The organism is Neisseria sp. HMSC066H01 (genome assembly GCF_001837375.1).
Lineage (GTDB): Bacteria > Pseudomonadota > Gammaproteobacteria > Burkholderiales > Neisseriaceae > Neisseria.
Genome location: NZ_KV832195.1, coordinates 17,163 through 60,556, shown reverse-complemented (window position 1 = coordinate 60,556; position 43,394 = coordinate 17,163). Strand labels below are relative to the sequence as shown.

Annotated in this window: 41 protein-coding genes and 3 tRNA genes; 22 read left to right on the top strand and 22 right to left on the bottom strand. The window is 48.7% G+C overall.

The annotated features are described in order from the left end of the window. The first annotated feature begins 287 nt into the window (after window positions 1-287). Both pflB and pflA read left to right on the top strand, forming a co-directional pair. On the top strand, window positions 288-2,573 hold the full coding sequence (pflB, locus tag HMPREF2551_RS07150; protein WP_049348204.1) for a formate C-acetyltransferase: 2,286 nt from the start codon (window positions 288-290) through the stop codon (window positions 2,571-2,573). Window positions 2,574-2,712: 139 nt separating this feature from the next. Next, window positions 2,713-3,519, top strand: a complete 807-nt coding sequence (gene pflA, locus HMPREF2551_RS07145; RefSeq protein WP_070838663.1) for a pyruvate formate lyase 1-activating protein — start codon at window positions 2,713-2,715, stop codon at window positions 3,517-3,519. A gap of 65 nt (window positions 3,520-3,584) precedes the next feature. On the opposite strand, the gene HMPREF2551_RS07140 is transcribed toward pflA, so the two are convergent. Next, window positions 3,585-5,297 (bottom strand): proline--tRNA ligase, encoded by a 1,713-nt coding sequence (locus HMPREF2551_RS07140; RefSeq protein WP_070838661.1) that lies wholly within the window; start codon window positions 5,295-5,297, stop codon window positions 3,585-3,587. 496 nt (window positions 5,298-5,793) lie between these two features. Between HMPREF2551_RS07140 and fghA the strand changes: the two genes are divergently transcribed. Beyond that, window positions 5,794-6,642: an S-formylglutathione hydrolase gene (gene fghA, locus HMPREF2551_RS07135; RefSeq protein WP_070838133.1), complete on the top strand. Its 849-nt coding sequence runs from the start codon at window positions 5,794-5,796 to the stop codon at window positions 6,640-6,642. A gap of 95 nt (window positions 6,643-6,737) precedes the next feature. Here the strand turns inward: fghA and recA are convergent, their stop codons facing one another. The 3 genes from recA to HMPREF2551_RS07120 all read right to left on the bottom strand — a co-directional run bounded on the left by recA (window position 6,738) and on the right by HMPREF2551_RS07120 (window position 11,934). After that, a complete protein-coding gene (gene recA / locus HMPREF2551_RS07130; RefSeq protein WP_070838131.1) occupies window positions 6,738-7,784 on the bottom strand; it encodes a recombinase RecA in 1,047 nt (348 codons plus the stop codon). A gap of 147 nt (window positions 7,785-7,931) precedes the next feature. Beyond that, window positions 7,932-9,224 (bottom strand): 3-phosphoshikimate 1-carboxyvinyltransferase, encoded by a 1,293-nt coding sequence (aroA, locus tag HMPREF2551_RS07125; protein WP_070838129.1) that lies wholly within the window; start codon window positions 9,222-9,224, stop codon window positions 7,932-7,934. Between the two features lie 145 nt (window positions 9,225-9,369). Further along, window positions 9,370-11,934, bottom strand: coding sequence for a glycoside hydrolase family 66 protein (locus HMPREF2551_RS07120; protein WP_070838127.1), 2,565 nt, complete (start codon window positions 11,932-11,934; stop codon window positions 9,370-9,372). Between the two features lie 319 nt (window positions 11,935-12,253). Between HMPREF2551_RS07120 and cysG the strand changes: the two genes are divergently transcribed. Then, the gene (gene cysG / locus HMPREF2551_RS07115) at window positions 12,254-13,651 is read left to right on the top strand and encodes a siroheme synthase CysG (protein WP_070838126.1); all 1,398 of its coding nucleotides are present in this window, start codon (window positions 12,254-12,256) and stop codon (window positions 13,649-13,651) included. Window positions 13,652-13,704: 53 nt separating this feature from the next. Here cysG and HMPREF2551_RS07110 read toward each other — a convergent pair whose 3' ends face one another. Next, a complete protein-coding gene (locus tag HMPREF2551_RS07110; RefSeq protein WP_070838125.1) occupies window positions 13,705-14,310 on the bottom strand; it encodes a CoA pyrophosphatase in 606 nt (201 codons plus the stop codon). Between the two features lie 175 nt (window positions 14,311-14,485). On the opposite strand from HMPREF2551_RS07110, the gene HMPREF2551_RS07105 reads away from it, so the two are divergent. The 8 genes from HMPREF2551_RS07105 to HMPREF2551_RS07070 all read left to right on the top strand — a co-directional run bounded on the left by HMPREF2551_RS07105 (window position 14,486) and on the right by HMPREF2551_RS07070 (window position 19,898). Further along, window positions 14,486-16,348 (top strand): tetratricopeptide repeat protein, encoded by a 1,863-nt coding sequence (locus tag HMPREF2551_RS07105; protein WP_070838123.1) that lies wholly within the window; start codon window positions 14,486-14,488, stop codon window positions 16,346-16,348. Window positions 16,349-16,404: 56 nt separating this feature from the next. Further along, entirely contained in the window at window positions 16,405-16,989 is a 585-nt protein-coding gene (lolB, locus tag HMPREF2551_RS07100; RefSeq protein WP_070838121.1) for a lipoprotein insertase outer membrane protein LolB, read from the top strand. An 8-nt stretch (window positions 16,990-16,997) separates the two neighbouring features. Further along, window positions 16,998-17,846, top strand: coding sequence for a 4-(cytidine 5'-diphospho)-2-C-methyl-D-erythritol kinase (ispE, locus tag HMPREF2551_RS07095; RefSeq protein WP_070838659.1), 849 nt, complete (start codon window positions 16,998-17,000; stop codon window positions 17,844-17,846). A 5-nt stretch (window positions 17,847-17,851) separates the two neighbouring features. After that, window positions 17,852-17,927 (top strand) — tRNA-Gln (locus HMPREF2551_RS07090). Window positions 17,928-17,937: 10 nt separating this feature from the next. Further along, window positions 17,938-18,013 (top strand) — tRNA-Gln (locus HMPREF2551_RS07085). Between the two features lie 11 nt (window positions 18,014-18,024). After that, window positions 18,025-18,100, top strand: a tRNA-Gln gene (locus tag HMPREF2551_RS07080). 176 nt (window positions 18,101-18,276) lie between these two features. Then, window positions 18,277-19,260 (top strand): ribose-phosphate pyrophosphokinase, encoded by a 984-nt coding sequence (locus tag HMPREF2551_RS07075; protein ID WP_141746368.1) that lies wholly within the window; start codon window positions 18,277-18,279, stop codon window positions 19,258-19,260. Window positions 19,261-19,325: 65 nt separating this feature from the next. Continuing rightward, window positions 19,326-19,898 (top strand): 50S ribosomal protein L25/general stress protein Ctc, encoded by a 573-nt coding sequence (locus tag HMPREF2551_RS07070; RefSeq protein ID WP_049349632.1) that lies wholly within the window; start codon window positions 19,326-19,328, stop codon window positions 19,896-19,898. A gap of 151 nt (window positions 19,899-20,049) precedes the next feature. Here HMPREF2551_RS07070 and hscB read toward each other — a convergent pair whose 3' ends face one another. Further along, window positions 20,050-20,550: a Fe-S protein assembly co-chaperone HscB gene (gene hscB, locus HMPREF2551_RS07065; protein ID WP_070838119.1), complete on the bottom strand. Its 501-nt coding sequence runs from the start codon at window positions 20,548-20,550 to the stop codon at window positions 20,050-20,052. Window positions 20,551-20,632: 82 nt separating this feature from the next. On the opposite strand from hscB, the gene HMPREF2551_RS10350 reads away from it, so the two are divergent. Beyond that, entirely contained in the window at window positions 20,633-20,854 is a 222-nt protein-coding gene (locus HMPREF2551_RS10350; RefSeq protein WP_003746467.1) for an alternative ribosome-rescue factor A, read from the top strand. On the opposite strand, the gene iscA is transcribed toward HMPREF2551_RS10350, so the two are convergent. The 7 genes from iscA to iscR all read right to left on the bottom strand — a co-directional run bounded on the left by iscA (window position 20,814) and on the right by iscR (window position 24,807). After that, complete coding sequence (gene iscA, locus HMPREF2551_RS07060) at window positions 20,814-21,134, bottom strand: iron-sulfur cluster assembly protein IscA (RefSeq protein WP_003680782.1); 321 nt, start codon at window positions 21,132-21,134, stop codon at window positions 20,814-20,816. The two genes, HMPREF2551_RS10350 and iscA, sit on opposite strands and share 41 nt — an antisense overlap. Window positions 21,135-21,200: 66 nt before the next feature. Continuing rightward, window positions 21,201-21,446, bottom strand: a complete 246-nt coding sequence (locus HMPREF2551_RS07055) for a recombinase RecA (protein ID WP_070838117.1) — start codon at window positions 21,444-21,446, stop codon at window positions 21,201-21,203. Between the two features lie 268 nt (window positions 21,447-21,714). Beyond that, complete coding sequence (gene iscU / locus HMPREF2551_RS07050) at window positions 21,715-22,101, bottom strand: Fe-S cluster assembly scaffold IscU (protein ID WP_003674559.1); 387 nt, start codon at window positions 22,099-22,101, stop codon at window positions 21,715-21,717. Between the two features lie 65 nt (window positions 22,102-22,166). Continuing rightward, a complete protein-coding gene (locus HMPREF2551_RS10725; RefSeq protein WP_276308303.1) occupies window positions 22,167-22,295 on the bottom strand; it encodes a hypothetical protein in 129 nt (42 codons plus the stop codon). Between the two features lie 115 nt (window positions 22,296-22,410). Beyond that, window positions 22,411-23,019, bottom strand: coding sequence for a hypothetical protein (locus tag HMPREF2551_RS07045; RefSeq protein WP_070838115.1), 609 nt, complete (start codon window positions 23,017-23,019; stop codon window positions 22,411-22,413). A gap of 75 nt (window positions 23,020-23,094) precedes the next feature. After that, entirely contained in the window at window positions 23,095-24,309 is a 1,215-nt protein-coding gene (locus tag HMPREF2551_RS07040; protein WP_049329436.1) for an IscS subfamily cysteine desulfurase, read from the bottom strand. A gap of 51 nt (window positions 24,310-24,360) precedes the next feature. Beyond that, on the bottom strand, window positions 24,361-24,807 hold the full coding sequence (gene iscR / locus HMPREF2551_RS07035) for a Fe-S cluster assembly transcriptional regulator IscR (RefSeq protein WP_004519894.1): 447 nt from the start codon (window positions 24,805-24,807) through the stop codon (window positions 24,361-24,363). A 359-nt stretch (window positions 24,808-25,166) separates the two neighbouring features. Between iscR and HMPREF2551_RS07030 the strand changes: the two genes are divergently transcribed. Next, on the top strand, window positions 25,167-26,339 hold the full coding sequence (locus HMPREF2551_RS07030; protein ID WP_070838113.1) for an alpha-hydroxy acid oxidase: 1,173 nt from the start codon (window positions 25,167-25,169) through the stop codon (window positions 26,337-26,339). Window positions 26,340-26,400: 61 nt separating this feature from the next. Here the strand turns inward: HMPREF2551_RS07030 and dsbD are convergent, their stop codons facing one another. Both dsbD and folE2 read right to left on the bottom strand, forming a co-directional pair. Beyond that, entirely contained in the window at window positions 26,401-28,206 is a 1,806-nt protein-coding gene (gene dsbD / locus HMPREF2551_RS07025) for a protein-disulfide reductase DsbD (RefSeq protein WP_070838111.1), read from the bottom strand. A 217-nt stretch (window positions 28,207-28,423) separates the two neighbouring features. After that, entirely contained in the window at window positions 28,424-29,197 is a 774-nt protein-coding gene (gene folE2, locus HMPREF2551_RS07020) for a GTP cyclohydrolase FolE2 (RefSeq protein WP_070838109.1), read from the bottom strand. 178 nt (window positions 29,198-29,375) lie between these two features. On the opposite strand from folE2, the gene HMPREF2551_RS07015 reads away from it, so the two are divergent. The 4 genes from HMPREF2551_RS07015 to HMPREF2551_RS07000 all read left to right on the top strand — a co-directional run bounded on the left by HMPREF2551_RS07015 (window position 29,376) and on the right by HMPREF2551_RS07000 (window position 33,010). Further along, window positions 29,376-30,533 carry a trans-sulfuration enzyme family protein gene (locus HMPREF2551_RS07015; protein ID WP_070838107.1) on the top strand — a complete coding sequence of 386 codons (1,158 nt, stop codon included), beginning with the start codon at window positions 29,376-29,378 and terminating at the stop codon, window positions 30,531-30,533. A 70-nt stretch (window positions 30,534-30,603) separates the two neighbouring features. Further along, window positions 30,604-31,047, top strand: a complete 444-nt coding sequence (locus HMPREF2551_RS07010; RefSeq protein ID WP_070838105.1) for an META domain-containing protein — start codon at window positions 30,604-30,606, stop codon at window positions 31,045-31,047. Window positions 31,048-31,145: 98 nt separating this feature from the next. Then, window positions 31,146-31,925: a ferredoxin--NADP reductase gene (locus HMPREF2551_RS07005; RefSeq protein ID WP_070838103.1), complete on the top strand. Its 780-nt coding sequence runs from the start codon at window positions 31,146-31,148 to the stop codon at window positions 31,923-31,925. Window positions 31,926-32,002: 77 nt separating this feature from the next. After that, window positions 32,003-33,010 carry an adenosine deaminase gene (locus HMPREF2551_RS07000; protein WP_070838100.1) on the top strand — a complete coding sequence of 336 codons (1,008 nt, stop codon included), beginning with the start codon at window positions 32,003-32,005 and terminating at the stop codon, window positions 33,008-33,010. Between the two features lie 49 nt (window positions 33,011-33,059). Here the strand turns inward: HMPREF2551_RS07000 and bioB are convergent, their stop codons facing one another. Then, on the bottom strand, window positions 33,060-34,112 hold the full coding sequence (gene bioB, locus HMPREF2551_RS06995; RefSeq protein WP_003746495.1) for a biotin synthase BioB: 1,053 nt from the start codon (window positions 34,110-34,112) through the stop codon (window positions 33,060-33,062). A gap of 217 nt (window positions 34,113-34,329) precedes the next feature. Between bioB and miaA the strand changes: the two genes are divergently transcribed. The 3 genes from miaA to hpnC are packed head-to-tail and all read left to right on the top strand — an operon-like array spanning window position 34,330 to window position 36,866. Beyond that, window positions 34,330-35,271: a tRNA (adenosine(37)-N6)-dimethylallyltransferase MiaA gene (miaA, locus tag HMPREF2551_RS06990; protein ID WP_070838099.1), complete on the top strand. Its 942-nt coding sequence runs from the start codon at window positions 34,330-34,332 to the stop codon at window positions 35,269-35,271. A 3-nt stretch (window positions 35,272-35,274) separates the two neighbouring features. Continuing rightward, window positions 35,275-35,997 (top strand): tRNA adenosine(34) deaminase TadA, encoded by a 723-nt coding sequence (gene tadA, locus HMPREF2551_RS06985; protein ID WP_070838098.1) that lies wholly within the window; start codon window positions 35,275-35,277, stop codon window positions 35,995-35,997. A gap of 53 nt (window positions 35,998-36,050) precedes the next feature. Beyond that, window positions 36,051-36,866 carry a squalene synthase HpnC gene (gene hpnC, locus HMPREF2551_RS06980; protein WP_070838096.1) on the top strand — a complete coding sequence of 272 codons (816 nt, stop codon included), beginning with the start codon at window positions 36,051-36,053 and terminating at the stop codon, window positions 36,864-36,866. A 48-nt stretch (window positions 36,867-36,914) separates the two neighbouring features. On the opposite strand, the gene htpX is transcribed toward hpnC, so the two are convergent. The 6 genes from htpX to surE form a co-directional block, all read right to left on the bottom strand. Next, window positions 36,915-37,754 (bottom strand): protease HtpX, encoded by an 840-nt coding sequence (htpX, locus tag HMPREF2551_RS06975; RefSeq protein ID WP_070838094.1) that lies wholly within the window; start codon window positions 37,752-37,754, stop codon window positions 36,915-36,917. 189 nt (window positions 37,755-37,943) lie between these two features. Continuing rightward, entirely contained in the window at window positions 37,944-38,852 is a 909-nt protein-coding gene (gene hemF / locus HMPREF2551_RS06970) for an oxygen-dependent coproporphyrinogen oxidase (protein ID WP_070838092.1), read from the bottom strand. A gap of 129 nt (window positions 38,853-38,981) precedes the next feature. Next, on the bottom strand, window positions 38,982-39,515 hold the full coding sequence (locus HMPREF2551_RS06965; RefSeq protein WP_070838657.1) for a C40 family peptidase: 534 nt from the start codon (window positions 39,513-39,515) through the stop codon (window positions 38,982-38,984). Window positions 39,516-39,558: 43 nt separating this feature from the next. After that, window positions 39,559-41,082 (bottom strand): phospholipase D family protein, encoded by a 1,524-nt coding sequence (locus HMPREF2551_RS06960; protein WP_070838090.1) that lies wholly within the window; start codon window positions 41,080-41,082, stop codon window positions 39,559-39,561. A gap of 78 nt (window positions 41,083-41,160) precedes the next feature. Further along, window positions 41,161-42,072, bottom strand: coding sequence for a peptidoglycan DD-metalloendopeptidase family protein (locus HMPREF2551_RS06955; protein ID WP_070838088.1), 912 nt, complete (start codon window positions 42,070-42,072; stop codon window positions 41,161-41,163). 93 nt (window positions 42,073-42,165) lie between these two features. Next, window positions 42,166-42,921, bottom strand: coding sequence for a 5'/3'-nucleotidase SurE (surE, locus tag HMPREF2551_RS06950; protein ID WP_070838087.1), 756 nt, complete (start codon window positions 42,919-42,921; stop codon window positions 42,166-42,168). A 98-nt stretch (window positions 42,922-43,019) separates the two neighbouring features. On the opposite strand from surE, the gene HMPREF2551_RS06945 reads away from it, so the two are divergent. Next, a complete protein-coding gene (locus HMPREF2551_RS06945; protein ID WP_049329421.1) occupies window positions 43,020-43,358 on the top strand; it encodes a cupin domain-containing protein in 339 nt (112 codons plus the stop codon). Window positions 43,359-43,394: the final 36 nt, after the last annotated feature.

The window sequence follows — 43,394 nt, the reverse complement described above, 5'->3', positions numbered from 1 at the left end:
AGGCCGTCTGAATATTTCAGACGGCCTTTATATATGCAATGCAATAAAAATTCAGCCCTGAAAGACGTCTGTCTTCAGGGCTGAATTTTGTATTTTACGCCGTTTTGAAGTACGAATGTTTGGAAAATGAGATGTAGTGCCAAGTAACAATTATTCTCATTGACGTAAATCAAGAAAAACCAAATCTGTAATTTTATTTCACAAAAACCCCTGTAAATAAATGGGTATTGATGTTATCCTTTCAGAAAATTTACAGTCTATATTTTCAATAAAATTAGGAGCTTGATATGTCAAATGATGTTCAGCAACGTCCTGCCGCTTGGGAAGGTTTTGTCGGTGGCAACTGGGAAACCAACGTAGATGTCCGCGATTTTATTCAAAAAAACTACACGCCATATGAGGGTGATGCTTCATTCTTAGCACCTGCAACCGAAGCCACAACCAAGCTGTGGGCGGAAGTGATGGAAGGCATCAAGGTTGAAAACCGTACGCACGAGCCGTATAAAATTGACGCGCAAATCGTCTCCGGCATTACCAGCCATGCTCCAGGCTATATCGACAAAGATTTGGAAACTATTGTCGGCCTGCAAACAGACGAGCCTTTGAAACGCTCGATCATGCCGTTTGGCGGTTTGAAAATGGTGCAAGACGCGTGCAAAGTGTACAACGTTGAGTTGAATCCCGAAGTCAGCGAAATTTTCACCAAATACCGCAAAACCCACAACCAAGGCGTATTTGACGTTTATACGCCCGACATCCGCCGCTGCCGCAAATCAGGCGTGATTACCGGTCTGCCGGATGCTTATGGCCGTGGCCGTATTATCGGTGACTACCGCCGCGTGGCATTGTACGGTATCGACTTCTTGATGAAAGACAAACTCAACCAGTTCAACTCACTGCAAGCCGATTTGGAAAACGGTGTGGACTTGGAAGAAGTCATCCGCCGTCGCGAAGAAATCAACGAACAATACAAAGCCTTGGGTCAAATGAAAGAAATGGCGGCTTCTTACGGCTACGACATTTCCGGCCCTGCAAAAAATGCACAAGAAGCCATCCAATGGACTTACTTTGCCTACCTTGCTGCCGTTAAATCTCAAAACGGCGCAGCGATGTCCTTTGGCCGTGTGTCTTCGTTCTTGGATATTTACATCGAACGCGACCTGAAAAACGGTGTGATTACCGAAACCCAAGCGCAAGAATTTATCGACCACTTGGTGATGAAACTGCGTATGGTCCGTTTCCTGCGTACGCCCGAATACGACCAACTCTTCTCCGGCGACCCGATTTGGGCAACTGAATCCATCGGCGGTATGGGCTTGGATGGTCGTACCTTGGTAACGCGCACCAACTTCCGCGTGCTGCACACCCTGTACAACATGGGTCCGTCTCCTGAGCCAAACATCACCGTATTGTGGTCAGAACAACTGCCGCAAGGCTTTAAAGAATTCTGCGCCAAAGTATCCATCGATACTTCGTCCATCCAATACGAAAACGACGATTTGATGCGCCCTGACTTCAACAGCGACGACTACGCCATTGCCTGCTGCGTCAGCCCGATGGTGGTCGGCAAACAAATGCAGTTCTTCGGCGCACGCGCCAACTTGGCAAAAACCCTGCTGTACGCAATCAACGGTGGCGTGGACGAGAAATCTAAAGAGCAAGTCGGTCCGAAAACCGAGCCGATTATGGACGAAGTTTTGGACTACGACACTGTCTTTGAGCGCATGGACAAATTCATGGATTGGTTGGCAACCCAATACGTTACCGCGCTGAACATTATTCACTACATGCACGACAAATACAGCTACGAAGCCGCGTTGATGGCGTTGCATGACCGTGACGTGAAACGCACTATGGCTTGCGGTATCGCCGGTTTGTCTGTGGCAGCCGACTCATTGTCCGCCATCAAATACGCCAAAGTGAAACCGATTCGCGACGAAAACGGTATTGCCGTTGACTTTGAAATCGAAGGCGAATACCCACAATTCGGTAACAACGACGACCGCGTGGACGACATCGCCTGCGACTTGGTGGAACGCTTCATGAAAAAAGTGGCCACCCACAAAACTTATCGCAACGCCACTCCAACTCAGTCTGTGTTGACCATTACTTCCAACGTTGTTTACGGTAAGAAAACCGGTAATACTCCGGACGGCCGCCGCGCAGGAGCTCCGTTTGGTCCGGGGGCAAACCCAATGCACGGCCGCGATGTCAACGGTGCAGTCGCTTCATTGACTTCCGTAGCCAAACTACCATTTGAGTTTGCTAAAGATGGTATTTCCTACACCTTCTCTATTATTCCTGGCGCGTTGGGTAAAGACGAGCATTCCCGCGAACGCAACCTTGCCGGTCTGATGGACGGTTATTTCCATCATGAAGAAGGAGAAGTGGAAGGCGGCCAACACTTGAACGTCAACGTATTGAACCGAGAAACTTTGGAAGATGCGATGCATCATCCGGAGAAATATCCGCAGTTGACCATTCGCGTGTCCGGATATGCGGTTCGCTTCAACTCGCTGACCCGCGAACAACAGCTTGACGTGATTACCCGTACGTTTACTGAAACCATGTAATCCGGGTGGCGAAACAAACCAGAAGCTAAATTTACATTTGGTTTGTTTTGAAACAAAGCTCCAAGGCCGTCTGAAATGTTCAGACGGCCTTTATTATCGTACAATTCACATCAGCAAAATTATTTTTGAGCCGAACATTATGTCCACGACTTTTGCGATCACTCCCGAGCCGGAACTGAAAAACCTTGGCCACCGCCACTATAACGGCAAAGGCATTATTCATTCGATTGAATCTTGCGGCGCTGTCGATGGTCCGGGTTTGCGCTACGTGCTCTTTTTGCAAGGTTGTCTGATGCGTTGCCTTTATTGTCATAATCGCGATACTTGGGATTTGCATACCGAGCAGGCGCAGGAATTGGATGTGGCAATTGTAATGAAGCAGGTCATGACCTATCGCCATTATTTGCGCGCGACAGGCGGAGGCGTAACGGCAACCGGCGGCGAGCCGTTATTGCAATATGAGTTTGTGCGCGACTGGTTTACGGCCTGTCGGGAACACGATATCCATACCTGTCTCGACAGCAATGGCTATGCTTTGCACTATGATTCGATTTTGGATGATTTGCTCGATCATACCAATTTGGTCATGCTCGACTTAAAACAAATCGATCCTGAAATTCATAAAGTACTCGTCGGTATTCCCAATACTAAAACGCTGAAATTCGCGCGTTATCTTGCCGAACGCAATCAGCCGACACGGGTGCGTTATGTGGTTGTTCCCGGTTATACCGATGATGAGCGGTCGGCGCATTTATTGGGCGAGTTTATCGGGGATATGGACAATGTCGAAATGGTCGAGCTTTTGCCGTATCACGAATTGGGCGCACACAAATGGGCTTTGTGCGGCGACGAATACAAATTAACGGGCGTACATCCGCCGCCTAAAGAAACCATTTTAAAAATCAAAGAAATATTAGAGAGTTACGGAAAAAATATTATTTATTAAAACAGAAAAAGGCCGTCTGAAACGAGATAATCAGTTTCAGACGGCCTTTTTATCATTGAAAAAACTTAATCGTTCAATGCGGTCAAAACCTTGGCGACAACTTCTGATACTGCAACGGCTTGAGCCTGATTGTCACGGCGCTCGGCATATTCGACATTGCCTTCTTTTAAGGCGCGATCGCCGATAACGATGCGGTGAGGGATGCCCAACAGCTCGGAGTCATTCAGCAAGACGCCTGCACGTTCGTCGCGGTCATCCAGCAATACATCCGTACCTGCGGCCAAAAGCTCAGCATAGATTTTGTCGGCGGCTTCGCGTACGGCATCTGATTTTTTGTAGTTCATCGGCACGATCACAACTTCAAACGGCGCCATTGCTTTGGTCCAAACAATGCCTTTTTCGTCGTTGTTTTGCTCGATGGCGGCGGCCACAACGCGGGTAATACCGATACCGTAGCAGCCCATTTCCATGATTTGGGATTTGCCGTTGTTGTCCAAGAAGCTGACATTCATGGCTTTGGTATATTTGTCGCGTAATTGGAAAACGTGGCCGACTTCAATACCGCGTGCCAGTTTCAGACGGCCTTGTTCGTCAGGACTGATGTCGCCTTCGATGACATTGCGTAAATCGACAAATTCAGGCTCGGCGGCATCGCGGCCGAAGTTGAAGCCGGTATAGTGGTAGTCGTCTTCGTTCGCGCCGATAACCCAGTCTGCACCTTTTTCGGTGGCGAAATCGGCATAGACTTTGCCTTTGAAGCCGACAGGGCCGAGTGAGCCGCCGTTTGCGCCGAACTGTTCAACAATCGCGGCAGGACTTGCCATGGTCAGCGGTGATTTCACGCCGGCCAGTTTTTCCGCCTTAATATCGTTAAACTCATGGTCGCCACGCAACAGCAGCAGGACGAGTTCGCCTTCGTTTTCGCCTTCAACCACGATGGACTTGAGGGTTTGTTCAACCGGAATATTGAGGAATTCAACCAAAGACTCAATAGTTTTGACGTTTGGCGTATGTACTTTGGTTAATTCGGCCTGCGCGGCGGCGCGTTCGCCTTTAAGCGGCAAAGTCGGTGCCAGCTCGATATTGGCGGCGTAATCGGAAGTATCGCTGTATGCAATGACGTCTTCGCCGCTTTCAGCCAATACTTGGAATTCGTGAGAGCCGGTACCGCCGATGCTGCCGGTATCCGCGGCAACAGGACGGAATTCCAAGCCCAAACGGGTGAAGATACGGCAGTAAGCGTCATACATATCTTGATAGGTCGTCTGAAGCGAGGCATAGTCGGCATGGAAGGAATAAGCGTCTTTCATGACGAACTCGCGCGCACGCATCACACCAAAGCGCGGACGCACTTCATCGCGGAATTTGGTTTGGATGTGGTAAAAGTTTTTCGGCAGTTGTTTATAGCTGTTGATTTCTTTGCGCACGATGTCGGCAATGACTTCTTCGCAAGTCGGACCCATGCAGAAATCGCGGTCGTGGCGGTCTTTCAGGCGCAGCAGTTCTTTACCGTAAAACTCCCAGCGGCCGGATTCCTGCCACAGCTCGGCAGGTTGTACCACCGGCATCAGCAGCTCCACGCTACCTGCGCGGGCCATTTCTTCGCGCACGATATTTTCAACTTTGCGCAATACACGCAGGCCCATCGGCATCCAAGTATAAAGACCGGATGCATTGGCTTTGATCAAACCGGCACGAATCATCAGCTTGTGGCTGGCAAGTGCGGCTTCGGCAGGGGCTTCTTTCAGGGTAGAAATGAAGAACTGGGAGGCTTTCATGGCGTATTTTTCTTTCTTAAAAATAAGTGTGTATTGTAACGCAAAATGTATGGCCGCGTGTCTTTTGAATGGCATCTGATGAAATAGGCCGTTGTTTTACGCAGCTTTTGATTCGGGGTGATTTTTAGGGATGTCAACCCTAATTTATGCACAAAGCCGCATAACCTTGTTTTACCTATAAATTTTCACTGTATGATTATAGTAAAATCTTATAAACATAACTATTTGATATTATTGAATTTTATTTGATTAAATTTTAGTCAATTTAAGACTTGGTTTGTTCCTAAAGAAAATTTTACGATTACCCAAAGCTTATCAACAGATTTATCCACAGAGATTGTGTATAGATTTTAAATGCTGTCGGCGTAATGATTTCGCATGATTGGCAAGCCTTGATTAAAGCGGATTTGGTCGCCTTAAAAAGATGGGGCAACAACACGATGGGCGGGTTTTGCGCTAACATTCTGCTTATTGTTGTTTCCTTACAAGGAATAAAATGAAAAATTCAGAATTGCATTTGCTGGAACGCAGAAAGATGTTTAACGGGCATCAGGAACGCTACCGCCACTTTTCTCAAACCTGCCGGACGGATATGGTATTTGATGTCTATCTGCCGCCACAAGTTTTAAAAGGTTATCCCGCGCCTGTTTTATATTTTCTTTCCGGTTTAAATAGTGATGGTTCTGAATTGGTTCAGCAAAGCGGAATCCAACGTTTTGCGGCGCAATGGAATATTATTGTGGTTTTTCCGGATACCTCGCCACGCGGTCAGCATGTTGCCGATAGTGAAGAACATTATCTTGGACAGGGCGCCGGATTTTATGTCAATGCAACTGAAGCACCTTGGGCGCAGCATTTCCAAATGGAAAGCTATATCAGCCAAGAATTGCCTGATTTGATCGAGCATCATTTTCCGGTAACGAAAGAGCGCAGCATTGCAGGTTTCAGCATGGGCGGGCATGGCGCGCTGCATTTGGCTTTGAAGCATCCTGGCCGATATGCTGCGGTTTCTGCCTTTGCGCCTTTATGTCATCCCATCGATACGGAAGGCGGCAGGCAGGCGTTTTCAGCTTATTTGGATCAAAACGTAGAAACATGGAAACGCTATGACAGTACAGATCTGCTTCAGACGGCCTCGCATAAATTGCCTGTTTTGATTGATGTCGGCAGCGAAGATGCTTTGTACCCTGAAGTCTTGCAACCCGAAGGGTTCGTCTGCTCAGCACGAGAAAAAGGTTTCAATATCCAATATAAAGTCCGTCCGGGCTATGGCCATGATTATTTCTTTATTGCCAGTTTTATCGATTCGCATATTGAGTTTCACGCTCAGGCATTAGGGCTTTAAACTATATTAAATAAAAGGCCGTCTGAAATCCGATTAATGGTTGGATTTCAGACGGCCTTTATTTGGTCTTTTTTGACCTTTAATTTTAAACAGACTTATTCTTCAGGACGTTCGCCGTCGGTATCGTCCAATTTGCCTTCGGTAATATCGACATTGATACCGACTGCCGCACGGATTTTGGCGTCGATTTCATTGGCGATATCAGGGTTTTCTTTCAGCCAAACGCGTACATTGTCTTTACCTTGGCCGATTTTTGCGCCATTGTAGCTGTACCATGCGCCGGATTTTTCAACGATGTCATGTTTGACACCCAAGTCGATCAATTCGCCTTCCCAGCTGATGCCTTCGCCGTAAAGAATATCGAATTCGGCTTGACGAAACGGAGGGGCAACTTTGTTTTTGATGATTTTGACTTTGGTTTCGTTACCAATCACGTCATCGCCTTTTTTAATCTGACCGGTACGGCGGATGTCGAGGCGGACAGAGGCATAGAATTTGAGCGCGTTACCGCCGGTCGTGGTTTCAGGGCTGCCGAACATCACACCGATTTTCATACGGATTTGGTTAATGAAAACAACCAATGTATTGGTGCGTTTGATGTGGCCGGTCAGTTTGCGCAGGGCTTGGCTCATCAGGCGGGCTTGCAGGCCGACGTGGCTGTCGCCCATTTCGCCTTCGATCTCGGCTTTAGGCACAAGTGCCGCTACGGAGTCTACAACGACCATATCGATACCGCCGGAGCGTACCAAGGTATCGCAGATTTCCAATGCCTGTTCACCGGTATCCGGTTGGGAGAGATAGAGTTCTTCGACTTTTACGCCGAGTTTGCGGGCGTAAATCGGGTCAAAAGCATGTTCGGCATCGATGAATGCGCAAATGCCGCCATTTTTTTGGCATTGGGCGATGGCTTCGAGACAGAGTGTGGTTTTACCGGAGGATTCCGGGCCGAAAATTTCAACCACACGGCCGCGGGGCAGACCGCCGACGCCGAGCGCCAAGTCCACGCCGAGGGAGCCGGTGGAAATAACATCAAGGTTTTCTTCCTGTTGGCTGCCGTCCATTTTCATGATGGAGCCTTTGCCGAAGTTTTTTTCGATTTGGGCAAGGGCGGCGGCTAAGGCTTTGCTTTTTTCGTCTGACATGTTTTCTCTCCGAAAGGAAATATGAATCGCTAAGAATTTATTTAGCTATTATCGCACAAATTAAGAAAAAGTATAGTTTTATTTTTATTTTTCAGACGGCCTGTGTTTTTTGTATGCAACAGGCCGTCTGAAATGTTGAATAATCAATCAGTTGGTCAATGATGCAAAAACTTGGAAATAGTCGGGGAAAGTTTTATGCGTACATTTCGGGTCGTTGATGATGACGGGGACGCCCAAAAGCGAAACCAGCGAGAAACACATGGCCATGCGGTGGTCGTCGTAAGTATCGATGACGGCATCGGGGGTAAGTGTTTCGGGCGGCGTAATATGGATGGCTTCGGCTTCTTCAACGACTTCTGCGCCCAGTTTGCGCAGTTCGGTTGCCATGGCGGCGATACGGTCGGTTTCTTTGACGCGCCATGAGCCGATATTACGCAGGGTGCAGGGTTGTTTGGTGGCCAATGCGACGATGGCCAGAGTCATGGCCGCATCTGGAATATGGTTGGCATCCAAATCAAAAGCCTGAACCTTACGCTCGGCAGGACGGGAAATTTCTACAAAATTTTCGCCCCAAATGACATCTGCGCCGATTTTCTCCAATTCACGCGCGAAGGCAACGTCGCCCTGGATGCTGTGTGCGCCGATGCCAGTTACGCGGATGGGTGTACCGGCAATCAGGCCTGCGCCCAAGAAATAAGATGCGCTGGAGGCATCGCCTTCTACATATAAATGTTCGGGCGCATGATATTTGGTACCGGCCGGGATTTTAAATACACGGTAGTCTTCATTGATGATGTCCACACCGAACTGCGCCATCAGCTTGAGCGTGATGTCGATATAAGGTTTGGAAATCAACTCGCCTACCATGTGGATTTCAAATGCTTGTCCGGTCAAGGGCAAGGCCATCAGCAGGGCGGTCAGGAATTGGCTGGAAACATTGCCTTTAATCGGAATAACGCGCTCGCCGTTGTCTTGGCGTTTGCCGATCTGAAGCGGAGGGTAGTTTTCATTGCCCAAATATTGTACGTCCGCGCCTGCAATGCGCAATGCGTCGACCAAATCGCCGATGGGGCGTTCGTGCATACGCGGTACGCCATGCAGATGATAGTTGCCACCCAAAACGGCAAGTGCGGCAGTCAAGGGACGGAATGCCGTACCGGCATTGCCTAAAAACAAATCGGCGGATTGGTTGGGAAAGCGGCCGCCGGTGCCATGAACTTTCAGACGGCCTTCAGGTAAAGATTCAATTTGCACGCCGAGTTTGTCGAGTGCTTCAAACATTCGGTCGGTATCGTCGGATTTGAGCAAAGAATGGATTTCGCAAACGTTGTCGGAGAGTGCGGCCAAGAGCAGCGTGCGGTTGCTGATGCTTTTGGAACCGGGCAGGGCAACGGTGGAGGGCTTGAGTGTAGAAGCGGGCAGGCGGATGGATTCGGTCATGGCTAGACTAAGCTCGTTTGAGTTGTAAATTAGACCGATATTATACGCAGGCAAAGGCTGTCTGAAAAATGGAAGTGGCGTTGCAGGCAAGAAAAGCCGGACTCTTTTTGAAAGTCCGGCTTTGGGATGCTCGATATTTTAATGGTTAACCTAAAATATGCATTAACTGGTCAATGTTGAACGTACCTTCGTCAAAGCGGAATTCGCTGACTGAGGGGATTTTTTGACCTTGGGCGTCGGTATGGATGTCGGCATATTGGTGGTCGATGGTAATGAGGTCGTTGTGATTGTTTTCGCCACGAATGGTGATGTTCCAAGTCGTGCCGTCTTTTTCGGTAACCGTTTCGAGCGACAGATCCGAGAGGGAAATGCCTGCGCCGAATTGGATGGCGTTTGTGCCGTGATGGTCGAAAATGGTGTCATGGCCTTCGCCGCGATTGAATACATAGGTATCGTTACCTGCTTCGCCGTGCAATATATCGTCCCCTAAGCCGCCGAACAGTGTGTCGTTGCCTGCGCCGCCGTGAAGGATGTCGTTACCTGCTTCGCCCAACAAGGTATCGTTACCGGCGCCGCCATACAGCGTGTCGTTGTCTAAACCGCCGTTCAGATGGTCATTGCCACCGCCTCCGTAGAGAATATCGCTGCCGGCATCGCCGTTGATAACGTCGTCGCCTGTGCCGCCGGACAATTTGTCATTGCCGTTGCCGCCGTGAATCTCATCATTGCCCCGATTGCCGTAGATGATGTCTTCGCTTTCAGTACCTTTGATATGGTCGTCGGCGTGGGTGCCGTTGAATGTGGTTTTGCCGTCGGCAAAGGTTTGGCTGACGCTTGCCTGCCCTAAATTGCTGACATAAAGCATATCCCAGACATCCAGGCTCGGTACGGTGACTTCCAGTGCCACCGGTTTGCCGTTTTCATAGATGACGGAAGATTCCAATGTGTGCATGGATATATCGTCTGAGTCGGGGGAAGCCAGTTGTACGATGGCTTGCTCGGCCTGTTCTGCGCTGATTTCCATATCAAACGGGATTCTGACTTTAGGGTTGTCGAGTTTCAGTGTGTGGTGGTTGGAGCTGTTCCAATTGGTGTCTTTGTCGAGGCCTGCGAGATTGATTAATTGGACAACTCGGCCGCCGTCTGCGGTGGCTTTGGTCCATGTATAAACTTTGCCTCCTTCGCCTGAGGTGGAAGTCATGTTGTAGCCGTCGGATGCTACGATGGAGGCATGACTGTCTTTGAGTTCAACCAAGCCTTCGCCACGAAGCAGCTCCTCATAGGCGGTAATGAATTGTTGATAGTTGAATTCTGATTTGGCCAGGGTTTCGTTGGTTTTGAGCGTTTGAGCAGGATAGTATGGATCTTGCAAAATACCAAAACCATGTGCGTTTTTATCCGGGTGGTTGTTTAATGCGGCAACAGTCATGTGGTAGCCGCCACTCGCTGCGATAACGGCATCGACCAGCAATTCGTTGTCCGGATTGAGTTCGGAAGCATGATCTTCCGGGTGGGTATCTTTTTGAGTATAGGCGGCAATAATCGGGGAAACGTGATTGTAATCGTACAGACGGCCTACCAAGCGTTTAAGCTCGGCATAGTTGTGGTTTTCATAATGGGTATTTCCGGCTGTATCTTTAAAATCGCGCGGCCAGATTTCTGAGTAAGGAACATCCATGCCGGTGGAGGATAAGACATCGGCCCTGCCTGTGCTGATGTCGTTGATCATATAAGTTTGACCGTAATCGTGTAACTTTTCCGCAGCCGCGGCTGACAAATCGTCATAACCGTCAGACATTCTGAAGTTTTCAGTCTTTTGGCCGTTTTGTATTTTGTAAACGAGGTTATCACCCATGGTATCGGCCTGCCAGCCGTCAAAGCCGCCTGTTTTCAGGGCTTTGATCATGGTGTTGACGATATAGTTTTGCCAGCTTTTGTCGGCAGGGTCGACGAATTGCTGTACGGATGTCTTGGTCTCTGCACCTGCTTTGCCGAAGTTGGAATGCTCTTGGGCATTGTAGAGTTTGACGTTATTTAAAATTTCTTTGATGGCCGGGTTATCGAGTTCGTCATTGGAGGTGGCGTTAAGCATATTGTAGAGCATGGCACTGCCGCCTTTTTCGTGAATTTTGTTCACGAGGTTTTTAATCAGTAGGGTATCGATTTGGGGAGGGTTGGGTTGGCCGTTGTTGACAGCCCAAGTCGCCCATTCTTGCTTGAAGCTGTTGACGTTTGGAAATGGATTGGAGGTTGTGTCGTACACATCATAGAAGAAATAATTGTTGATGTGCATTTGTGCCAGTTGCTCGATATTGTTTTGATAGCCTGCGAGCTGGTCATTGGTCATGGAGTTGTTTCGTTCTGCCGAATTATCGTTAGACCCCGCCACTACGCCATAGCGGGGAAAAACGGTCCAGTCGTCTTCGACAGACAATCCCAGGGTTTTGCTGGTGTGGTTGCCGGTGTTGTCAACGGTCTCTACTTTGACGACGTAGCCTGAATTGGGTGAAAAAATATCGGAAGAGAGTTTGACGGAGGTTGCGTCCAGATGATCCAATTTTTGGATTTCCGTCCCTAAATGGCTGACGGTAACAGAGGTGATTTTGTCTGTCTTATTGGAGATGTTCAGAATAACATCATCGCCGTTGGTATAGGCTGCCTTGTTAAAGAGAATAGTCGGTAAAGGGGCTGTTTTTGCTTCAGTTGTCATGCTGTATATTCGCTTCTAAATATTATATTTTGAAATTGCCTTAACAAATTAATATCACTTAAGTTGTTGATATGGATAATTGTTAAGACTTTTTAGTAGGCAGCGTGGAAAATAAGTTCCCCGTTTGATAGCAAATATCTAAAATAATTCGGGTTATGATTGAAATTCAAAAAGGCCGTCTGAATGTTTTGTTATTCGAAAGACGGTTTTTTCAGACATATAACCAAACACCATAAGAAAATCAGAAACCATTCTTTCCTATTTTTTCAGACGGCCTTTAATATCGGCGGACAATCATTGATAAAGCAAGAACACGACCATGAGCCATTATCCTTTGTTTGCCGATTTGAAAAACCGCCCTGTTTTGCTGGCAGGTGCGGGCAAGGTTGCCGAGCGCAAGGCGGAAAGCCTGTTGTCTGCCGGAGCGCGCGTGCGCGTTGTTGCGGAAACTTTGAATCCTCAGTTTCAGCAATGGGTGGATGAAGGGAAAATAGCTTGGCTGGGCGGCTTGTTTGAAGAAGCCATGCTGGACGAGGTGTATTTCGTTATTGCGGCGACGGATGACGGTGTGTTTAACCGCCGTGTTTTTGAAGCGGCGGAACGACGGGCGAAATTGTGCAATACGGTGGATACGGCGGACTTGTGTTCGTTTATCGTGCCTGCCGTGGTGGATAGGGGGCCGTTGAAGATAGCCATATCCAGCGGCGGTACTGCGCCTGTATTGGCGCGGAAATGGCGGCAGATTATCGAGACATTGATTCCGCTGCATACGGGCACGATGGCGCGTATTGCCGGCAAATGGCGCGAGAAGGTTAAGCAAACGCTGAATAATGTCGAACAACGCCGTTATTTTTGGGAAAAGTTGTTTGACAGCCGTTTCGGTATTTTTGCGGCTCAAAACAATATCGAAGCGGCGGAACGCGAATTGATTACGCAGTTAAACCGGGAAACGCCGTTTGGCGGCGAAGTGGTTTTGGTGGGCGCAGGGCCGGGCGATCCTGGCTTGTTGACCATACATGCTTTGCAGGCGATTCAGGCTGCGGATACCGTGTTTTACGATGCTTTGGTGTCGGATGAGATTTTGGCGATGGTGCGTAAAGATGCGGTGAAAATCAGCGTGGGCAAACGCGCTGGCGCGCATCATGTCCAGCAGGAAGAAACCAACCGTCTATTGGTTGAACACGCTCAAAAAGGCGAGCGCGTAGTGAGGTTGAAAGGCGGCGATCCTTTTGTATTCGGGCGTGGCGGGGAGGAAGTGCAAACCCTGCATCAGGCCGGAATTGCTTACCGCATTGTGCCGGGCATTACTGCCGCGCTTGGTGCCACTGCTTATGCCGGTATTCCGTTAACCCATCGCGATTGCGCACAAAGTGCTCTATTTGTGACCGGCCACAGCAAACACGAGGGCAATCAGCCTGATTGGCAGACTTTGGCTTTAAGCCGCCAAACGTTGGTAATCTATATGGGGACGCTTAAAGCGACCGAGATTGAGGAAAAACTGATGGCTTATGGCAGACAGCCTTCTACGCCTGTCGCTGTGATTTCCAATGGGACTTTACCGCATCAAACCGTGCGGACAGGCCATCTGAAAGATTTGGGCTTGTTGGCTGCCGAAGCGGAGCGTCCGGCTTTAATGGTGATTGGCGAAGTGGTCGCCCTGCGCGATGAGATGAAATGGTTCGGAGAAGGTATCGAATATTTCGAAGAAGCCGCGTAAAGAGAATGGATTAAATCAGGCCGTCTGAACATTGGTTTTCAGACGGCCTTGTCTTATTTAAAAGCTTGGCAATATTGCTGATAACGTTCTGCCAGTCCGTATAGGATGAGTGCGGTCAGACCCCAAATGTCGTAGCGTTGGAAAGGCAGGGCGGGGAGGGCGAGGGTTTGATTGTTGTGATGAAGTTGGCGGAATGTGTAGTTTTGCAGGTTTAAGGCGAAGTCCAAAGGCAGATAAAAAATTTCTGCTACTTCGTCGGGATTGGCTTTGGGGTTGACGGGCTGGACGCAAATTGCCGGAACAGGTGTAACACGATAGCCGGAAGGCGTGTCATAAAAGGGTAGCGGCGTAAAAGTCTGCCATACGGTAATCGGAATGGCGGTTTCTTCATAAGCCTCTCTTAACGCCGTTGCCGTTAGGCTGTCGTCTTGGGCATCTTTGCGACCGCCGGCAAAGGCAATTTGCCCGGTGTGCTGCCTTAAGGTCTCGGCCCTTTTGGTCAGTAAGATTTGCCACATTCCTTCATGCAAGACAATACCGACCAAAACGGCTGCTTCTTTGACCGTGTGGGCGGTAAATAATTGATTGCGCTCTGCTTGCATACGGCTGCTGAAGTGTGAAGCTTGAGTGAGGAAATGGATAAGTTGGTCGGTATTCATTTTTGGCGCTGATCGTTTTATGCAGATGAGGATTACACAAGGTTTACGGTTACCGTGTCAACAAAATAGGGTGCGTGTGTTACAGTTATGCCTGAATGATAAATAAAGCTTTGCGTCTGTTCTGCAAGTGCTTAGGCCGTCTGAAAATGTCGGCAGGTTCTCAAAAAGGATAGTTATGTTGTTTTCCCCATCCCGTATTCAAGTAGCAGCTGCGGCTGTCATGATGTTGTTTGCTGCACAAACTTTTGCCGCGCCCGGCGATTCAAATACAGTTTTTGAATCGGCTAAGATTATTAAAAAGAAAAGCCGTGCCGACCGTTTTTCTCCTGAAGAGCGCGAGCAGGAGCGGATACGTCTGTTGGGTATACAAAACCGCACTTCGCAGGTTTTTACTTTGTTAAATTCAGAATTGGCCCTGCAAAAGGGCGATGCGGCTTCTGCGCTGTTTACTTATATTTTGACTTTGCATCGCACCAAATCTCCCGAAGTGGCCGAACGCGCTTTGGAAATGGCGGTTTCGTTAAACGCGTTTGAACAGGCTGAAGCCATTTACCAAAAATGGCGCGAGATCGAGCCGGAGCCTGGTGAAACACAAAAGCGTATGACTTGGTTGCGCAATTTGCTGCTGGGTAAAGCCGATAAGAATTTGAGCGGATTGGACAAGGTGATTGCCGGCGGTAGTGAAGATGAGCAAAAGCGCGTGTTCCTGCTTTTGGCACAAACCGCAGCCCAACAGCCGAATCTGACCAGTGATGCGGTCAAGCAAGTGCATAAAACGGCATTGAATTATAAAGACTTTCCAGAAGCGGCGATTGCGGATGCAATTTTTAGTGCAAAAGACGGTCAAAAGAAACATGCTATTGCGGCATTGCAGAGATTGGCCAAGTTGGACAACGAAATTCTGCCGCCGACTTTTGTTACTCTGCGTCTGATGGCGCAACGGCATCCTGATATTTTGGACGGCTTCTTCAAAGAGACAGACACCAAAACCTTATCTCCGATTTGGCAGGAGTTGGATATCGCCAATTTGATCGCTCATGGTCAAAATGATAAGGCATTCAAGCGGTTGCAGACTTTGTTGGAAGAAAATCCCAACCCTGATTTGTATATTCAGGCCGCCTTATTGTCAGCGAGCAAGCCGGAAAATATTTCTGCGGTAAACAGTTATCTGGAAAAGGCTTATAAAGTCGGTACGGAAGAGCAACGCAGCCGTGCGGCGTTGATTGGTGCAGTTTCTTATAATGATGTTGAAGAATTGGCCAAAGCCAAACAATGGCTGGATAAGGTAACGGCTACGGCTTATACATTTGATAAAACCATTTTGGCCGCTTCCATCGAAGCCAAACAGGGCAACCATAAAGAGGCTTGGGCTTTGGTGCAACGCGCACAAAAAATGCCCGAGCAAAGAGGACGTTATTTTGAAGCTAAGGATTTGTTGAGTACGGCTTTGTTCGTATTGTCTAAAAATACCAATCTTCAAGAATCGTTGAACGCTTTGAACAGCTTGGTAAGTTCCACCGAAAAATCCTTGAAAACCCAAGCTTCTCCCGAGCTGCTTGCCAATGTACTGTATCAGCGTTCGATGGTGTATGAGAAGCTGAATCAGCCAGGCAAGGCGATTGCCGATTTGCGCCGTGTGGTAGAGCTGTATCCGGATAATCCGCACGGTTGGAATGCTTTGGGCTATACCTTGCTATCCAATGGCAAGGATTTGGAAGAAGCATTTAAAATGGTTCAGACGGCCTATCAAATGGAGCCGGAAAGCGCAGCCATTAATGACAGTGTGGGCTGGGCTTATTATCTTAAAGGCGATGCCCAAATGGCTTTGCCGTATATCCAATATGCCTACGAAAAAGAACCTGAAGCCGAAGTTGCGGCGCATTTGGGCGAAGTCCTATGGACGCTTGGCGATCAAGAGAAGGCCAAAGAAATCTGGAATGACGGCTTGAAACGCGGAAGCAATCTCCGAGTATTGAAAGAGACAATGTCCAAATTCGGTATAACATCTGGCAAACCGCATACTCAAAAACACAAATAAAACCAAAAGGCCGTATGAAAAGCGTTTGATTTCAGGCGGCCTATGAAGGAATATCCATGAATTTAAAACAATTATCATCGATTGCAGTCTTATTGCTTTTAGCTGCCTGTGCGCAGCCAAACTTGCCTCAGCAAAACAGTTGGCAAGCGGCCGAACAGGTGCAGGATTTTAGCGCAGACGGTCGCTTGGCTGTTAAAGTGGAAGGCAAAGGCTCTTATGCCAATTTCGACTGGACGTATCAAAATGCGGTTCAAACCATTGATGTGAATACACCGTTGGGCAATACCGTAGGCCAACTGTGTCAAGATAGCGAAGGCGTATTGGCAGTAGACAGTAAGGGTAAGGTTTATCAGGCGGAAACGGCTGAAGAATTGAGCAGACAGCTTTTGGGTTTTGCTTTGCCGGTTCAATATCTGCATATTTGGGCAGATGGCAAACGCGTTGCCAATGCGCCATACAAAATTCTGCCTGACGGCCGTCTGGAGCAGTTTGACTGGACGATATCGCGCACTTTAAATAGTTCGGGACAGCCCAAAACGCTACAACTTGAAAATGCCAAGTTTAATATCCGCTTAGTGTTCGACACGGTAAACCACTCTTTGGATAAAAATGGACAAACCCGATGCGCAGCACGCAAATAGAGGATAACATGTCTGTTTCAGCGGAAATCCAAGCCTTTCCAGCGCCGGCCAAATTAAATTTGGATTTGAGGATTACCGGACGTAGGAGCGATGGTTATCATAACTTGGAAAGTATTTTCTGTTTGATCGGCTTATATGATACCGTTCATCTGAAAATGCGTACCGATGGGCAAATTATTCTGCATACGCCGGTTGAAGGGCTTAAGCCTGAGCAAGACTTGACTTATCGGGCGGCTAAATTATTACTGCCTCATGCAAGCGTGCCGCACGGCATTGAAATTTGGTTGGATAAAGTGATTCCGACCGGCGGAGGCTTAGGCGGCGGCAGCTCCGATGCAGCCACGGTCTTAATGGTTTTAAACCAATGGTGGCAATGCGGTTTGAGCAGGCAGCAACTGATTGATTTAGGTGTAAATCTTGGTGCGGATGTTCCTTTTTTTATTTTTGGCAGAAGTGCTTTTGCCAAAGGCGTGGGTGAGAAACTGGCTGAAATAGATGTTCCTAAACAATGGTATGTTATCGTTAAGCCCCCCGTCCATGTGGCAACCGCTAAAATTTTTGCACATGAAGGCTTGACACGGGATTCCAAACCCAGCATAATGCCGACTTTCCAATCATTACAGCCGTTTCAAAATGATATGCAGGCGGTTGTATTTCAGGAATATCCTGAAGTTTGGAAGGCTTATGTTGAGTTATCCCAATATGGTTATGCGTTAATGACCGGTTCCGGGGCTTGTTTGTTTATAGCAAGTGAATCTCATCAAGAAGCAAATACAATTTACCAACAGGTTTCTCAATCATATGAAGCTTATTGTGTGGAAGGATTAGATATTCATCCACTGTTTCATATGATTTAGTAAGTTGGGGAGTCGTCAAGCGGTTAAGACACTGGATTTTGATTCCAGCATGCGAAGGTTCGAATCCTTCCTCCCCAGCCAAACCCTTTGTTGGGGAGTCGTCAAGCGGTTAAGACACTGGATTTTGATTCCAGCATGCGAAGGTTCGAATCCTTCCTCCCCAGCCAACACCCTTTATTGGGGAGTCGTCAAGCGGTTAAGACACTGGATTTTGATTCCAGCATGCGAAGGTTCGAATCCTTCCTCCCCAGCCAAATAAAAGCGTGTAAGTTTTCTTACACGCTTTTTTACGCTAAGGGAAAAATAACGCTGAAAAACTTTTTTTTACCCGTCTTTACGCGTATAATCGCGAAATTAGTGTCTTGGACATAGGGCAAAGGGAAGCGTAATGTTTTCTGAGCGTAAATCAAATCTAGAATCAGGTGAAGATATGGCTGCTTATGACAGTTTAATGGTGTTTACCGGTAATGCAAATCCGGAATTGGCGCAACGCGTTGTCAAACATTTGGATATTTCACTCGGCGAAGCCACCGTTTCCAAATTCTCAGATGGCGAAGTGGCCATTGAATTGCTGGAAAATGTGCGTGGTCGCGATGTGTTTATTTTGCAACCTACCTGTGCGCCAACCAATGACAACCTGATGGAAATTTTGACTATGGCCGATGCACTCAAACGTGCTTCTGCTGGTCGTATTACTGCCGCGATTCCTTACTTTGGCTATGCGCGCCAAGATCGCCGTCCACGCTCTGCCCGTGTACCGATTTCCGCTAAATTAGTAGCGAATATGTTGTACTCAGCCGGTATTGACCGTGTGTTGACTGTTGACTTGCATGCCGACCAAATTCAAGGTTTCTTTGATATTCCGGTAGATAATATTTACGCTACCCCGATTTTATTGAACGATATTAAACAGCAACGCATTGATAATTTGACCGTCGTCAGCCCCGATATCGGTGGTGTTGTACGTGCGCGCGCTGTTGCTAAATCTTTAAATGCCGATTTGGCCATTATCGATAAACGCCGTCCTAAAGCCAACGTGGCTGAAGTAATGAACATCATTGGCGACATTCAAGGCCGTACTTGCTTGATCGTAGATGATATGATCGATACGGCAAATACTTTGTGTAAAGCAGCTGTTGCCCTGAAAGAGCGCGGTGCAGATCGTGTACTGGCATACGCCAGCCATGCAGTATTCTCCGGTGAAGCAGTGAATCGAATTGCTTCTTCCGAAATTGACCAAGTAGTTGTGACAGATACGATTCCGTTGTCTGAAGCAGCTAAAAAATGTGAACGCATCCGTCAAGTAACTATTGCCGGTTTGCTGGCTGAAACGGTACGCCGTATCAGTAATGAAGAATCCGTCTCATATCTTTTTAATGAAGAAGTGATGACAGGCAGCATGTTGCTGCCATAACCCCATGTCGTCTTAAGCTGGTCGCGGCCGATGACGACGATTTTATCTAAATTGGAGTATTAAACATGACTTACGAAATTCAAGCCTCTGTACGCGAAGCCCAAGGCACTGGTGCGAGCCGCCGCCTGCGTCGCGAAGGCCAAATCCCTGGCATTCTGTACGGTGAAGGTCAAGAGCCTGTTGCTATCGCTGTAGACCACAAAACTGTATTCTACGCATTGGAAAAAGAATCTTTCCATACTGCTTTGATTAAACTGTCTCTGAACGGTGAAACCAAAGACGTTATCGTGCGTGACTTCCAAATGCACCCATTCCGTCGCGAAGTTCAACACATCGACTTCCAAGCTGTGAAAGCTGATCAACCTGTACGCATCCGCGTTCCTCTGCACATTGTTAACGCTGAAAACTCTCAAGCTGTTAAACTGCAAGGTGGCCGCGTATCTCTGTTGAACACTTCTGTTGAAGTAATTGCTTTGCCTGCAAACATTCCTGCTTTCTTGGAGCTGGATTGTACATCAGTAGTTGCCGGCGACATTCTGCACTTGTCAGACATCAAACTGCCGGAAGGTGTTGAAAGCGTTTCTCTGAAACGTAACGAAAACCTGGCTGTTGCTACTGTTACCGGTAAAAAACGCTAATCGTAGTGAATATAAGAAAACCGTATCAGATAAATCTGATACGGTTTTTGTTTGATGTAAGCGGCTATAAATTCAAATAATGGAGATAAAGCCAAAGTATCTTATAAAATCATTTGCTATAAAACTTGGGTATAGCGTAAAGCGATACGCTTTATAAGATTGAAGCAATTTCTTTGCGAAGCTTATTAAGAAAGCGTCCATGTCGTACCCATTGTGCAGCCGATTCATAATCCTGCTGTTCAAATGCTTGTTGCAAGTCTTGATATAGGCTGCTTTGTGCATTTTGGATTTCTTGATCTAATGCTCGGACGGCATCATGATTTTGTTCCATCTGAGCATCCATTAATGTTTCCCGCCATTCCATTTGTTGCATGAGGAATTCTGGAGAGAAAGAAGTATGTTCAGGTGCGTCAGCATCGATACCTTGCATTTTCAACAGGTACGCAGCGCGGTCGATGGGATTTTTTAAGGTGCGGTAGGCATCGTTGATAGTGGACGACATCATCACTGCTTGCTTTTGCTCGAAGGCGGAGGCTGAGGCGAATTTGTCAGGATGGAAACGGGCAGCCAAGGCGCGGTAGGTTTGCTCCAAGTTTTCGGCGTCGATATCGAAAGTGGGTTCAAGCTGGAAGAGTGTGAAATATTGAGACATAGCGGGATAATTAATGTGAAATTTTCGGCAGAAGCCTGATTTTGCCTTATAATCCGCTGATTCTTAACCAAAAGGACTGAATATGAGCAGTAAAGTGCAACATAATAAAGGCAAAATACGCGACAATGCTTTAAAAGCCTTAGTGAAATCTGATTTGTTCCGACACAAGGTGGAACGAAAAAGAAAAGGCAAAGGCAGCTACAACAGGCAGGAAGCGAAAAAATGGCGGGACGGTTTTGATACTGTCCCGCCATTTTTATGTCTTAAACGTGGAAGCTCTCGCCGCAGCCGCAAGAGTCTTTGACATTCGGGTTTTCAAATTTGAAACCTTCCTGCAAACCTTCTTTGGTGTAATCGACTTGCGTGCCGTCCAGATAAACCAAGCTTTTCGGGTCGATATAAATGCGCGCGCCGTGTTCTTCAAAAATCAGGTCGTCCTCGTTCGCTTCATCGACAAATTCAAGATTGTATGCCATACCTGAGCAGCCGCTGGTTTTCACACCCAAGCGAACGCCCAAGCCTTTGCCGCGTTTTGTCAGGTAGTTATTGATGTATTTGGCTGCGTTTTCTGTGATGGTAATCATACTTTTTTCCTCATTTCGCAATTATTTTCTGTTTGCCAGTTTTTATTTCAGACGGCCTCTTGATTTTCAGGCCGTCTGAAAACGCTGTTTTGCCCACTCTATTGCGGCGGCAATGGCAGCTTTAGCTTGCGGACTGTTTTTCCAACAGGTCGAGCCGGTCAATTTTGCGCCCTGTTCCAAAACGTTATCCAAATCCGCTGCCGCCAGCGTGGCGACATCATCCAAACCCATTTGCTGCAAACGCTGTAATACGGTTTTGCCTATGCCTTTGACGGCAAGCAGGGATTGGGCTTCTTCATCGGTAAAAGGCATATCGTCTTCTTTGATTTTTCAGGCTTATCGACCAAATATAATCCTGCGGCTTATTTGCACTCTCCCTAACCCTCTCCCGCGAGGAGAGGGGATAGATTGGCAGGCAGTCCCAAATTTAGCGGCAACTTCAAAAGGATTGAGTTTCTGTGCCCTCGATTCACCCCGTCTGTTTAAGAGGGGAACAAACCGTTATGTTTGCTTTTCCTGAAAACTCTAAGACTTTCAGAAATCCTGTAAATGTCTGCCGACAAAGCACCCGCTAATCGGATTATTTGTTTTCCTGACGTTTGCGGTAGTCGGCAACAGCTGCTTTTACCGCATCTTCAGCCAAGATGGAGCAGTGGATTTTTACCGGCGGCAGCTCCAATTCTTCGGCGATTTCGCTGTTTTTGATTGCCAGCGCGTCATCAAGGCTTTTGCCTTTGACCCACTCGGTAATCAGGCTGGAAGAAGCAATGGCGGAGCCGCAGCCGTAAGTTTTGAATTTTGCATCTTCGATAATACCCTCATCGTTTACTTTGATTTGCAGACGCATTACGTCGCCGCAGGCCGGTGCGCCGACCATGCCGGTGCCGACAGATTCGTCGTTTTTATCGAAAGTACCGACGTTGCGGGGATTTTCGTAGTGATCGATTACTTTATCGCTGTATGCCATGATGTGGTTTCCTTAATGTTTTAATGGTGTAAATGGTTTGTTTGCTGATATTCAGACGGCTTGAGTTAGATTTTGCACGCACCACCTTCGCAGCCGTCGTCGTTTTCTGAATCGACGCCGCCTTCTACGGTAACGCCGTCAAAATCTTCAAGCAGGTTGTCGAGATTGTCGAGGTCTAATTCTTGTTCGCTCATGGATTGTATCCTTAGTTTGAATGTGGTGGTTTTTAGGTCGTTTGAAAAGGCTTTTTTAGAGTTTCAGACGGCCTTTTTAATGTCCAGGTTGATTACTTATTGCAAAGTTGTTTTATTAACCATCTACAAAAGCACATTCCAAAATTGTTTGGGCTTTCCCGTTAACATTAATCGGTTTTAGTTTTGCTTGCAGGGTTTCGTATTCTTCTAAAATCAAACTGTATTTTCGAACAGGATGGTATTTTCCTTTTAACACATTGCGTGCTTGCTCCGGTGGTACATCCAACAATAAACGGGTATACCTGTAACCGGCGGTTTCTAATTGGAACGTCTGGCTGATATGAATCACAGGTAAGCCATAATAAGTACCGCTGAGTTTCAAACGGGTTTGATCAAGAATAAACGATTCCCCATTTTCACTAAACTCCGCGCGGTGCAAGGTCATCGGTGGGTGTACAAGATTACGGTAAGCTTTTGGCAGCTTGACTCTATCGGGATAATTCAAACGTAGGTTTTGATATTTAGAGTCTTTATCGTTCCAGTCGTAGTTTACATCACTAAATGAGTCTAACAGGTTTTCCAAACGTTTATCGAATTGGCAGCCGTTTTCAAATGATTTGAATATAGTTGACCAATCAGGTTGTGTCTGTGCTGAAACCAGCGGGGCAGAGCATAGAATCAAATAAGAAAATAAGTAGCGTGTTTTATTTTTTATTATAGTCATTTTTAGTATTTTCTTGATGAGGCCGTCTGAAAAGTTAAAGGCCTTTTGGATTTTTCAGACGACCTTTTCTCTTGGTTAATGCGCTGCCCATTCAATCGAGTTCAAATCAATCCCGTCTTTGAACATTTCCCACAGCGGAGACAGTTCGCGCAGTTTGCCGATTTTGGATTTGATCAGTTCGGCGGCGAATTGGACTTCTTCTTCGGTGGTCATGCGGCCGAAGGTGATGCGCAGGGATGAGTGTGCCAATTCGTCGTTGCGGCCGAGTGCGCGTAAAACGTAGCTTGGCTCAAGGCTTGCGGAAGTACAGGCGGAGCCGCTGGATACGGCGAGTTCTTTCACTGCCATAATCAGGCTTTCGCCTTCGACGAAGTTGAAGCTGACGTTCAGGTTGTTCGGAGCGCGGTGTTCGAGGTCGCCGTTGATGTAGACTTCTTCGATGCCTTCGATACCTTTGAGGAAGATATCGCGCAGTTTCAGGTAGTGCGCAGTGTCTTGTGCCAATTCTTCTTTGGCAATGCGGAAGGCTTCGCCCATGCCGACGATTTGGTGGGTCGGCAATGTGCCGGAACGGAAACCGCGTTCGTGGCCGCCGCCGTGCATTTGGGCTTCGAGGCGGACGCGGGGTTTGCGGCGTACATACAGGGCACCGATGCCTTTAGGACCGTATACTTTGTGGCCGGACATAGACAACAAATCAACTTTGGCGGCTTCAACGTCAACAGGTACTTTACCGCAGGCTTGTGCTGCGTCAACGTGGAAAATAATTTTGCGTTCGCGGCAGATTTCGCCGATGGCAGGAATATCTTGAACCACGCCGATTTCGTTGTTTACCCACATGACGGAAACGAGGATGGTGTCTTCGCGGATGGCGGCTTTCAGCACGTCTAAGTCAACCAAACCGTTTTCTTGTACGTCTAGATAAGTTACTTCATAACCTTGGCGTTCGAGTTCACGCATGGTATCGAGCACGGCTTTGTGCTCGGTTTTCACGGTAATGAGGTGGTTGCCTTTGGATTTGTAGAAGTGTGCTGCGCCTTTAATGGCGAGGTTGTTGGACTCGGTCGCGCCGCTGGTAAAAACGATTTCTTTGGAGTCGGCGTTAATCAGGGCTGCGATGTCTGCACGTGCTTTTTCTACCGCTTCTTCTGCTTCCCAACCGAAGCTGTGGCTGTTGGAGGCTGGGTTGCCGAAAATATCGGACAGGTAGGGAATCATTTTTTCGGCAACGCGGCGGTCAACGGGAGTGGTGGCGGCGTAGTCGAGGTATACGGGGGTTTTGACGGTCATGGTTTGCTCTTTCGTTTGGTCATCTGCCTGCGGTCTTCGCCGCAAGTCGGTTTAATGAATGTGTGTAAAGGTAACGACATGACTGCTGTCGCTGCAGTTTTTTTGTTCAATGATGCTTTGCAGCGTAACGCTGCTGAGGTAGTCATTGATGGTTTTATTTAAGTTTTCCCAAAGGTCATGGGTCAGGCAGGGGGCGCCGTGGTGGCAGTTTGCTTTGCTGCCGCATTGTGTGGCATCCAGTCGGTCTTCGGCTGCGGAGATGATTTGTGCAATATTGATTTGCTCGGCGGGTGCGGCAAGGATATAGCCTCCGCCTGGGCCGCGTAGGCTTTCAACCAATCCGGCACGGCGCAGCTTGCTGAATAATTGTTCGAGGTAGGAAAGCGAAATGCTTTGTCGTTCGCTGATGGCACTGAGTTTGACAGCACCGGTTTGCGCGTTCATTGCCAAATCTATCATGGCGGTTACTGCAAATCGCCCTTTGGTAGTCAGTCTCATGGTGTGGTTGCCTGTGTGGGCGTTTTTATTAGTGGAGGGAATTGTCTAATATCTGAGTGTTTCAGTCAAGTATGTGGCGGATTGGTTTGATTGTTTGTTTAAATGGTGGCATTGGCTGATTTTTAAATCGGAAAATATTTTCTTTATTTTTCTGTAATTTGGACTTAAGGCCGTCTGAAAAAAGGCTATCAACCCTACAAATATCAGGGTTAAAATGTTTTGATTTAATATTGATACTGATATAGATTATCAAAATTATTCTTAAAATTTAGTTGTTTTGATGGAGCAAAGTGAAGGGTTGTTTGAAATGTTCAGACGGCCTGAACCATCCGTCTTTACCTTAACAGAGGCAATCGACAATGAAATGTGATTTAAGCAAAATAACCTGTATCGAAGACTTGCGCCTTGTTGCCAAACGTAAAATGCCGCGTATGTTTTATGACTATATTGATTCGGGCTCTTGGACAGAAACCACTTATCGTGAAAACACTTCGGATTTCAAAGACATCCGTTTCCGCCAAAAGGTATTGGTTAATATGGAGGGGCGCAGTCTCGAAACCAAAATGATTGGGCAGGATGTGAAAATGCCGGTAGCGATTGCGCCGACTGGTTTTACGGGCATGGCGCACGCCGACGGTGAAATTTTGGCGGCGCGTGCGGCGGAAAAATTTGGTATTCCGTTTACGCTTTCAACCATGTCCATCTGCTCGATTGAAGATGTGGCTGAAAACACCAGCGCGCCGTTTTGGTTTCAGCTTTATGTGATGCGCGACCGCGAGTTTATGGAGAACCTGATTAAGCGTGCGAAAGATGCCAAATGTTCGGCCTTGGTTTTGACTGCCGACTTGCAGGTTTTGGGTCAACGGCACAAAGACATCAAAAACGGCCTGTCTGCGCCGCCGAAACCGACCATTGCCAATTTAATCAATTTGGCGACTAAACCGGAATGGTGCATGAAAATGCTGAACACGGAACGCCGCACCTTCCGCAATATTGTCGGTCATGCGAAAAACGTGGGCGATTTGTCTTCGCTGTCTTCATGGACTTCCGAACAATTCGACCCGCGCCTGAGCTGGGATGATGTGGCGCGTATTAAAGATTTGTGGGGCGGCAAGCTGATTATCAAAGGCATTATGGAGCCAGAAGACGCGGAAAAAGCAGCGAAAAGCGGCGCGGACGCATTGGTCGTTTCCAATCATGGCGGCCGTCAGCTTGATGATACCGTATCCGCCATTAAAGCTTTGCCTGATGTAGTCAGCGCGGTGGGCAGCGACATCGAGGTTTGGATGGACAGCGGCATCCGCAGCGGTCAGGATATTTTGAAAGCTTGGGCTTTGGGTGCAAAAGGCACGATGATAGGCCGCGCGTTCCTGTATGGTTTGGGTGCGTATGGTGAAGAAGGCGTAACCCGTGCGCTGGAAATTCTGTATAAAGAAATGGATATTTCCATGGCGTTTACCGGCCATCGCAATATTCAAGATGTGGATTCCAGCATTTTGCGTTCTACGCGTTGGCATCAAGATGAATTTTAATCTTTGAACATAGGAAAAGGCCGTCTGAAAATCTGTTTTCAGACGGCCTTTTTATAGACGGCTATTTCTCGTTTTGGCGATACCATTCGATGAAGGCATCGGGTTTGACAAAGCCTAATAAGGATTCGCTATGACTGCCGTCGGCGCGGACAACAAACACGCCCGGAGGGCCGAAGAGGCCGTATTCTTTCAGTAAGGCCTGATGGTCGGGAGTGTTGGCGGTTACGTCGATTTGGAAGAAGCGCTGCATATCGACTGCTTCGTGTACCTGCGGCTGGTTGAGCGTGTAGGCGGCCATTTCTTTGCAGGATACGCACCAGTCGGCGTAGAAATCAATCAGCACGGGCTTGCTTGGGTCGGCTTTCAAGGCGGCATCCATAGCGGCTTTAAGTTCGTCGACATCGGTAAACATCTTGCCGTGGTCGGTTTCTTGGCCGGCTTCGGATGGCGGAACCAACGTTAAGAAGTGGTGCAGGGCGGTGGTTTGTTTGTTGAAGCTTTGCCAGCCAAACCACGAGCCGCCAATCAACAGTAAAAAGCCTAATACGGCGGCAACTGTTTTCAGACGGCCTTTTTGTTTGCCTGATTTTGCCAAAAGCATCAGGGCGGGAACAATCATCAGCAAGGTGTAGAGGCCGACTACTGCGAAATAGGGCAGATGCGGCGTGGCGAGATATACAGCAACGGCCAGCAAAATGAAGCCGAATGCGTATTTGATGCCGTTCATCCAGTCGCCTGCTTTAGGCAGGATATGGCCGCCGAATGTGCCGATGATGATGAGCGGTACGCCGGTACCGAGTGCTAATGTATAGAGTGCAAGGCCACCCAATACGGCATCGCCGGTCTGGCCGATATAGCCCAGAGCAAATGCCAGTGGAGGCGCAACGCAAGGGCCGACTATCAGGGCGGACAAAATACCCATGATGAAAACGGAAATGATTTTGCCGCCGGAGAGTTTGTTGCTTTGGTTTTGGAAATAGGATTGGACGGAGTTTGGCAGTTGGATATTGAAGAGGCCGAACATAGACAGGGCCAGTACCACCATCAATGCGGCAGCGGCAAGCACAACCCAAGGCTGTTGCAGCCATACGGTCAAGAGCGCGCCTGTCAAACCGGCAATCACGCCAACCAAGGTATAGGTCAATGCCAAACCTTGTACATACACCATCGACAAGGTGAACGCGCGGCCTTTGCCGGCTTTTTTATCGCCTACGACAATGCTGGAAACAATCGGCAGGAGCGGATACATACAGGCGGTAAAGCTTAAGCCCAAACCTGCGACAAAAAACGCCAATAGGTTGGCGTTTAAAGTATCCCAAGAGAGCTTGAAGCGGCTGCTGTCGGGATTGTTTGTACTGGGTTGGGCGGGCATTTGGCCGTCTGAAGAGGCGGATGGTTGCAAAAAGCGGTCTTTGGCAGAAACCGGCTCGTCGCTTTGAGGCTGGTAAACCCCGTTGCCTTTTACGTCAAACTCGGTGTCCACAGGCGGATAACACACACCCACTTCGGCGCAGCCTTGATAAGTCAGCGTCAGTTTGTATTGTGGCGCAGCTTGTTTGTAAGGCAGGTCTACCTGTGCAGTATGGTGGTAAACCGTTTGTTTGCCGAAGAATTCGTCTTCTTTTTCTTCGCCTTTGCTGAATTTGGGTTCGGCCAAGACTTTGTCAGGATTGGTCGCTGCAACGATTTTGGACTGGTACATATAGTAGCCGTCAGCGATCTTGAACTGCACGCTGATGCCTTGATCGGTTACATTGACTTGAGGTACAAAGGCTTGCTCTGGAGGCAGCAAATCATTGGCATCTACTGCAAATGCGAAGCTGCTCAAGCCTAAAAATGCAATGAGGAAATAAAGGAATTTTTTCATAGTATCTACGGAGATGCCGTTGAGGAACCGTCATTATAAATGATGGAAAAACAATCGGCTTAATTTATGTCAAATATTGCGAGAGAAATCTAATACTTTTGAATTATATCGAAATAGGGTTGCCCATATATGACCGATAGTCTCATGTTATCGTTCAATCTATGCCAAAGGCCGTCTGAAATTTTCAGACGGCCTTTGTTTCTATTCGGCTCGGCTTTTAAGGATAAGCGATATAAGCGTAAGCGGAATGGTTGTGTATCGATTCGAAGTTTTCGCTTTCGACAACAAACGACTCGATGCGTTTGTCGGCAATCAACGCAGTGGCCACATCGCGAACCATGTCTTCGACAAACTTAGGATTTTCGTATGCTTTTTCCGTTACATACTTCTCGTCAGGGCGTTTGAGCAAACCGTAGAGCTGGCAGCTTGCTTGCGCTTCGACGTAATCGATGATTTCTTCAATGTCTACATCCGCGTTTGCAATCAGGCTGACGGTCACATGCGAACGTTGGTTGTGCGCGCCGTATTGGGAAATTTCTTTGGAACACGGACACAATGAAGTAACCGGAACCATTACTTTCAGATTGTGGCTGTATGTGCCCTTTTTGATTTCGCCGGTCAGGGTGACATCATAGTCGAGCAGCGATTGGATGCCGGAGACGGGCGCACTTTTCTTGCGGAAAAACGGGAAGGAAACGCTGATTTTGCCGGAATGCGAATCCAACAGGGCAACCATATCGGCGGTCAGTTTGTGCAGCGTATCGAAATCCAAAGCATCGGTTTGTTTTTCCATCAGGGCGACAAAGCGCGACATATGCGTGCCTTTTTGGTCGGCAGGCAGGAAAACCGTCATGGTCAGGCGGGCGACGGTGGATTGTTCGCCTTCTTTGCTTTTAAGGGAGATTGGAAAGCGCAGGTCTTTGATGCCGACCTGATTAATCGGCAGGTTGCGTAAATCGCGGCTGGATTGCACGTCTGCAATGGCGTTCATGCGTGGTATGTCCTTCATGATAGGATTGTTGAGATGCGTGTGGAGGGAATCGGCTCGTGTCGGCCGATTTGCAAATGCGAGATTATATCACTTGCTTTATCCGCCTGCATTGATTGTTTCTATTTTTCAGATAGTGATAAAATCTTCGATTATTCACATCTACATAGGCAGAGACCAAATGAAATTCGCCACGAAAGCCATTCATTCCAGCTACGATTGCGACGAACACAACCGTGCGCTGATGCCGCCGATTTATCAAAACAGTATGTTTGCGTTGCACGAGATTGGCGAAAATGTGCCTTACCGCTATTCGCGCCTGAGCAACCCGACACGTCAGGTATTGGAAGATACCGTTGCCGATTTGGAGCATGGTGCGGCCGGTTTCGCATTTTCCAGCGGTATGGCGGGGATTGATGCCGTGTGGCGCACATTCCTGCGTCCGGGCGATACGATTGTCGCTGTCGCCGATATTTACGGCGGCGCTTATGATTTATTGGTCGATGTTTATCAAAAATGGGGTGTGAACGTTGTTTTTGCCGATTTGGGCAATCCGGATAATCTGGACGAGCTGCTCAAAGCGCACATTGTCAAATTGGTTTGGCTGGAAACGCCGTCCAATCCGCTTTTGCGCTTGGTGGACATCAAAGCCCTTGCAGCGAAAGCCAAAGCAGCCGGTGCGCTGGTCGGCATCGACAACACCTTTGCCACGCCATATTTGCAACAGCCGTTGGATATGGGGTGCGATTTTGTGTTCCATTCCGCTACCAAATATTTGTGCGGCCATTCCGACGTATTGATGGGCGTAGTCGTGGCCAAAACCAAAGAGCTGGCTCAGCCTTTGCACGATATGATGGTGCATACTGGCGCGATTGCAGGCCCGATGGACTGCTGGCTGGTATTGCGCGGTATTAAAACGTTGGCCTTGCGCATGAATGCCCATTGCCAAAATGCACTCGAAATCGCGCGCCGTTTGGAAGCCCATCCTGCCATTGAAAAAGTGTTCTATCCCGGTCTGCCGTCTCACGAACATTACAAACTCGCCAAAGCACAAATGCCCCAAGGCATCGGCGGCGTGGTTACGGTTTATCTCAAAAACGATACGCGTGAAGCGGCCAATAGCGTGATTAAAAACATGAAACTGGTCAAAATGGCTTCCAGCCTCGGCGGCGTGGAAAGTTTGGTCAACCATTGCTATTCCCAATCCCACAGCGGCGTGCCGCACGACGTAAAAATGGAAATGGGCATCAAAGTCGGCCTGCTGCGTTTCTCTATCGGTATCGAAGATGTGGATGATATTTGGAACGATATTTCCAAAGCATTGGATACGACTTTGTAAATAAGGCTTAAAGGCCGTCTGAAGGTGGATAGTTTTTCAGACGGCCTTTAGCAATAAATTAGGAATGGATATGAAAACATTATTCGGTGCATTGATGAGTATGGTGGTTTTGGCAGCTTGTACATCTCCTTCAGCATCTCAGCCTGAACAAGCCTCTAAAGCGCAGGTGCAAACTCAACAAACTGCGCAGCCTACTTTAGCCGCCAAATGGCGTGTTGTTGCTTTCAATAAATTCACCGAAAAAGATTTGGCCGGTACTGATGCCTATCTGGATTTGAGCGAGATACCTAAGGCGTATGGCAAGATGGGTTGCAATGGTATGATGTTTCAAGCCAATACGATTGGTTCGGACAAAATTGATTTTGGCCATATTGCGGTAAGCATGATGCTGTGTGAAGACATGAAGCTGGAAGATGCGTTTTTGCGCAAACAAAGCGTATGGAACTATCGTTTTGACGGTAACGATTTGATTTTGGAACAAAAAGGCATCAGTATCCGTTTGCGCCGTGAATAATCTTAAAGGCCGTCTGAAAATAAATATTTCAGACGGCCTTTTGAATCTTTATAATAAGCCCTATTTGAAACTGATACCGAATATCAAGGAAACCTATTATGGCAGCTTCTCCAGAAGCCAAGTTTACAGAAGAAAAAGTCTTGTGGATCAAACACCATACGCCTAAGTTGATGACTTTTGCCATCAGCCGTCCCGAGTCCTACCGTTTTTCGGCAGGGCAGTTTTCGCGTCTTGGTTTCCGTGACGGCGAGGGCTTTATTTGGCGCGCGTATTCCGTCGTGTCTGCCGAATACGCCGATACGCTTGAGTATTTCGCGGTGTTAATCGAAGGCGGCCCGATGTCGGCGCGTTTTGTAGCCATGAAAGAAGGCGACACCATTTTGCTGGATAAAACGGCTACCGGTTTCCTCTTGCCCGAGCGATTCCCCGACGGCAAGGATTTGGTTATGCTCTGCACGGGTTCCGGCATTGCGCCTTTCCTCTCCATTATCGAGCAACCTGAAATCTGGCAGCGTTTCGACCGTTTGGTTTTGGCGCATTCCGTCTCTTACGCCGACGAGTTGATTTTCAACCAACGCCTTGCCGATTTGAAAGAACATCCGCTGATTGAAGAATATTTCCATAAATTCACTTTTGTTCCGGTTACCACGCGTGAGGAAACGGAAGGCGCATTGAGCGGCAAACGGATTCCCGAATTGCTGAAGAATGGCGGTTTGGAAGCAAAAATCGGCTTTAAGTTCACCAAAGCTGATACGCGCTTTATGGTTTGCGGCAATCCGGCAATGGTCAAAGACACTTTCCAAGCCCTGATGGATTTGGGCTATGCCATGCACCGCAACCGCATCCCCGGCGAAATCATGATGGAAAATGGTTTTTAACAGATAAATGGTCAAAGGCCGTCTGAAAGTTTCAGACGGCCTTCAATATTAAATATAAACCGAAAAACAGAGAAAATATGAATATCAAACAATTGATCCAAGCCTTGCCCAAAGCCGAGCTGCACGTCCATATCGAAGGGACGTTCGAGCCGGAATTGATGTTTGAAATCGCCAAGCGCAACCGTATAGCGATTCCTTATGAAAATGTCGAAGCGGTACGGCAGGCTTATGATTTTCACAATTTACAGTCGTTTTTGGATATTTATTATGCCGGTGCCGGCGTATTGCTGCACGAGGCGGATTTTTACGATTTGACCCGCGCGTATCTTGAGCGTTGCCGCGAAGACAATGTCGTGCATACGGAAATATTTTTCGATCCGCAAACCCATACTGCGCGGGGTGTAGCGTTTGAAACCGTGATTAACGGCATTGTCCGCGCCTGCCGTGAAGCCGGGCAGCAATGGGGCATAAGCACGCGTTTGATTATGTGTTTCCTGCGGCATTTGTCGGAAGAAAATGCATTTGAAACCTTAAATCAGGCTTTGCCTTATAAAGAACACATCATCGGTGTAGGTTTGGATTCGAGCGAGCTGGGGCATCCGCCGTCTAAGTTTGAACGCGTGTTTGCACAGGCGAGGGCGGAGGGTTTGTTGACGGTAGCGCATGCCGGAGAAGAAGGCCCGCCGGAATATGTTTACGAGGCTTTGGACTTGCTGCATGTCCGCCGTATTGATCATGGCGTACGGGCGGAAGAAGATGAGGCATTGATGACGCGTTTGATTAAAGAGCAAATGCCGTTGACCGTTTGCCCGTTGAGCAATTTGAAATTGAAAGTATTTTCGGAGATGGCAAAACACAATTTGCGTCGTATGTTGCAACGCGGCGTGTTGGTAACCGTCAATTCCGATGATCCGGCGTATTTCGGCGGCTATATGAACCACAATTTTGAAGCGCTTGCTGAGGCATTGGATTTGAGTGCGGAAGAAACCAAAACCTTGTGCGCCAATTCGTTCCGCGCTTCGTTTTTGAACGAGGCGGAAAAGGAAGAATGGATACGGAAGATTGAAGGTTTTCATGTTGAATAACGATAAAAGGCCGTCTGAAAAAGTTTCAGACGACCTTTTATCATGGTGGTTAATAATCAACTTTGATTTTGGGCGTTTCCTGCGCGGCTTTGTATTCTTCTTCCAATTCAAAGCGCAGCGGATACAAATTCAATTTTTCCATCAGCAGGCGGTCGCCGTCTTCGTCCGGATTGCCCGTAGTCAGTAGCTTGTCGCCGTAGAAAATCGAGTTTGCACCAGCCATGAAACACATGGCCTGCATGGATTCGGGCATATTGCTGCGGCCTGCGGAGAGGCGGACGTAACTGTGCGGCATGGTGATGCGCGCGACGGCGATGGTGCGGACAAATTCCGTCCAGTCCAAATCTTCGGCATCGGCCAGCGGCGTGCCTTCCACTTTGACCAACTGGTTGATCGGCACGCTTTCGGGCTGCGGGTCGAGGTTGGCAAGGCTGGCAATCAGGCCTGCGCGTTCGGCGCGGGTTTCGTTCATGCCGACGATGCCGCCGCAGCAGACTTTCAAACCGGCATTGCGGACTTTGCCCAAAGTATCCATGCGGTCTTCGTGTTTGCGGGTGTGGATGATGTCGTTGTAGCGTTCGGGGTCGGTATCGAGGTTGTGGTTGTAGTAGTCCAGGCCGGCTTTTTTGAAGTCTTCAGCCATGCCGTCTTCGAGCATGCCGAAGGTGCCGCACACTTCCATGCCCAAGCTTTTTACCGCGCTGATGATTTCGGAAACGACAGCCACGTCTTTAGGCTTAGGGCCGCGCCATGCCGCGCCCATGCAGAAACGGCTGGCGCCGCGCGATTGGGCAATTTTGGCTTTTTCGACGATTTCGTCCACGTCCATCATCTGCTCTTTGCCCAGATTGGTGTTGTGGTGTGCCGATTGCGGACAGTAGGCGCAGTCTTCGGGGCAGCCGCCGGTTTTGATGGAGAGCAGGGTGGAGAGTTGGATTTCGCGCGGGTTGAAGTTTTGGCGGTGGATTTCGGCGGCTTGGAAAACGAGGTCGAGGAAAGGCAGTCCGAACAAAGCCTCGACATCGCATTTTTTCCAATAACGCGCAGTCGGATGCGGCTTGCGCTCGGTTTGACGGCGCAAGGCTACGGGAGATACGGTCATAGTGTGTTCTTTCGTGTTTACAGCGGCGCAGTGTCGCTGACGGCTTGACTGCCGGCGCAATGACGGCAGCAGCAGGTTTGAAATCAATATAAAAGGCCGTCTGAAACGGCGCAGCAAGTGTAACGCTTTTGATAATGTAGGGCAAATGTTTCAGACGGCCTGAAATATGGTCTGCCCGGGTTTGCTATAATCGCATTTTTAATTTTTCCGTTTTCTTATGAACGCGTCCAAAGCCTTCGCCGTACTCGGCCCGACTGCCGGCGGTAAAACCGCACTGGCCTTAAATATTGCCCAATCGTTGCCGGTAGAAATCATCAGTTTGGATTCCGCGCTGGTGTATCGCGGCATGGACATCGGTACGGCCAAGCCGACTGCCGAAGAGCTTGCCGCCGTACCGCATCATTTGATTGATATTATCTCGCCGCTGGAAAGTTACAGCGCGGCGGATTTTGTCGGCGACTGCGTGCGCTTGGTGAACGAAATACATGCGCGCGGTCGCTATCCGCTGATTGTCGGCGGCACGATGATGTATTTCCACGCACTGACAGAAGGTTTGAACGATTTACCCAGCGCGGATGCGGCGGTGCGTGCACAGCTTCAGGCGGAAAAGAATGAATACGGTCTGGCAGGCCTGTATCGCCGTTTGCAGGAAGTTGACCCGATTACGGCAGGCCGTCTGAAAGCCAATGACAGCCAGCGCATTGAGCGCGCTTTGGAAGTCTATCTTTTGACCGGCAAGCCTTTGAGCGAACATTTCACAGAGCAGAAGCAGGCTGCGCCTTTATTGAATTTATGTACGGTTGCCCTGATTCCCGAAGACCGTCATTTGTTACACCGCCAAATCGAAAAACGCTTTTTAAATATGCTGGAACATGGTTTCCTCGATGAAATGCACACCTTACGCCGTAATTATCCGCAACTACATGCCGACATGCCGTCTATGCGCTGCGTGGGCTACCGTCAGGCTTGGGATTATCTCGAAGGCGAAACAGATTATGACACCTTTGTCGAAAAAGGCATTGTTGCCACGCGCCAGCTTGCCAAACGCCAGTTGACCTGGTTGCGGAAAATTCCTTTGGCGCACACGTTAGATCCTTACGCAGACAGCGATTATGTTCAGACGGCCTTAGCCTTGGCGCGTCGGCATTTTCAGGAATAATCCATGCTGACCACGCCACCACTTGCGCCTAAGACGTTGGCTGCGCTAAAAGAATTGGGTATTTACACACTGGAAGATTTGCAAAAAATCAGCGCAGTCCGCGCGTTTCTATTGCTGAAAGCATCGGGTTTGACCGTAACCAAAAGCACCTTGTGGCAACTGGATGCGTTGGTTTCAGGTGTGGATGTCGGGCATGTTTCCGAGGAGAGAAAGACGGAGCTAGGCGAAGCATTAAAAAATCATCCGCCTGTTGCCGTTTTCCCTTCGCAAAGCGATATGGAAGCCTTTATGCGGCTGGCGATAGAGCAGGCCAGACAATCGGCGGCATTGGGCGAAGTGCCCGTTGGCGCGGTCATCGTATATCAAAGCGAGGTAATCGCAGCGGCACACAATACCTGCATTGGCGACCACAATGTCAGTCACCACGCCGAAATCAACGCGCTTGCCGCCGCAGGCAAAGCTTTACAAAACTACCGTTTGGAAGATTGCGATGTGTACATCACCCTAGAACCTTGCACCATGTGCGCCTCTGCCTTGATACAGGCACGGGTCGGGCGCGTGATTTATGGTGCGGCCGAACCCAAAACCGGTGCGGCAGGCAGCGTGGTTGATTTGTTTGCCGACAAACGTCTGAACAAGCATACCGCAATTTTGGGCGGCAGATTGGCAGAAGAATGCCAAAGCGTATTGCAGGATTTCTTTGCGGCCAAACGGAAGGCCGTCTGAATTTCAGACGGCCTGTCAGCAAAAATACTTTATTTTAAATTTTCGGATTTCCCATGTCAGTCAATCATTACGAAAACTTCCCAGTCGGCTCCGTTGTGCTGCCACGCCGTTTGCGTAAGCCGGTTCACGCCGTTTACGCTTTTGCGCGGATGGCGGACGATATTGCCGACGAAGGCAATGCCGAAGCAGCCGAACGTCTGCGCCAACTGGACGAACTGAAATCAGAGTTAGACCGCATTGCACAAGGCGGGAAACTGCAAACGGCTTTGATGCAGCGTTTATATAACGAAGCGATTGTGCCGTTTCAATTGCCGTTGCAGCCGTTTTATGATTTGCTGGCGGCGTTCAGTCAGGATGTGGTCAAAACCCGTTATGAAAACTTTGGCGAATTGATTGCCTATTGCCGTTTGTCCGCCAATCCGGTGGGGCGCATTATGCTGCATTTGTACGGGCAAACCGATGAAGTGAGCATGGCACAAAGCGACGGCATTTGCACTGCCTTGCAGCTGATTAATTTCTGGCAGGACGTTGCGGTAGATTGGCAGAAAGGTCGCGTGTACATCCCTCAGGAAGATTTGCAGAAGTTTAAAGTTAGTGAAGAGCAGATTGCGGCCGGCAAAGCCGACTTTGCTTTTCAACGGCTGATGGCGCATGAGTGCCAACGTGCTTTTCAAATGCTGAAGGCCGGCTCGCCGTTGGGCAAAACCCTCAAAGGACGAATCGGTTTTGAGCTGCGCATGATTATTGTCGGCGGCCAGTTGATTTTGCAGAAGCTGGACGGTTGCAAATATGATGTGTTTAACCAGCGGCCGTTGTTGGATAAAAAAGACTGGATGATTATCATCAAGCGGGCTTTGATGAAGAAATAAAAAAAGGCCGTCTGAAATTGATGTTTCAGACGGCCTTGATGTTTTCGATTAGCGGTTTTTCAAACGATTGATGCGGTTGTCCAAAGAAGGATGGGTACTGAACCAAGAGTCTTTGGCATCGCTGGCAATGCCCATTGCCGTCATGGTTTGCGGCAAATCGCTGGGGTTGCCTTTCAAGCGTTGCAGGGCGGCAATCATTTTCGGCGCGCCCACCAGTTTTGCAGCGCCTGCATCGGCGCGGTATTCGCGTTGGCGGCTGAACCACATCACAATAATGCTGGCAAGGAAGCCGAATACAACCTGCAAGACCATGCTGACCATGAAATATGTGCTTTGAGAAGTGCTGCCGTCATTGTTTCGCGCCACCATGCTGGAAATGATACGTGCCAAGAAGACGACAAAAGTATTCACAATACCTTGAATCAGTGTCAGCGTTACCATATCGCCGTTGCCGACGTGTGCCATTTCATGCGCCAAAACAGCTTCGACTTCATCGCGGGTCATGTGGTCGAGCAGGCCGGTGCTGACAGCGACGAGCGAGCTGTTTTTGGTCGCGCCGGTTGCAAAGGCGTTAGGCTCGGGCGAGTTGTAAATGGCGACTTCCGGCGTTTTCAGATTCCATTGGCGGGCTTGCGCTTCAACAGTTGCCAACAGCCAAGCTTCTTCTTCGCTTTGGGGCTGGTCGATGACGACGGCGCCGACCGAATGTTTGGCGATGGTTTTCGACATCAGCAGGGAGACAATCGAGCCGCTGAAGCCGACGACTGCGGAATAAGCCAACAGGCTGCCGACTTGGTCGGTACTGTTGATGCCCAAGATGGCCAAAACAACACGGATGACAACCAAAACGGCGATATTGGTTGCGATAAACAAGAAAATGCGTTTCACCGATTATTCCTTTTTAGTGTGGTTTGTGAGGTGATTTTTATATGGGCGCATTGTCTCAAAAACTCTATAGAGATGAAACAGCATGATAGGCAAAGGTATGCAAATTCAAAGCAATTGAAGCAAAGGCCGTCTGAAAAGGCAGTCTCAACCAGTGAGAATCGCTTTTCAGACGGCCTTTGATAGGTAAAACTATCTGCCGGCTTCTTCCAGCCAGTTGCGCGGTATGAGGAATTGATTGAGGCGTGCTTCGGGCGAACCTTCTTCCGGCGCATATTGATACTCAAAGCGCACCAAAGGCGGCATGGACATCAAAATGCTTTCCGTGCGTCCGCCGCTTTGCAGGCCGAACAGCGTACCTCTGTCCCAAACCAAGTTAAATTCGACATAGCGTCCGCGGCGGTAGAGTTGGAAATCGCGTTCACGTTCCCCATAAGGCGTGTTTTTGCGTTTGGCCACAATCGGCAAATACGCTGTGATATAGCCTTCTCCGACCGCCTTGATAAAATTCAGGCAGGTATCGAAATCCCAGCGGTTTAAATCGTCAAAAAATAGGCCGCCCACGCCGCGTGTTTCGTTACGGTGTTTCAAGTAGAAATATTCGTCACACCATTGCTTGAATTCAGAATAAACCGATTCGCCAAATGGCGCGCATACGTCTCGCGCTACGGTGTGCCAATGCACAATATCTTCTTCAAACGGATAAAACGGCGTCAAATCAAAGCCACCGCCGAACCACCAAACCGGCTCGGCATTTTCAGGATAGGCAATAAAAAAGCGCACGTTCGCATGGCTGGTCGGCACATACGGATTTTTCGGATGAATCACCAGCGATACGCCCATGGCTTCAAACGCTGCGCCCGCCAGTTCAGGACGGTGCGCTGTCGCCGAAGCGGGCATTTTGCTGCCTTTCACATGCGAAAAATTCACGCCCGCCTGCTCGAATACTGCACCGTTTTTCAATACGCGTGTTTCGCCGATGCCCAGTTTCCCCGTCCATGCTTCATGCACAAATTCGGCTTCGCCATCTTCTTGCTCCAAAGCGGCGCAGATTTGGTTTTGCAGGGTTTTAAGGAGATTTAGAACGGATTCTGTGTGCATGATATATCCTTGATGGTGTTTTGTTATGGGCAAATTTTTGCACAGGCCTATCTTGTAACCAAGCTTCATTCATCAGCAATAGATTGAAAGGTATCGATGATGTTGCGATACCTTTCAGACGGCCTTGATTTATTCAGTAAAAAAGGTATGTGCGCCCAAATAGTTTTTGGCATAAAACGGGGTGGAAAGTTTTTCGGTTTTGATGGTTTTGCCGCTGCTGGGGGCGTGGATGAATTCGCCGTTGCCGATGTAGAGGCCGACATGGGAATATTTGTGTGCGCCGCCGGTATTGAAAAAGACCAGATCGCCGGCTTTTAATTTGTCATCGGAAATTTTACGGCTGGCGGCGGCCATATCGCGTGCGGTGCGTGGCAGGTTGACGTTGAGGGCGTTTTTATAGACGAATTGGATCATGCCGCTGCAGTCAAAGCCTGTGGCTGTGGTACTGCCGCCCCATTTGTAGGGCGTGCCGATCAGGCCCATGCTGTGAAGCATTAATTCCTGCGAACCTTGTGTGCGGTCGATATGGGAAATGCGGACAGGTTGGACTTTTCTGGCGGTTGTTTGCGGCTTGTGGGTTTTGTGTTTGCCGGTGGTGCCGCAAGAGGCCAACAATAGGCAGGCGGTACAAACAAATAGGGTTTTGCAGATGAGTCGAGACATGATGAATTCCTCCGGCAGCATGATTTATGATTTCAGACGGCCTCTATAATAATCCTTCTATGGGCAGGATGGACAGGATTTTTGAAGTAACCCGTTTCCAGAATTTGGCTTCTGGTTCTTGTGCGTAAGTTCGTTTTTCACTAGGGTCATACCAGTATAGTTTATTGTAATTGCCAAGCGTTACCTGATAGGCGTAGTTTGGGGTGGTCGTAACGAGGGTGCGCTGCATTTGGCCTGCGATTTCGGGACTTTCGATGACGACACCCATTTCGGTATTGAGCCGTGCGGAACGTGGGTCAAGGTTGAATGAGCCGATGAAAATGCGTTTCTCGTCCACGATGAATGTTTTGGCGTGCAAGCTGGTGGCGGAGCTACCGGTCAAGCCGCGGTCTTTGGTGGTCGGAACAGCATGGTTGGGCTGGAGTTCGTATAGTTTGACTCCGGCTTTGAGCAAAGGCTTGCGGTATTTGACGTAGCCGGAATGGACGGCGGCAACGTCGGTTGCTTGGAGCGAATTGGTCAGGACGGTAACGTCCACGCCGTTGTGTATCAGCTTTTCTATGGCTTTGACACCCGATTTTGTGGGCACAAAATAGGGCGAGACAAGGTAAACGCTTTTTTCGGGTTGCTTGAGGGCGTCTTGCAGGCGTTCGGAAATAGGCGGTTTATGCCGGTCACGGTCTAAGCCTTTGGCCGGATCGTCGCTGATTAAACGTGTGCTGACGCTTTGCCACTCTATAAGGTTGCTCTGCATTTTTTGATAGAGGCTGGAGTGTTCGATGCTTTGGCGATAGCGGATGAGCGTTTGATTTTTATCTTGGTCGGTGTAATTAAGTTCGGCCAGTCCTTTTTGCAGGTTTCCCCGTTTGATGACGCTGGTCGCATTATAGGCGGAATGGCTTGCCCAATAGCGGTCGAAGTCTTGGGAAACTTCGGTTACTACGAGGCCTGTGGCGAGGATATCGAGGTCGGCAAAGATGGTATCGTCGTTAACCTTAAAATATTCGTCGCCGATATTGCGGCCGCCTAAAATGGTGGCACGGTTGTCGGCGGTAAACGATTTATTGTGCATTCGGCGGTTAAGTCGCGGAAAGTCGGCAATATAGCCGAGTGCACGCCATTTTCTGAAAATAAAGGGATTAAACAGACGGACTTCGATATTGGGATGATTGTCGAGTGCCAGCAGGAGATCATCCATGCCGTTGGTGTTGTTGTCGTCCAGAAGCAAACGCACACGGACGCCGCGTTCGGCCGCGCGATGAATCAGGTTGAACAAAAGCTTGCCGGAGATGTCGTTGTGCCAGATATAGTACTGTAAATCAAGGGTATGGTCGGCAGCTTCAATTAAGGCTGCTCGGGCGACAAAGGCTTCATGGGCATCGTTCAGCAGATAGATATGGGAAATATCGGCCTTGGAAGGGGTAGAAGGAATACCTAAGGCGCTATCCAGTCGCGGCGTTGAAGGGATGTCAAGATAACTGCTTTGGATGCGTTCGTCCAGTGATGGCAAAAACGCGGCGCAACCGCCCAATAGCAGGGAATAAAGAAGAGGAAGATGAAATTTCATGGGAAACCGGTACAAACAATCCCTACCTAAATGACATTTAGGCAGGGATTGAATTGAAATTAGGTTGCTTGAATCAGCTTAGAAGGCAACATAATTTGCCGGATTGACCGGTTTGCCGTTTTGACGGATTTCAAAGTGCAACTGGGTGCGGGATGCATCGGTATTACCCATGTGGGCAATGGTCTGGCCGCGTTTCACGGTTTGATTTTCATTAACCAGCAGGCGTTGGTTGTGGCCGTATGCGCTCAAGAATGATGAGTTGTGTTGGATGATGACCAAGTTGCCGTAACCGCGCAAGCCTGAGCCTGCGTAAACGACTTTACCGTCTGCCGCTGCAACGACAGGCTGGCCTTGCGTACCGGCGATATCCACGCCTTTGTTGCTGCCGCCGAAGTTGGCGATAACGTTACCGGTAGTCGGACGCTGCCATGTGATGCCGCTGACGTTGCGGCTGCTGCCGGTAGACACGGTCGGTGTATTGGCAGGTGTGCTTGGGGCAGGAGCGGTGGTTGGGGTTGTCGGAGTAGAAGGTTTGCTTGCAGAAGCTGCCGGTGCAACGTAGCCTTCAGGTTTTACGCGCAGGGTTTGACCTACGCTGATGGTGTTGTCGGCCAAGTTATTCCATGCACGCAGATTGTCTTGGGTAATGTTGTAGCGTTTGGAGATGTTGTAAACGGTATCACCGCGAACGACGGTATGTGTCGCTGCATTGATATCAACAGGCGCATAAGAAGGCGTGTAAGTGCCGGTGCTGCCGCTGTTGTACGTTGGCGCAGGTGTACTTGCCGGCGGAGTGTATGGCGCATCTGCCGCTGGGCTGGTGTTGGTATTGTAAGGCGCGGCACCGTAAGGATTGTCAGCAGTAGAGCTTGTTGTTGAACCACCGCTTTGTGTGCCGACGACTACAGGAGCCGGTTGTTGGCTGGCACAGGCCGCAAGTAATAAAACCAAAGCTGCCGATCCGGCATAAGATACACTTTTTTTCAACATGTTAATGACTTTCGTATTCGGGTAATTGTTCTCGTCGGGGCATATCATAATAAAAATATGCTTGTTTCTCAAGTGTTCGGCTGTTAGGGACTGTTAAGGCGCAGGGATTGCTGACCAAAAGGAAGCGGTTTGCTCCATTTGTCCGTAGGCAGTCAAATCAACTTGAAGGGGGGTAATCGTGATGAAGCCGGCTGCACATTCGCCAAAGTCGGTACCTTCTTCGCTGTCGGAAACATCGCCGACCGGCCCAATCCAATAAATTTGTTCGCCACGTGGATTATACATGGGAACAATGCTTTGTTCATGATGACGACGGCCGAGCCGTGTAATTTTTATGCCTTGGATATCCTCAGGTGCGACGGCAGGGATATTGATGTTCCATAAGATGGGTTCGGAAATAGGGCGTTTGAGAAAGTAGGAAAGCAGCATCCAAGCGGCTTTTTCTGCAGTTTCCCAATAACGGCCGCTTGAATCGGCAAGCGAAAAGGCAATAGCGGGAATACCCATCAGATAAGCTTCCGTTGCGGCGGCAACCGTACCAGAATAAAGCGTATCGTCGCCCATGTTTGCGCCGTTGTTAATGCCAGACAAGACTAAGTCGGGTTTGAAGTCGGCAAGGGCATGTTGGCCGACATGAATGCAGTCGGTGGGGGTGCCATTCACATAGTAAAACCCGTTTTCCGCCTGTTTCAGTTGTAAAGGACGGTCTAAAGTCAGGGAATTGCTGACGCCGCTGCGATCGCGTTCGGGCGCAACCACCCTGACATTGGCAAATTCTGCGCACACTCTTGCCAAAACAGCCAAACCAGGCGCAAGATAACCATCGTCGTTTGAGATTAATATGTTCATGTGACAATATTGTGTCTATCGGTAAGATGGGCGGTATTGTACTGGTTTGCTTGAGCGATTGTCCACGAATCGGCAACGTTTGGGCGGAAAGGATAATAATGAAACATTATGAGTTAGATCCCAAAGCTTTATTGGGCGGCGTGATTGCTTCAGACGGCAATCAGGAGATTGTTCAGCTTTCACTGCAGAAGGATAATGAAATTCCGGCATATGAGGCGGATGCGATTATTTTGCTTTTGGTTTTAAACGGCAAAGCCGAAATCAAAACAGTGGACGAAGTTTTGCAGACCGAAGGCTTGCAAGTTATCCGTCTTGAGCCGATGGAAGCGCACAGCATTCGCGCGTTAGCTGATAACACCAATATTTTGGTTATCAAACAATTAATTCACGAAACAGGTCTCAGCAAACGTTTGAGATTTGGAAGTTGCTGTCTGTAATGGCAATAAAGGCCGTCTGAAAAGTTTCAGACGGCC

What these genes read in the sequence shown, in the direction of transcription:
- miaA (WP_070838099.1), top strand. Translation starts at nt 34,330, where the DNA reads ATGAACGCGTCCAAAGCCTTCGCCGTACTCGGCCCGACTGCCGGCGGT.
- hemF (WP_070838092.1), bottom strand. Translation starts at nt 38,852, where the DNA reads ATGCACACAGAATCCGTTCTAAATCTCCTTAAAACCCTGCAAAACCAA.
- hscB (WP_070838119.1), bottom strand. Translation starts at nt 20,550, where the DNA reads ATGTCTCAATATTTCACACTCTTCCAGCTTGAACCCACTTTCGATATC.
- HMPREF2551_RS06960 (WP_070838090.1), bottom strand. Translation starts at nt 41,082, where the DNA reads ATGAAATTTCATCTTCCTCTTCTTTATTCCCTGCTATTGGGCGGTTGC.
- bioB (WP_003746495.1), bottom strand. Translation starts at nt 34,112, where the DNA reads ATGACCGTATCTCCCGTAGCCTTGCGCCGTCAAACCGAGCGCAAGCCG.
- ispE (WP_070838659.1), top strand. Translation starts at nt 16,998, where the DNA reads ATGTCTGTTTCAGCGGAAATCCAAGCCTTTCCAGCGCCGGCCAAATTA.
- tadA (WP_070838098.1), top strand. Translation starts at nt 35,275, where the DNA reads ATGCTGACCACGCCACCACTTGCGCCTAAGACGTTGGCTGCGCTAAAA.
- hpnC (WP_070838096.1), top strand. Translation starts at nt 36,051, where the DNA reads ATGTCAGTCAATCATTACGAAAACTTCCCAGTCGGCTCCGTTGTGCTG.
- HMPREF2551_RS07055 (WP_070838117.1), bottom strand. Translation starts at nt 21,446, where the DNA reads ATGCCTTTTACCGATGAAGAAGCCCAATCCCTGCTTGCCGTCAAAGGC.
- HMPREF2551_RS07140 (WP_070838661.1), bottom strand. Translation starts at nt 5,297, where the DNA reads ATGAAAGCCTCCCAGTTCTTCATTTCTACCCTGAAAGAAGCCCCTGCC.
- lolB (WP_070838121.1), top strand. Translation starts at nt 16,405, where the DNA reads ATGAATTTAAAACAATTATCATCGATTGCAGTCTTATTGCTTTTAGCT.
- HMPREF2551_RS07045 (WP_070838115.1), bottom strand. Translation starts at nt 23,019, where the DNA reads ATGACTATAATAAAAAATAAAACACGCTACTTATTTTCTTATTTGATT.
- HMPREF2551_RS07105 (WP_070838123.1), top strand. Translation starts at nt 14,486, where the DNA reads ATGTTGTTTTCCCCATCCCGTATTCAAGTAGCAGCTGCGGCTGTCATG.
- HMPREF2551_RS07075 (WP_141746368.1), top strand. Translation starts at nt 18,277, where the DNA reads ATGGCTGCTTATGACAGTTTAATGGTGTTTACCGGTAATGCAAATCCG.
- HMPREF2551_RS07030 (WP_070838113.1), top strand. Translation starts at nt 25,167, where the DNA reads ATGAAATGTGATTTAAGCAAAATAACCTGTATCGAAGACTTGCGCCTT.
- fghA (WP_070838133.1), top strand. Translation starts at nt 5,794, where the DNA reads ATGAAAAATTCAGAATTGCATTTGCTGGAACGCAGAAAGATGTTTAAC.
- HMPREF2551_RS07000 (WP_070838100.1), top strand. Translation starts at nt 32,003, where the DNA reads ATGAATATCAAACAATTGATCCAAGCCTTGCCCAAAGCCGAGCTGCAC.
- surE (WP_070838087.1), bottom strand. Translation starts at nt 42,921, where the DNA reads ATGAACATATTAATCTCAAACGACGATGGTTATCTTGCGCCTGGTTTG.
- HMPREF2551_RS07040 (WP_049329436.1), bottom strand. Translation starts at nt 24,309, where the DNA reads ATGACCGTCAAAACCCCCGTATACCTCGACTACGCCGCCACCACTCCC.
- HMPREF2551_RS06965 (WP_070838657.1), bottom strand. Translation starts at nt 39,515, where the DNA reads ATGTCTCGACTCATCTGCAAAACCCTATTTGTTTGTACCGCCTGCCTA.
- pflB (WP_049348204.1), top strand. Translation starts at nt 288, where the DNA reads ATGTCAAATGATGTTCAGCAACGTCCTGCCGCTTGGGAAGGTTTTGTC.
- HMPREF2551_RS07070 (WP_049349632.1), top strand. Translation starts at nt 19,326, where the DNA reads ATGACTTACGAAATTCAAGCCTCTGTACGCGAAGCCCAAGGCACTGGT.
- aroA (WP_070838129.1), bottom strand. Translation starts at nt 9,224, where the DNA reads ATGACCGAATCCATCCGCCTGCCCGCTTCTACACTCAAGCCCTCCACC.
- HMPREF2551_RS07110 (WP_070838125.1), bottom strand. Translation starts at nt 14,310, where the DNA reads ATGAATACCGACCAACTTATCCATTTCCTCACTCAAGCTTCACACTTC.
- HMPREF2551_RS10725 (WP_276308303.1), bottom strand. Translation starts at nt 22,295, where the DNA reads ATGAGCGAACAAGAATTAGACCTCGACAATCTCGACAACCTGCTTGAA.
- recA (WP_070838131.1), bottom strand. Translation starts at nt 7,784, where the DNA reads ATGTCAGACGAAAAAAGCAAAGCCTTAGCCGCCGCCCTTGCCCAAATC.
- iscU (WP_003674559.1), bottom strand. Translation starts at nt 22,101, where the DNA reads ATGGCATACAGCGATAAAGTAATCGATCACTACGAAAATCCCCGCAAC.
- folE2 (WP_070838109.1), bottom strand. Translation starts at nt 29,197, where the DNA reads ATGAACGCCATTGCAGACGTGCAATCCAGCCGCGATTTACGCAACCTG.
- HMPREF2551_RS06955 (WP_070838088.1), bottom strand. Translation starts at nt 42,072, where the DNA reads ATGTTGAAAAAAAGTGTATCTTATGCCGGATCGGCAGCTTTGGTTTTA.
- HMPREF2551_RS07005 (WP_070838103.1), top strand. Translation starts at nt 31,146, where the DNA reads ATGGCAGCTTCTCCAGAAGCCAAGTTTACAGAAGAAAAAGTCTTGTGG.
- HMPREF2551_RS07015 (WP_070838107.1), top strand. Translation starts at nt 29,376, where the DNA reads ATGAAATTCGCCACGAAAGCCATTCATTCCAGCTACGATTGCGACGAA.
- HMPREF2551_RS07120 (WP_070838127.1), bottom strand. Translation starts at nt 11,934, where the DNA reads ATGACAACTGAAGCAAAAACAGCCCCTTTACCGACTATTCTCTTTAAC.
- HMPREF2551_RS10350 (WP_003746467.1), top strand. Translation starts at nt 20,633, where the DNA reads ATGAGCAGTAAAGTGCAACATAATAAAGGCAAAATACGCGACAATGCT.
- dsbD (WP_070838111.1), bottom strand. Translation starts at nt 28,206, where the DNA reads ATGAAAAAATTCCTTTATTTCCTCATTGCATTTTTAGGCTTGAGCAGC.
- pflA (WP_070838663.1), top strand. Translation starts at nt 2,713, where the DNA reads ATGTCCACGACTTTTGCGATCACTCCCGAGCCGGAACTGAAAAACCTT.
- iscR (WP_004519894.1), bottom strand. Translation starts at nt 24,807, where the DNA reads ATGAGACTGACTACCAAAGGGCGATTTGCAGTAACCGCCATGATAGAT.
- cysG (WP_070838126.1), top strand. Translation starts at nt 12,254, where the DNA reads ATGAGCCATTATCCTTTGTTTGCCGATTTGAAAAACCGCCCTGTTTTG.
- HMPREF2551_RS06945 (WP_049329421.1), top strand. Translation starts at nt 43,020, where the DNA reads ATGAAACATTATGAGTTAGATCCCAAAGCTTTATTGGGCGGCGTGATT.
- HMPREF2551_RS07010 (WP_070838105.1), top strand. Translation starts at nt 30,604, where the DNA reads ATGAAAACATTATTCGGTGCATTGATGAGTATGGTGGTTTTGGCAGCT.
- iscA (WP_003680782.1), bottom strand. Translation starts at nt 21,134, where the DNA reads ATGATTACCATCACAGAAAACGCAGCCAAATACATCAATAACTACCTG.